This is a genomic window from Candidatus Edwardsbacteria bacterium (assembly GCA_031082425.1).
Taxonomy (GTDB): Bacteria; Edwardsbacteria; AC1; order AC1; family EtOH8; genus UBA2226.
Map to the genome: position 1 here is coordinate 1 of JAVHLB010000001.1, position 57671 is coordinate 57671.

Here is a 57671-nt window from a genome sequence, read left to right on the forward strand (position 1 = left end):
CAGCAGCGTTAGATCCGGCAACTTAAGGCAGCCTATTATAGACCCGGCAAAAAATGCTGTGGCAGTTACGGCGCTCAGCAGCAAAACCACCGCCAATTTCCGTGGAGTGGCCTGGTGGTGATATATATATATGATCCCGGCCGACAATAACAGGAAATTTATCAGGTACAGCAAAGAGGCCTTTTTATATTGACCATTGGACCGCCAGGCTTGGCCCAGATTTTCGGTTATCCCGATGCTGACAACAAACCACAGTAAAAAAAGGGCCATGGTTTTTATGGCCGATCCATACATCAAAAATGCAGCAAGAATGCAGACAATGGCTCCGGCCAGGGTGAAAATGATTCTTCCCATGAAAAAAGCCACCGTTGTCCTCCGGGGATCCTCCGCAATGGCTATCTCCCTGGCGGCGACATCATGATTGATGAAATAGGAGATGGTGGTGGCCAGACTTACCAGGGCCAGAGCCTGGGGGATAATGGCAAAGTCCTGCGGCAATATGCTCCGGGCCATCAACAGATGAATGATGAAGCCGGAGGCCAGCGGTAAAACCACCGGGAAAAAGCTGTACAGGAACTGTTCCGCTCTATGTTTGGGGAAAATCGTCATTTTAAGACAACTGTCCGATTGAACCGTGTATTTCATCCAACATTTCCCTCAAACCAAAATCTTGCAGCACTTTTATAGCGCCGTTGCCTGCGATCCTGTTGCGCATCGTTTTATCTGTCAATATATTTTCAACGGCCCCGGCCAATTGCTGATCATCTCCCGGAGGCACTGTCAGTCCATTCTCTCCGTTTGTTATGATCTCTTCAACTGCCCCCCCCCTGGTGGCTATCACCGGAACCCCCAGGGCCATCGCCTCGATGATCACCCGGCCGAACGGTTCCGGTTCCACCGAACAATGGACCAAAACATCCAATTGTTTCAATATGGGATATACATTTTCAAGATGCCCGGTAAAGATCACCCGTTTCTGCAGATCGTTGTTGACAACAAAATTGTTCAGTTCCAGCCTGAATTCCCTTTCATCGAAAAGAGCCTCGCCAATGATAAGGAATTTGGCCCGCGGCATTTTATCGGCCAGAAGTTTGGCGGCCCGCAGAAAAACATCCTGCCCCTTCCACCGGGCAATTTGCCCCACCATCCCTATGAGCGGACCACCGCCGGAGCTTTTAATTACCCGCTGAATTTCGGCCGGCATTTCCCCGGCCGCCTTCTTTTGTATCGCCTGGGCATCGATGCCGTTATGGATCACCGACACTTTTCGGCCGCCAAACTGTCTGCCCACCGCTTCAGAAACAGCTATTATCTTATCCGGGATAAATGTCGCTGCCAATTGTACGACCCTTTTCGGCCTTGGTTGGATGGGGATATCCCTCATGTGCCATATCACCTTGACTCCGGCCATTCTTCCCGCCAATCCCCCCAGAATGTGACTTTTCAGGGTGTTGGTATAGATCGCGCCGTATTTTCCCCGGCGCAGTATACCAGATATTTCAATCACCGTTTTTATGACGCTGCCTGCGCTTCGGATTATCTTAAAAGGATGTTTTTGAAAATCATTTTTGTTGATATATAATAATCGTTCCGGCAGTGATATTTCTATGGTCCCTATTCCGATATCGTTTACCCGTTTTACCAGCCTGCTGCCCTGGACGGTCAGCAGGCGATAATCCATCGCTTTGTTTTTCAACCCCTGCAAAATATCCAGCAGACTGTATTCCGCCCCGCTGATGATAGGCGAGTGGTCGAAGAACAGGATTTTTGTTTTTCCGGGCGTCATCTGCCTGCGCTCGCCATTTCCCGGGCCGCCTCCAGAACCGTGCTCACTGGAATGTCCAGGCATCTTTGAACCACCCATTTGCACCTCAGCCCGCGGGCCGGATCGTAGCATGGCCCGCAATCGGTTGGTTTTTTTATGATCCGGACGTGGGCGGCGCGGTGGCCGTATACTTCCGGATCCACCGGTCCGAATATCACCACCGTTGGCACGCCCAGGGCCGAAGCGCAGTGGGCCAGTCCGCTGTCGTTGGAGATAAAAAGCCCGCAGCTTTCGATCAGGGCCAGGGTGGTGCCAAAACTTTTGCCGCTTAGATATCGGCAAGCTCTCGGGCCGATGCCCCGGGCCACCCGGCCAGCCAGACCGGCCTCCTCCGGGCCGCCGAAGATGATCAGCGGGTGTCCCTGGGCGGCCAGTTCCTTTCCCGCGGCAATAAACCTTTCCTCCGGCCAGCGCCTCAGAGCCATCCCCGATCCGGGATGGACCCCGATGACGGTCTTATCCCGGAATATATTGTTTTTATCAAGAAAATCCCCGGCCCGGGCCTGGTCCTGCGCCGGAGGGCGGAGGCCGAATTCCGGGACCTTGGCCTCTATGCCCAGTGGTTTCAAAAGCGCCATATTCCGGCTGATTATACTCCGGCCATTGCTTCCCGCCGACCGAACATCGAACAGGGCATTGGCATGTTTTTTTTCGCAGATCCGAATTCCCGCCCCGCTCAAAAAAGCCAGCAGCCCGCTGCGGTGGTTGGGGGCCGGGACTGCGGTGATAAAGATCTCCGGCTCTTGGTGCCGGATCATTTTTACCAGTGACCGTTTTCCCAGCAATCCCTGGTACCGGGGATCGTCCATCGCCATCCCGGCGAACCGGCGGTCGTCCCCCAGCAGACTGAGCATCACTTCTTTCTGGGCCAGGACCGTGATGGTGCTCCCGGCCAGCTCCCGTCCGACGGCGTTGATCATTGGCAGGGCCATAACCATGTTCCCGATCCCGCCCCATACCAGGATCAGAACCCTGGAGGGCGGCATCTTATCTTTCTTTACCATAAACGACCGGGGTCTTTTTGGCTGATGTTTTTTCACCGCTGTATATCAGCGGCAATCCCAGCAGATGCATCCCAAAATAAAATAATATCCTCTCCAGTATAAATTTAGCCCACTGATACTTATAAAGTTTGGCTATAAACCCGGCCAGATAATGAAATTTATGCCTGCCGGTGAAGCTGTCGGCCGTCAGCCTTTCCCTGATATTTGCCGGGAACCGGCAGCGGCCCTTGAAGCCCGATCTCTCCAGCGATCCTATCCAGGTGGAAATGCCGTAATGCTTTTCAACTATCCCCTCCGGACCCTCAAGCTGTCCGGTATTTTTCTGAAATGCTTCGGCCAGGCCCCGGACCGGTTCATTGATGATCTCCAGTCTCGCCCGGGATGCCATGGTCCGCGATATCTCCGCCAAACTGGAATCCAGGTCCCGGCTATGGTGCAGGGCGGCCGAGGCGAAAGCCAGGCTGAATACCTCATTGTTGAAAGGCAGCTGGTTGACATCGGCCAGCACCCGGTCAAAATAAACATCCTTATCAAAATGCTGACAACCCAGCTCCAGCTTATTGTCAGCCGAGATGTCTATGGCCACCGCCCGGTATCCCCTGCCGGCCAGCCCGGCCGTGGTCCAGCAGGTGCCGGCCCCCACATCCAGCGCCCAGCCCTGACCGGGGTCCAGGCGGAAAAGCAATTCCCGGCAGTTGGCCTCGGTATCCTGCCGGTAGGCGCTGTTCATGTGCCCGCGCCGGGCCAGCATTTCGGGGGGGGTGTCGCCCAGGACCTCCTTCGATCTTCTATATGCCCTGCGGGCCGCGCTTATCGAAGGATCGGCAAATACCAGGCAATTTAAAACGCCGTCTTTTATCAAATAGGTCAGGCCGCATCTGCGGCAGGATAATAGACCCTTGGTTATCTCCAGATCATCTTTGCTCTTTACTATCAGGTGGAGATCATCGGCCCCGCATTTGAGGCATTTCAATATTTCAATCAGCGCCGGTCTCACAAAGCACCCTCCCCTCTTATCACCGAGTGCCGGCCGGCCGGACCGAACCAGGCCAAGCGCCACAGTCTTCCAGCCAGCCACGGTTCCTTTCTTCCTCTGATATTTTTCCATCCCGAAACGTCCGGCACCTGCCCGAATTTATGTTCCCACATCCTGCCCCATTTTTGCCGGAACATCAACCGGGAGTGCTTCCAATGGAATTTCCACCACAGGGACACCCGGTCCCCGGCATAAATACCTGAGCGCCCGGCGAAATGGTAGAATACGGCATCTTTGCAGCGGATCATCTCCGGGGCCGGATCCAACAATGCGGCCCGGATGAAAAGATCCGGGTCGGAGGCCGAGCCGGGGTTGAAGCGTTCATCCAGTCCGGATAATGCTTTCCAAAGCAAGGTGGGGATCAAAAAAGGGTAGTTGATCCCCGGTTCTGTTTTTTCTTTTTGACTTTGAATGGTTTGCAACGCCTGGGTGATAAAGTCGCCCCTTCTGAAATTGCCCGAAATATGGCCAAAATCCACTTTTTTATGGCAGGGCGGAACCTCGATCAGGCCTGGCTCCCAGACCGTGCCGCTGATTATATGGCCGGGGCCGGCCGATGATAGCAGGGCTTCGTCCCAACCCGGAGCCGGCACCATGTCGTCGTTGCAAAGAAAAAGATATTCGCCGGAGGCCTGCTCTGCCGCCAGATTGGTGGCGGTGCAGAGCCCCTGCCGGTGTCCGGTCATGCTCACGGTAACCGGGCAATTGCGCAGGTAGTCCAGATAGTGGCTGTTATGCCCGTCCAGGCCGATGACGACCTGATAATGCCTGCTTTTAAGGTATTCCGGCAGACAAAGCCTAAGAAATTCCAGATTCCTGAAGGAAGGAATAATGACCGAGATTTTATATTTATAAGACATCGGATTTGATGATCCTTTTCACCGCCTGCGGTCCGCAATTATACAGCATATCAATCATGGACAGTCCCGGCACGAATTCCCCCCACAACTGGGGATAGGCTTGCGGGTAATAGGTGGCGAACCTTAGCTCTATCCCGGCCTCTTTGAACTTGTTCTGATCGAGATATTTTTTTCCGCCTGGTCCCGAAAGATATACCTGGGCCGACATTTTTTGGCAGATATCTATCAGCAGCTCGCTGGATTTTGAGCTGATATCCAGTTCGGATAGGTTTGTGAATTTCGGAGCGATATTCAGATCCGCGGCAATTGCTTTGGCCAATTCGGCATTGAGCAGGGATAATTTATCCCACTTTTTATCATAGGCCAGGTCGTTCAACCGCTGGTAGTCTTCAAAATACGGGGCCTTGGAGTAAGATGATTCCAGGGTCCTTTGGTGGGTATTCTGCCAGCCGGACTCATTATCGATGTCCACATCCAAAATATCCTGATGGTAGCGCCCCTTTTTGAACACCGGCACCGACAGCCATTGGGGCTGGCCGCTGACCCCCTTTATCATGCAGCGGGCAGTATACGAGGTTCTGGAGTACTGCACGCTATCCAGGAACACGAAAGCATCGCAGCGGGCCATCTTGTAAAAGTATCCGGCCCAGGGGAGATAGTTGGGTTGATGGGCGGCTAATATCATTTAATTACTAATTGCAAATTAATAATGACAACTATTTGAATTTGTCGACTTAATTAGACTTTGTCTTTTTAATTATCGCCGTCATTATGGCGGCTAATTCGTTCACTTCTTTGAGCAAAACATCAATATCCCGGAGGATTCCTATGTTTACGCTGTTACAGAGGGCAAGCCAATATCTCGTTTCTCTAGCTTCTTTTCGGGCTATCGACATTTTTGATATAAAATCTGCTTTACTCTGGCCGGCCTGGGCTTCTTCAACATTTGCACCGATGGATGTTCCCGACCGAAAAAGCTGCCTTGCTATAAGCCTTTCAATATTCTGACCATTATCTATTGCTCGGCAAAACTTAATGATAGCGATAGCGAATTTAAAAGTTCATTCGCAAATATCTTTCTTTTCCATATTTTGCACTTAGTAATTCGTAATTAATAATTCAGATCTACCGTATCACCCACCTAATTACCTCGAAGGCCTCGGCAAAGGCGGCCCCGATCTGGGTCCCGCGGGTCTTGGCCAGGGCCCGGATGAACTCCTCGGTGGCATAGAAACGGTCCAGCTGCGACTGGTAGCACTTCAGGGCCCTGACCTTGGCCTGAATATGCTTTTCCTCCAGCAGGACGAAGGATTCGGTGTTGAAGGTCTTGTTGTTCCAGGGGATCTCGTAGCCCAGTATGGTCCGGTCCTTGAAGGCCCGAAACCCCTCCTGGGCAATGGTCAGATGATCCTGGTGGGTGTCGTTGAAGCAGGGCATCAATACCAGATCGGGACCTATTTTCTCCTTGAGGGCCACCATATCCTCCAACAACGCCTGGCGGTGCTCGGGAAAATCCCTGACGCTGTAATCGTATACAAAACGATTCTTATCGGCTATTCCCAGGCTGTCCAGAGCGTCGTTCAGTTCGTTCTTGAGGGTGTCGGGATGGACACCGGGCGGCAGTGATTTCTCGGCCGAGGAAAAGGCCGCATAGCAGACCTCGGCCCCCTGCTCCAGCAGCCGGGCCATAAAGCCGCCGCAGCCGAATTCCCCATCATCGGTATGCGGCGCCAGCACCAGAGTTTTTTTAAACATATACCGCTCCTGTAAAATATTAAGTCTTTAATCCCTGGTCAATGACGGATCGCCATTTGTCAGCGCAGCGATCTATGGCCAGGATCTCCTCTACCATTTTGAATCCGTTGCTGCGGTGTTTTTCATAATCCTTCAGCATTTCTTCTGCCCTGTCCGGCGGTTCCGGCTGATCGGGATCGACCACCAGCCCGCAACGGTATTTTTCAATCAGCCGGGCCACCCCCTCCACATGCGGGGTGCAGATCACCGGCAGCCCGGCCGCCAGATATTCTCCCAGCTTGACCGACAGGCAGACCTTGGTGTTGGCAACTTTCCGCTCCAGGATCAGGCCGGCATCGCCCAAGGCCAGCATCTCCTCCAGTTCCGGCCCGACCGGGTGGTATATCCTGAAATCGTCAGAGCCCAGCCCCTCGCCAAGCAGAGCCTTTCTGATAGCCGGGCCGAAGGCGGCAGTCCCCGAAGCAACCACCAGAACAGCATCCGGCCTGACCTCTTTAAAACGCAACAAATATTTTCCCGCCAGGCCCCGGTCGCCGGGGGTGCCGAAGGAGCCCAGGTGCAGCAGAACGAAACGACCCCCCAGTCCGTATTTGGCCTTGGTTTTTTCCTTGTCCGGCAGCCTGATCTTGCCGGGATCCACACAGCAGGGGATCATTTCCACCCTGGCCCCTGGATAGATATCCAGAACATGCTCCACAAAAGGCTGGGAGACCACCAGGCAATATCGGGCCGAAGAGACAAGCTTCTTTTCCCAGCCCTTCCAGAAGAGATAATCGGGGGAATTAATTTCATACCTGCCGGCATTTACCGACTCCTCGGGATACATCCCCCGCAGATCGAATAGGTATGGGATATTGGATATCCTTTTGGCCCACCAGGCCAGCAGGGCCGCCGGATAACTCCGGGCGATCATCAGATCCGGTTTCAAGAACGCCAGTTTGAAGATCAGCCGGGGAAGGGCAGCGGCAATAAATAAAGCCGTTTCATTTTTCCTCAGATTGAACTGCCGGGGCAACAACGGAAATCCCGCCAGGGATGTCCGGTACTTGACGCCCTTCGAGGCTAAATTTGACCGCAGAGTTTTATTTTGATTGGAATTCTTGACATATTGCCGCCAAGGGTTCCGGCGGCCCAAATAGAAAGCCAACGGGATAACCGATAGGAAGGACAACTGCCACCGGCCGTTTGACAGATTCCGAGCCCTGACCAGGGGATCGAAAAACTGGGTCTCTATCAGCCGGGACCGGAAGGGAGCCTCGATGGCGGTAAGGGCCAAGACTTTCTTCATCCCAGGACCCTCATCCGATAACAGTCCACACAGATGGGAAACAGGTTTTCCTCCGCCAGTCTTTTGCGGAAATTCCTGAAACCCGGTGAATTCCAGGCCTCGGCAAGCTTTACCTGCCGGAGATCTCCGAAGCTCTGCCGGAAATGCTGGCAATGTATCAGCCGGCCCGAAGGGTCCACTCTTACGGTATCCATGGCCCCGCAGGTCAGCCGGCGTTTCTTTCTGATGCTGCCGTCCCGGATACTCGGGTAATTCGCCAGAAACCCTTCCGGGCTGGTGCTGGTCCTCATGCCGAAGCTTCGGCCCCTGGCCAGCCCCTTTTTCAGGTCGTCGAGCAGCACATCGGCAGGGGTCCGGTACTCCAGCTCCGGCTTCGAGGTTATGCAGACATCCTTTTCATCCATCCCGGACAAACGGACCGTCTCTTCTATGTCGGTTCGGCTGTGGTTGACGATCAATGAAAGATCCATCGATCTTACTTCAAGATCGTTCAGCAGTTCTATCAGCTCCCCCAGCTTTTCCCGATTGCTGTCCAGGATCAGGATGCTTACCGTCACCGGCAGTCCGGCCTGCACCGCCAGCTCTATGCCCCGGCGGGCCCGGTTGAAGACATCTTTCCCCGGGCGTATCCGGTCATCAACGCCCGCCACTCCTTCCAGTGAGGCCCCGAAACTTCTGATACGACACCTATGTCTGGACCAGGTCTTGATCCTCGCTTCGTCCAGCAGAGTGGAATTGGTCTGGACCGAAACATCCAGGCCCAGCCCCACTGCCGCTTTCATCAGATCCTCCAGGTCGGCTCTGACAAACGGCTCCGAGCCGATGAACCCGATGATCCGGAAACCATGCTGTCTTTTCAGTCCTTTTATGAATTCGACCGCAGCCCCTGTGTCCATCTCCTGGCAGGAGCCCTCGGTGTGATGCTGCCGGTGGCAGCACATGATGCACGACAGATTGCAGCGCTGGGTGGGTTCGAACACCAGCCCCCTGGGCAGCGGTATTTTCCCGCCATCCAACGCCAGCTGCCGGAGGGCCTCCACCCGCCGTGTCTGCAGTTTCCGCCTGACGGCATTCAGGGGAGGACTGTTTTTTATTATATCAATCGGCGATCTCATTCAGGCCGCTTTCGTGTTGGCTGATAATGGCATATTCCCCGGTTTTCTCCGGGGACATCACCTGGGATCTTTTTCTGATGAACAGTCCGACGAATATCAGGGCCTGGATGGTGTAGGATATGCTGGAAGCGGCGGCGGCTCCCGAAATCCCGTATTTCGGGATCAGCCAGAAGTTAAGCGGGATATTGCAGAGCAGTCCGGACGCCTTGCCCCAGACCAGCACCTCGGGGGAACCCATCTCGGCTATCAACGGCGCCTCCAGAAATTTAGGGAGGGACAGCATTACGGTTCCCGGCAGAAGCAGAATAAACGGCCAGACGGCGCCGCTAAAGGACTCTCCGTATAACAGCCGGATGGCGGGGCCGACCAAAAAGGCCGCTATCAAAGCCAGGCCGGAGGTGGCGGCCAAGGTCAGCAGGGCCGCCTTTTTAACAATGTCCCGGGAAAGGCCGTCGCGAGCCAGCCCCGAGAAGACCGGGGCGTAAAGCCCCCGGGGTATCATCCATAGCAACTCGGAAAGAAAGGCCGCCGTGGCGTAAAGGCCAACCTGAACATTGCCCTTCCACAAAAGGATCAGGAAGATATCCGCCCGGTAATGCAGGAAACCAAGGATCTCCCCGGCGAAGATCTTCATTCCGAACTTGAAAAAATCCGCTGTCTGCCTTAAGGACAGGGCGGCAGATCCGGGCCTTAGATGAACCCACAGGATGCCGGCCGAGATGATGAAAGCCGCCCAGTTGAGGATCACCGAGGCCAGGATCACCGCCTGAAGCTTGTTACCGAGCAGGATCAGGAAAGCCAATAATATCAAAATCCGGAATGCTTGGAAGCCGCTCCTCCACCAGTTAAAGCCCCGGAGCAGACCCAGGCCCAAAAAGATCTCCGGCAGGAAGGTCAGCCACAGGCCGGGAGGGATCAGGCTCAGTATCACCCAGCGGTTGAAGCCTCCCCAAGCCTCGGCCGGCAATCTCACCGCCGCCCCGGTGATGATCATGGCCAGGCCGCCCAGGACCAGACTGGCCAGCAGCAGGAACAGAACCACCGAGCCCGGCTGATATTTTTTTCTGGCCAGCTGGTAGGCCCCCGAGGTCCCCAGCCCCAGTTCGGCGAACACCACCGCCGTCTGGGGGATCAGCAGGCAGGAGACGAATATCCCCTTAAGCTCCGGTCCCAGGGCCCGGTTTATCAGGACGCTGGCAAACATCCCCACGGCCAGCACCCCCAGGTGGCTGATCAGGGTATCCAGGCTTTGGCTAAGTAGTTTTCTCATATCAAAACGACGGGGATAGATATTCTCACCCCCGTCGCATTGGTCTCCCGATTTTCAAATTTTCAGCTGCCCATCTTTTGGTTGAGTTCCAGCTCCTCTTTCCGGCGGGCTTCGATCCTCTCGGCGATCTCCTGCTCTTCCTTCTGCCGTTTTTCGATTCGGCGGTCCAGGTCTATCACCTTTTTACGGATCAATTCTATCTTCTGGGCCAGCTTGACCTCCTCCTGCTTGTGGGTCGAAATCTTGGCAGCCAGCTCCTTCTCCTCGCTGGTCAGGGCGGCCTGGCGTTCCAAAGGATTGGCCTCCAGTATCTTCTTGCGTTTCTCGATGTGATCGGCCTGCTCCGCAGCCTCTTTCTTCAGGCCTTCGAGCTTGTATGTCTCCTCGAACTGCTGTTTCTTCATCTCTTCGATCTGCTGTTCCATGGCCGTCTGCTGGCTCTGCAACTGCTCGGACTGGGCCAGCTGCTGCTTGGCAGCCGCCAGCTTGGCCGATACGGCCGATTCCTCGGCTTTGAGGGCGCTCAGCTTGGCATCGCTCACCGCCGCCCCGCCGGGCCCGGCCTTGAGGCCGGCCAGTTCTTTGGATTTAGCTGAGACCAGCACCACCGGTGCGGCGATGCCTATTATCATGGCTATCAGTCCGATGATCATCAGCAGGTTTTTGCCGCCGCCGCCGCCGCCCTTGGCCGCCGGGATCTCCACCACCATCCGCAGGCCGCCGATGATGGTCTTCATGGAGATTATCGGGGTGGCCACCCAGACGCTGCCGGCGGAGAGTTCATTGACGGTGAACTTCTCTCCGGCGTCCGGCTTCATCCCGGACGGGACCTGGTAGGTTTTTTCTATCTCGTCCTCCTTGGCGGAATACACTACCATCCGCTTGTCGTCCAGCACCCAGATGTCCTTGATCTCGGGAAAATCAGCCCTGATGTCCTTGACCACCTTGTCCAGAAAGAACTGGCGCTCCATGGCGTCCTCGTAATCCAGGATCCCCCTGGCCGACAGCCGGGCCACGGATTTGGCCAGCACCTCAAGCTGTTTATCCCGCTGTTCGTTCCCGGCACCGGCACTGGAGCCCGGCCAGATGGCCACCGACATCCCGGTGACGCCGCCCACCGTCAAGACCGCAATCACCGCCAGAGTGATCATCAAGCCGTTCAAATTAACAGCGTTTTTATCCGCCATAGCCCCCTCCATATAAACCATTGTTAGACTATATATTTACCATATTTTCCACTATGTTGTCAATGGCTTTTTAAGAAATATTTTAAGTTTGCTTCTTAACACCAGTTCCATCATCAGGAAAAGCCCGGTCAGGAACAATGTGATGTTGTTCAATCCCCTTTGGCCGGCCGGCCCCTTTTCGGGGGATAGCTGACGGCTCCATTGGTTTTTTCCCATGATCCTGGCTAAGCTTTCATCCTCAAGGATGGTAAGGTCGGATTCATCAGGGGGGATGTTCACCGCCAGGGTTTGGCCTAAATCATTTTTTAGCACCGAATAAAACCCGGCTTTCTCCAGCAGCCATTTGACCCTTCCCTGGACGTCCGGAAGGCCGAGAACCTTTTTGCCGTCCGGGGCGGTCGGTTCCGATATGTCGGCGGCGGACAAAAACTGGCCGGTGAGATAGCCGTGGCCGGCAGATCTTATCAGCCCCCGGCAGGTCTGGTTCAACAGGGCCAAAAAGGCCGGGTGGAAACCGATGTCGGTCATCCCGGGATCGGTCCCGAACAGCCACAGGCCGGCTTTGCCCGACCCCTGATCGATGATCACCAAGCCCGGGAACTTACGTCCGATGGTAAGCAGGGCCGGAAGCCTGGCCGGCATCCGCCAATATTTGTATACCGTGATGTGCCTAAGGTCCCTGGCACTGATGTCCTGAAAATAATCCCCCGAGCCAAACTCCAGGGCCCCCGGCAGGGGATCCTCCGATATTCCGGTTATCCGCATCCCCGGGGACAGGCTTGATAAAAGACGATTGTAATCATCGATGCCGGCCTTTTCCGGCGGAATGAACAAAAGGCCTGCTCCGTTCTTCACTGCTTCTAAAAGATTGCTTTTCCTGTCCGTTATTGCTAGTCCCGCAGCGACGATCAGATCCGAAGCAGCGATGGCCTCGGGAGTGGGCCGGCTTTCTGTTTTCAATTGATACCCGGCACCTGACAAAGCCGTAAAGGCCTGTTTCAAAATGCCGCTGCCCTCGGTTATCAGCAGGACCTTGATGCTGTCGTTGTTGCCGGAGGGAAGATAGTATCTGTCATCCAGCGGCATATCATCACCCGAGCACTCCAGAAAGCTTGGCCCCCGGCCGTCCCAGCCCAGGCCGGCCGAGAAATATCCGGCGGAATCGGGGTCGATCCGGGTTTTATGGACGGTCCGGCCATCCTTGACCAGGCTCAGGCTATGCTCCAGGCCCGGAGCTGTTTTTCCTTGGATGATCAGTCTCTTTTTGAGGGAATAGAACCTCACGCTGCGCCATTCCAGGTTTTTGCCGTTCATTTCCCCGCCTGACAACACCAGGTCCAGATGGGTCTTTGATTTAAGGGCCGGAAGAGGCGAAACATTATCGCCGAAACAATTTTTCCGAAGGTCGGAAAAAATCAATGTTGATGCCCCGGTCCTTCCGGCATAGAACAGAAGGTCGTCGGCCTTTAGAACAGCCCCGGCCAGATCGGTCCCCAGATCGGTCTGCCCGATGGATCTTATCTGCCTGGCCGCTTCGGCCGGATCCGCCAGGCCGCATAATATTTTATTCCCCTGCGAGCCGCAGATAACCGCCACCCGGCTGTCCGGGCTCAGGGTGGAGACCGTCTTGAGGGCCGAGGATCGGACCCGTGACAATAAACTGCTGTCGCCTTCGATGGTCGACATGCTGGCCGAATTGTCGATGACCATCGCCAGGAACGTCTCCCGGGGCGCCATCCATGACGGCAGGTCGGCCTTCACCGACGGTCCCGCCATCAAAAGGACCAGCAACAGCAGGATGATGGTTCGGACCAGCAGCAGCAGCCATTCTTGGAGCCGGCTTCTTTTCCAGGTTTTGGTATGAGTGGATCTCAAAAGAATGATGCTGGGAAAGGGGATCACTTTGGCCTTATTGTGCCAAAGCAGATGGATCACCAGCGGCATGGCGGCCAGAGGCAGGAAGAACAATGCGGCGGGATTTTGGAAGGAGATGAAATTCATATCAGCTCAATCGGTCCGAGGGGATCAGCATTCCCGGATCTTTCCGCTCCAGAAGTGGTCCAGCGGGCCGAAGCCGTGGCCGATGCCGACCGAATTCTTGATGCAGCCGGTGACATACTTTTTGGCTTCGTCGATGGCCGGCTCCATCTTCAGCCCGCGGGCCAGGCAGGCGGTGATGGCCGCCGAATAGGTGCAGCCGGTGCCGTGGGTGTTGGAGGTGTCGATCCTTTCGCTCTCGTAGGTTTTAAAAATCCGGCCGTCGAAGTACAGGTCGGTGGCCCGTCCCGGCAGGTGCCCGCCCTTGATCAGAACGGCCCTGGGGCCCAGCATCGAGATCTTCAGGGCCGCCTCCTTCATCTGTTCCAGATTTTCGATCTTCTTCATCCTCGACAGCTTTTGGGCTTCGTCGATGTTGGGCGTCAGCAGGTTGGCAAGCGGAAGCAGGCAGGCCACCAGGGCCTCCTCGGCCTCGGCCTTAAGCAGGAGGTGGCCGCCCTTGGCCACCATCACCGGGTCCACCACCAGCGGCGATATCTTGTATTTCTTGATCTCATGCGACACCTGCTCGATTATCTGGCTGTTGTAGAGCATCCCGGTCTTGGCCGCCTGGCAGCCGATGTCCTTCATCAGCACGAACAATTGCTTGGCGATGAACTTCGGCTCCTGCTCGGCCACTCCGAACACCCCCTGGGTGTTCTGGGCGGTCAGGGCGGTGATGACGTTGATGCCGTAGACCCCGAAGGCGGCGAAGGTCTTGAGGTCGGCCTGGATGCCGGCCCCGCTGCCGGAGTCGGAGCCGGCGATGGTCAGAGCCACTTTCATTTCTTGTTGAGCCCTTTCAGTTCGGGAATTTTAGTTAAGATATCAGTGAAGCCGTGGGCGATATGCTCCGCCTGGTGGGCGTCGCTGCCCAGGGTAAGGCGGGTGCCGCCCATCTTGAGATACTCCATCACTGCCGGCAGTCCGGGGTAGGTTTCCTGGGGGTCGTGCCGCAGGCCCGAGGTGTTGATCTCCACCATCAGGTCGCGCTGCACCGCCCGCTCCAGGATCTTTTTGATGGGCCGCTGATATTTCTGCCAGGACATGGCGCCATAATGCTTGAAGCCGTATTTCTTACACAGGTCCAGGTGCCCCAGGCAGTCGAACAGCCGGCTGTCCACCAGCTTCAGCACCTCCTGGAAATACGCCCCGTAGGCCTGCTCCTCCTCCATCCGCCCGAAGTATTTTTGGGCCAGCTCCGGCCAGGAGACATCGTCCAACCCCACCATGTGCACCGAGCCCATCACGAAATCGAACTTGTGGGAGTTGATGAATTTTTCGATCTGGTCGCGGTACTGCGGCTGGTAGGTGATCTCCACCCCCTTGTAGATCTTGAGGTGCTTCCCGGACAGCACCCGGCAGTCGGCCAGGCTGGACTCGACGGCCTTGTCGTTGTAAACCCCATAGCCCTGGTCGGAGGGATCGAAATCCACATGCTCGGTGAAGACCAGCGCCTTGAGGCCCAGCTCCATGGCCCGCCGGCAGGCCGCGGCCGGCTCCATTTTGGAGTCGCAGGAATGCCTGCTGTGCAGGTGGGTGTCTATGGCGCCTATCTGATATTTTAATATTTCAGGATTCATAATGATTTAAAGTAAAGTAACTTTTAGACTTTTAACCCGGCGGCGGTCATGTCCTCATCGCTGACGGCCTTCATACCCAGCCATAGGTAGGAGGCGGCCATCAGGTAGTAAAGGATGAAAAAATACGGAAAATCAATCCCGCTCAGGCTCAGCAGGGCGTCAAGAATGATCCCCAGCGACAGCGCCCGGAGGGACAGCTTGTAAACATCGCCGAAGGGCAGGTTCATCCGCAGGATGGCCTTGAAGTTCATGCCCAGTCCGGCAATGAACAGCGCGCTGAGCAGTTTCCCGGACAGGTAGATGATCATCCAGAAGGCCGCCATGAAAAAGCCCAGCATCCCCCGGTTCGACAGGGCGGCCAGGATCTCCTTCTTGTCCACTTTCAGGTCGCCGTAATCCTTGAAGAAAAGCTCCCGCTTCTGTCCCTCGCCCCCGCTGATCACCACCCGGTCGGCATACAGCAGGATGCCCCGGGGGAATCCGGCCAGCAGGCTGTCGTTGAAATTGCTTTTGGCGCCCAGTACCAGAATGAGATCCCCCTCCTTGCGATAGACCGCGGTGGTCTCCGGACTGGTGGAAAACATCCCCTTGGCCAGGGCGAAATCCGGGGCCTGGCCGGTCAGCCAGGCGGCCAGATCGTCGGCGTCGACATTGAAGGTCTTCCAGGGCCGGATGAAGCTGATGGACCCGAACACCAGACATAAAAAAAGCAGATAGCCCAGGGTCCGTAAAAATCTCTGCTGGCGGAAAAATCCGTAGGCCTTGAAATTTGAAACGCTGTTGATCAGCTCCCCGAATAGTTGCATGTTATTCCCGAAGTTGAAATTGAAAGCTTATTCTATCAGAAATCACCCGGTTTGGCAATTGCCAACATCACTCCTTGACCGCCTTGATGGAGAACATCAACGGGATGGTGTTCTTTTGGTCCTTCAGCCGCCAGTACCCGTCCCTTCCCTTCTTCATGTCCCGGTAATAATTCCAGACGGTAAAAGGGTACTCCTCCATCCGCTCTATCCGCAGGCCGTTGCTGACCAGGGCGTTGATGACATCGCTCAAGGGGTAGGGCCACTCGTAGGACTTGTGGATGAAACTTGATCTCCGGTCGGCGTAGCTGCCTTTGCAGATCTCCATGATGGGCTGCTTGCCTTTGAAATAGGGATAGGAGACCTTCTTGTAATCTTCGTCGAACAATATCATGAAGGGATGGAACTCGGATATGAAGAAGGTCCCGCCCTTTTTCAGAAAGCCCGAAATGGCCCGGCCCCATTTGTCCAGGTCCGACAGCCAGCACAGCACCCCGTAGGAGGTGAAGACGATGTCGAATTTTTTATGGAGTTTCTGGGGCAGCTCATAGACGTCGGAATGGATGAATTCGACATCCAGGCCCAGGCGGGCGTTCAGGTCTTTGGCCAGGACGATGGCCTTGGGCGAGAAATCCACCCCGGTGGCCCTGGCTCCCAGCCGGGCCCAGGACAGGGTGTCCAGCCCGAAGTGGCACTGCAGGTGCAACAGGCTTTTGCCCTTCACATTGCCCAGAGCCTTCAGTTCGATGGGATACAGTGCCCTCCGCCCTTTCAAGAATCCCTCCACGTCGTATTCCCGGGTCTGGTAGTTGATCTCGGCCCAGTTGTCCCACAGCTCCCGGTTGTTGGCATAATATTTCGCAGCTTTCATTTTCCTTGTCTTCTTTTAAAATAAGTCATGGGAGTTGAAGTCATCTTGCTTGCAGCATCTCCAGCACCCGGTGGTCCTCCTTCAGTCCGCTCTTTACCGCAGCACGATAATACTCCAAAGCCCGGGCCTGGTCGCCCAGCGAATAGAACAGAAAGGACAGATGATACAGGTTCTTGCTGTCAACCGGTGAGATTTGGTGGGCCTGGAGCAGGTATCTCTGGGCTTTGGCCCAGTCGCCTTTCGTCAGGTAGAGATATCCCAGATTATCCGCCGCCTCGGCTTGGTCCGGCCCCAGTTCGACGGCTTTAAGAAATTCGGACTCGGCCAGATCGGGCCTTCCGGCGTTGAGATAGACCAACCCCAGGGTGTTGTGCATCCCGGCGTTGCCGGGCTCCCGGTTCAAAAGATCCAGGGCCAGCTGCTCGGCCTTCCGGTATTCCCCTTTATTGAGATACAGCAGGCAGAGATCGTTGTAGGCGGTATAATGTTTGGGATTGAGTCCGAAGGCGGTGATGAATTCCTTCTCGGCCAGATCCGCTTTCCCCAGATTGGCGTAACTGCGCCCCAGGATGGTATGGGCCACGTAGGAATGGGGCGAGACCTCGGCGGTCTTCTTCCAGTGGGCCAGGCCGCTTCGGAAACTGCGGCTGTAGGAAATATTGATCCCGGCAAAAAAGATGAAGATCAAAACCATGACGATCCGGACTACCGGGACCGGCATCGGTCTCAGCTTGCCGGGATCCAGTTGCAGCAGCATGATGGCGAAACCTATCAGCGGCAGGTACAGCCGGTGCTCGGCGAAGTTGGCGTAGGTGGTGTTGCCTAAAAACGTTGGAGCCAGAAACAGCAGAAACCAAAATATTCCAAACAGAAACAGCTTTTTATCTTTTATCTTAAGATAGAATATCACTGCCAATAACACGAACAGCCCGGCTATTCCATAAGCCACCGGCAGGTCGGCCGGAATGGGATCGCCTGATAGGTTTACGGGCAGGAATATTTTGCCGATATAGCTGATAAATCCGATCAGGCTTTCCCGAAAGGTGTTCAACCTGGCATCGGTCAGGCCGGGCTCCCCGCTCAAGGCCGATGTCCTTAACAGCAGGTAGGCCGCCGCCGCCGTTATCCAGCCGATCAATGAAAGAAAGGCCTTTTTATCGAATAGCTTCTTGCCTTTCTCCCTGTGCAGCAATGAATATAAGACAAGCAATGCCGGCAGCAAAATGGCTGTCTCCTTGGTCAGCAGGGCCAAGAAGAATGAAATGATATGCAGCAGGGCCCAGAGAATGCGCCCACCCCGCCGGTAATTCAAAAAGCAGAGGGATGCCAGCAGGACAAATACTGTCAATAGCGAATCATTGCGGCCCGGGATCCAGGCCACCGCCTGGATCAGCACCGGATGGATGGCAAACAACAGCGCCGCTACCAGGGCCGCAGTTTTCTCTGTTTTGATGGTTTTGAGGAACAGATAAAGCAGGCAGCAGGCCAGCAGGTGGATCAGGATATTTCCCAGATGAAATATGAACGGCCGGGTGCCGCCGATCAAAGTATCGGCCATAAAGGACAGGGTCAGCGCCGGCCGGTAGTAGATACCCTTGTTCCCCCAGACCACATCGGTGGCGAAGGCCTTCAAGATATTGGCCGGATCCTTCAGAAAATGGGCCTTCTCCACCAGCAGCTCCACATCATCATGACTGCTGAAATCGAAGAAAATCGTCTGGCCGTAGATGGCTATGATCAGCAGTGATATCAGCAGATATGGAAAAATGCGATGTTGATATATTTTATTCATAGCTACTTTATAGTTGCAGCTTCAGGTTATTTTCCAAAAACCGGTTCCGGGGACAGCCCAGATTCAGCGCTTTTTGATACTGACTCCGGCTCTGATCTTTCCTGCCGGTGATCAGGTACAGCTGGGCCAGATGCAGGTTTATCATCGGGTCATGTGGTGAAATTTCCAGCGCTTTGGCCAGGTGGATCAAAGCTTCATCATGTTTTTTAGATTTGGTAAGCACTATTCCCAGGTGATGGTGAGCAGAGACATTGTTGCCCTCTATGGCCAGAGCATGTCGAAGGAAGATCTCCGCCGAATCCGGCACTCCCAACTGCAGATACAATATGCCCAGATTGACCAGCGGATCAGCCCTCTGGGGCTCCAGTTCGATGGCTTTGAGAAGTTCGTTTCGGGCTTCGGAGAATAATCCGCGGTTGAAATATGCCAGCGCCAGGTTATTGTGAACATTGGCAAAGGTGGGATCTATCTCCAGCACTTCTTTGAATTCCATCTCGGCTGACCGAAGCTCACCGGTTTCCAGATACAACAGGGCCAGGTCATTGTGGGCCGAAACACCCTTTTCAATATCCAATGATCTGACATATTCCCGGCGGGCTTCCTCCATGCGGCCGGATTTGAAATGCATCCGCCCCAGCATCTGATGGGCCAGAGCAGAGCGGGGAGAGGTTTTGACGGCATTGGTCCAGAAACGGTTGCCGTCGGAAAAGACTGCAAGATGGTTGAAAGCCAGAAGGCTGAAAGCAAGAAAGACTGCCGCCCCGGCGGTGGCCATCCATTTAGCTGAGGCATTCCTGATGATATTGCTTTCCGTCAGAATTATAATGACACCCAACATCGGCAGATACAGCCGGTGTTCCAGGAAATTGATGGTGGTGGAGACCGGAATGAAGGTGGGAAGCAAGAAAAGAACCAACCAGGCCGCCCCGAACAGGAATATATTTTTGTCGTTGATGCCCCTGAACCAGGCGATACCGGTCAGCAACAGTAAGCCAGCGATCCCGTAAAATATATTGATATCTCCCGACAACGGGAGCACCGATAGGTTGAACGGCAGGAATATCTTACCGATATATGAAAGCAGGCCGGCCAGGACCTCCGCCGCCCCTGCATATTGACGGGAGGAATAGGCCCTTTCCATCCCCAGGGCCGTTGCCCGCGATAAAAGCCACGCGATCATGATGGCCGCCCAGCCGGGCGCCAATGCTTTCCAGGATCCTTTGAATCTACCTTTTAAAACCAGATACAGCAGAAACAGCAACGGAGCGAAGACCGCCGCCTCCTTGGTGAACAGGCCCGCCAGCCAAGCCGCCAAGTGCAATGCCAGCCACCGTCTGTTTCGCCGGGCATAATATTTTATCAGGGCGATAAATGCCGACAGGATGAAGATCGCCAGCAGGATGTCGTTCCGGCCCGGTATCCAGCCCACGGCTTGGGAGAGGGCCGGATGCACCGCAAATAACCCGGCAAAGATGAAAGACAGTCCCGGGCGATAATTAAGGGCATTCAGGCAGATGAACAACAGCCAGCAGGCCGCAATATGCAGCAGAACATTGCTTAGGTGATAGATGAAGGGATTCTCTCCGCCCAGGGCATGGTCCAGCATGAAGGACAGGCTTAAAAGCGGGCGATAGTAGGTCCCGGGGCTGTCCCAGTAAACATCGGTCTTGAAAGCCTTGAGGGCATTGGAAAAACTGCCGATATTCTCCCGGTTCTCCTGGATGAGGTGAACGTCGTCCAGCGAGGTGAACCCGAAATCCAGCGTTTTGGCATACAGGGCCAATATCGCCAGGGCCAGCCACAGATACGGGGCCGGCCCCGTCAGGAATATTTTTTTCAGCCGGTCCAAATTTGTTTTTAGGAGCGAATTATATTAAGCAGTTCGGCGGTCTTGTCCTCCAGCAGGGCCCTGGAGTTGGCCTCCACGTTCAGCCTCAGCAGCGGCTCGGTGTTGGAAGGCCGGATGTTGGCCCACCAATCCTTGTAGGACACTGTCAGCCCGTCCAGGTGGTCCAGCTCGGCCCCCTTGTTCTGGTAGATGCTCTCCAGCTCGGCCAGCTTGGCCGGGATGTCCTCCACCTGGCTGTTGGTCTCGCTGATGCGGTGATAAGGGTCGATCTCGGCCACCAGCTCCGACAGCGGCTTGCCCTCCTCGGATATCAGCTGCCAGCACACCAGAAAGGCTATCAACCCGGAGTCGGCGAACCAGAAATCGCGGAAGTAAAAATGTCCGGAATGCTCGCCGCCGAAGATGGCATTCTCCTGGCGCATCAGAGGCTTGATCAGGGCGTGGCCCACCCGGCTGCGGATGGATTTTCCACCGGCCCTGGCCACCGTCTCCGGCACGCAGCGGGAGCAGATGGCATTGTACAGCACGGTGGACCCGGGCTTCTTCTTGAGCAGCATCTTGGCCACCAATCCGGCGATGTCCGATCCGCCCAGGGCCCGCCCCTTCTCGTCGATCAGGAACATCCGGTCGGCGTCGCCGTCGAAGGCCGCGCCGAAGTCGCACTTCTCGGCCACTACCTTGCCCTGCAGGGCCGAGATGTTCTCCGGTTCGATGGGGCTGGCCGGATGGTTGGGGAAACTGCCGTCCAGCTCGAAGAACAACGGGACCAGCTCGCCCGGAAGTTTGGCGAACAGCGGGGGCACGGTCTGCCCGGCCATTCCGTTGCCGGCATCCACCGCGATCCTGTAGGGCTTGATCTTGGCGGGATCGATGAAGGTCAGGCAGTGGCTGATGTAGGCCTTGCTTATATCCCTGGCGGTGATGGAGCCTTTGGCGGCGTTATCTTTGAGTTTCCCCTGGTTGATCAGGTCACGCATCTGGTTCAAGCCCTGGTCGCCGGAAAGCGGGATGGCGTCCTTCTGGCAGATCTTCAGGCCGTTATATTCCTTGGGATTGTGGCTGGCGGTGATCATCACCCCGGCCTGGTAGCCGTATTTGCCCACGGCAAAATACAGCCCGTCGGTGGAGACTTTCCCCAGGTCCACCACCGAGGCTCCTTGCATGGTGATGCCTTCGGACAGGGCCGCAAAGACCGCGTCGGACGAAGTGCGCATGTCGCGCCCCACCGCCACTTCCTGACAGCCCAGATGGTCCACCAGCGCCCGGCCTATCTCCCGGGCCTGGTTTTCATCCCATTCGGTGGGAAAAATACCGCGGATATCGTAGGCTTTAAAAATTTTCGGGTTGACCGCCATAGTAAGCTCCTTCTGAATTTATTTTAAAATTATCATTTTCTTGGAAATGCTTTTTCCGCCGGCGTTCAATCTATAGATATACACCCCGTTGGCCACCGCCCGGCCGTTGTCATCCCGGCCGTCCCAGGTTATTGATCCCGACCCCTCCCTCTGGTCCCTCCCCTCGAGGGGAGGGTTGGGTGGGGTCAGTGTTTTCACCAACTGCCCGGCTATATTGTAAACCGAAAGATTTACCGGCCCGTCCCCTGTCCCCTGGTACCTGATGACTGTTGACTGTTTGAACGGATTGGGATAATTCTGCCCCAGTTTAAGTTCGTAATTCGTAATTGGTAATTCGGGCCTTCCCTCCACGCCTGTTACCTGCGCAAACGATATATCGTCCCACCGGTCCCAGTAGGCGGTGCTGTTAACCGCCCAGATGTTCAGCTTGATCCGGGCGAAGGCCGCATTGGCCGGCGTCGTCACCGTGCCGGTGGTCAGGAAGATGTACGCTGCGCTGTCGGCGCTTAAGGTCGCCGTGGTGTCGTCCAATAAAAGATTCTTATGCAGTGAATCGAACCACTGGATCCGCATCCGCATGGTGTTGCCGGCCCCGTCGTTCTTGCGCCCCCAGCCGGACAGGCAATAGTTCAGTCCCGGTGTTACCTTGGCGTCCTGGAACAGGAACGACAGAAAGGGGACATCTTTGCCCAAACAATCGGCCCGGTGCCGCAGGGCGTAACCGCCGGAATGGACGAAGTCGGTGGCGGTGTCGGCCACCGCATTGTCCCCTTCCAGCCAGCCGTACGGTTTGAGGGCATTGTCGGACGGCACCGCCACGGTGTCCCGGAAGACATTCTCCATCCCGCCGTTTATTAATGAATCAATTGGAATATTAAAATTGGTCCTCAGCGCAGCCCACAGTTCGGGACGGCTGCCGTCGTAGGACAGGGCCCACATCCCGGTGCCGGCCAATAGGCTGTCCCACACCATCTGGTACTTGTAACCCAGACTGACCTCGTCGTCGTACCAGCACTGGTGCCATTCCCCATCGTTGTAATAATACCAAGGGCTATATGACGAGGCCTGCCACTGCCGGCCGTAGTCGTAGGCCAGGGTCTCGGCCTGGGAGAACATCACCGCGCTGCCGCCTCCGGTGGTGGCCGAGCCGGCGGTGGCCCCCGTGCAGGGCCAGTCACGGCCATAGTAGGGAAATCCGCATAGCAGCTTATTGCGGCGGTTGCCGGAATAGATCGAGTAATCGTGGATGGTCCAGCCCACATCATAGGTATAACCGTCCAACGGCGCCGGCGGCCCGGTGGTGGTGGAGCCGCTCCAGAAGTAGTCGTAGGCCATGATGAACAATCCGTCGGAATAGATGGCCAGACTGTCGTAATCCCATGATCCGGCCCAGTCAATCGCCGGAGTGGCCAGTGAGACGTAGGAGGCGGGATCCCAGTTGTGGAAGCTGTCTGACAGTTCGTGGATAAACTTCACCATGTTCTGCTTTTGGGAAATGGCCAGGCCCTCGAAGTCGATGTTGACCCCCTCCACCCCGGCGTTGCGAACCAAGGTTATCAGATTCTTCACCGCATTGGTGCGGAAGGAATCGCTGGAGAGTATCGAGGTGATGGCAGTGCTGCTGAAGCAGGTGCCGCACAGCAGCACCTTGACCCCGTTCTTGTGGGCATGGACGATGGTGGCCGACCAAGTGCCGGGAAAGCCGTGGCTGGTGGTGATGCTCCCGTCCCCCGCCATCTCGGCGCTGAAGCAGGCCAGGTGGGTGATCAGGTCGTAATGCAGGTACTGGTCGCTGGTCCAGTAGGGATCGTATCCCAGCACCGTCTTGCCTACCCGGGGCGATTTGTCTTTGGCCAGCGGCGGGTATTTTACCTCCTGGCCCTTGATGATCAGGCTGTCGGAATAGCTTTCCGACTGCAGTTGGTGGATGCTTTTGTTCTGGGCCCGGCTGGTGGAACAAATGACCATCAAAACTACCAGCGCACCGACCAAAACATTGTGGATTGTGATTTTTCCTTTCATATATTCATAAGTTTATGGCAGCCGGAGGTCAATGTCAAGGAATAATTGATGCTCCGGATTTCAATTATCTTCTTGACTTTTAGTTCAAAATACTTGAAAATTCATCTCATGCGATTCAGGCTTATCATATTGTCCTGTTGTCTGTTTTTTATTCTGTCTCCGGGGTATTGTCAGGAACCCTCCTCCCCCGGCAATGATGACGAATTCAGGCCTTTCACCATCTTGGCCCCTCTGCCAGATTCTATTATTTCATCGGGGGAGCCCTTGGAGATCTCCCTGCTGCTGGAGGAGGCCGCCGGCATGGACATCCATTTGCTGCTGGACGGCATTGAGCTGACATCACAGGCGCAAGTGACCAAGGACTACCTTTTCTATCTATCCCCTGAGCCGCCGACTCCCGGCCCTCACCGGATAACCGTATTGTTGAGCAGCCTGGCCGATACCGTGTTCGATAATTCCTGGAGCTTCCAGGCGGCTGCTTTGGATACTGTCCCGGCCGAGCCGGTCAGGATCCCTTTCGATATCTCCCTTACCGCCGGCCTGTTCTATTCGCAGTGCGACCGGGACACATCGGGTTTGGGCCTTAGCTTCCCCATCGGCTGGCATCCCTCGGGCGACGTGAATTTATCGGGACAGCTGGACGACGGTTTCTTCAATTCCTACCTGTCCTACGATCCGGCCTATGACAGATATATTCACGGACTGCTGCAGTACGAGAATTCCTCCTTCGGACTGTCCGCCGGAGAGTTCTACCCCGAGCTTTCGACCCTGGTTTTCTCCGGGACATCCCCGCTGGGGCTGCTGGCCACCTGGCAGGATCAAAAGACCGGGATCCTGGGCACCGCCTGCCGCACCCAGCCGGCCGATACCCTGTTCCAGACCTACGCCCAGTATCTGTACGGCGGCCGTATAAAAAGATCTCTGGCCGACAGCCTCTGGCTGTCCGTCGGATATCTTTACGGCTACGACCAGCCGGGCTCCCTGCCGGACTCGGTGCGCTTCCGGTCATCCACCTATATCTACAACGACACTTTGACCGGATTCTCAGATACCCTGGTAACTGTGGACACCCTGTTGTCGGGAAAGAACCGTCTCGGCTGGTTCTCCCTGGAATGGCCGATCAGCGGAGCCCGGTTCCGCACCGAGTATGCCGGATCGGGCTTTATGCCGGATTCATCGGCCGGATACATAAATGACCGCAGTTATCTTTTGGGAGTAAAAGGGGGGATGGGGCGCCACTGGCTGGAGCTGCAGTACCTCTCCTGGGGCCGTAACTTTAAAAGCTTCGGCAATCCTTACCTAGAAACAGCCAAGAACGAGCTCCTGGGGACGGCGGACCTCAGGTTCCCCGGCAGCCTGTCGGCCAGACTGGACGGCTCGGTGTACAAGGTCTTCACCGATTCGGCCTCCGGCAGCAGCTTCAAGCTGGGCGGAACAGTGAATTATGCCCGGGGGCGGCTGACCTCGGCCAGCCTGCGGCTGGATTACAATTATCGGCCGTATATCACCTATCTATACCAGAACCGAAACCTGAGCCTGAGCATCGTGACAAAACTGATGGCCTTCTCGGTTATCTCCTCTTATTCATACTCCTCAAGCTCCGGAATCAGCCTGACCCAGTCTCACAACGGAATGTTGGGCCTCTCCCGCTTTTTGATAGCGGACAGATTATATATCCAGGCCTCGGCACAGCACTATCAGGTTTTTGACAGCTACGGACTGACCGAGCAGGCCAGGACCATTGCCGAACTGAGGACATCCTGGCAGGCTTCGACCCATACCGGAATCATCTTTGATTGCCGGAATATACAGCATCAGGATCGGGTGGCTCCGGATAAAAGTTATCGCCAACAGCTGGCATCGCTTTCGGTTAGCTATAGATTTTAGGAACCCTTAGCTGGTTGGCGGACTCTAATCAATATTGTAAATTTCTTAAGACACTTAAAGTCTTACTTGCTATAGATTTAGCTTTATGGCGGATAGTGATATTCTCCGGAACTTTTCAGCAACGAAATTACTCTAACTTACAGATAATTGATAATATGCCTGAAAAACAGCGGCTGGAATTTGAAGAAGTACTGGAAAAATACGGGCAGAAGTTATTCAACCTGATGCTCAGGCTGACCGGCAACTACCACTGGGCCCAGGATCTGACCCAGGATGTTCTTTTGATAGCTCACCGCGAATATCACAAATTCCGGGGAGACTCCGATGTCTTCACTTGGATATACCGTATTGCCGTCAACCATCACCGCCGGCAGGCCCGTAAGATGCGGGTCCGAAGCTGGCTGGGCTTCGAGGACGTCTCAAGCGAGGTGTTGTCCACCGATATTGCAACTGCCGACCCGGCCGAAAACAGCGAAAGAACCAAGGTGGTGGCCCGGGCGGTATCCGCCCTGCCGGAGGATTTTAAAGAGACCGTGGTGCTACATTATTTTCAAGACCAAAGCTGCGAACAGATCGCCAAAATAATGAACTGCTCAGAGGGAACCGTAAAATCCAGACTGTGGCGGGGCCGTAAGATCCTGGCCCGGAAATTGAAAGATTACGTATCAGAAACAGGAGTGTGATAAATGGATTGTCTACAAATCGAAAAATATCTGCAAGAAAATCCCGGTGCCCCGCTGCCCGGGGAACTGCAGGAACATCTGACAAGATGCCCGGACTGCTCCCTGCTATGGCAGGAGCAGGGGGCCCTGAGCGATGTTCTAAAAACATTTCCTCAGGCGGAGCTTCCGGCCTACCTGGGCGCCAAAGCCCTGACCCGGCTGGAGGGACGGCAGACAGCCTCCGGCAAAGGGATGCTGGAGCCGGGCTGGCTGACCCTGGCCGCCCCGGCCATGGCTCTGGTCGTGGCTTTCACCGCCCTGGTGATGCGTTATGAATATAGCCCCCAATATATAAATATTTCCGAACTCCCGGCTTCTGCCCCGAGCCAGGGCAACAATAGCCCCGTTCCGGGATCTGTCCAAAATCAATCATCAAATCTTTTCTCTCGGATCTATCCGGTCTGGCCGTCCGACCAGGATGTGGTCGGCCGCCAGGATCTGACTATCATGGCCTCGCTTTATCCCGACCATCAGGGAAAGGTGCAGATCCTGCTGGACGATGTCGATGTCTCGGCCGGATCGACCATCAGCCGTCAATATATCTCCTATGACCCCAAATCCCTGGGGGCCGGGGAACACATGGTCAGGGTGGTGCTGCAGCAGGCTGACGGAAGCTATCAAACGGCCAGTTGGAGCTTCTACTTGTTGGAGGAACCATCATGAAAAAGATCCATCTAATACTGGTCCCCTGGCTGCTGATATCATCGGCAGCCCTGTCAGCCGCCGGGCTTCAGATCTGGCCCAATCCGGCAGAGGCCCAGGTCAATGCTGCCGTCGCTTTCACCGTCCAGGGCCTGGAGCCCGGTGGGTCGTTAAGCTGGGAGGTCATTCCGGCCTCTCTGGGAAATATCGATCAAAGCGGGCTTTTCACTGCATCCGGCAAGCCGGGCCGGGGGATGGTACGGGCCATAGCCAAAAGCAAGGATGGCCGGACCATGCTGGGACACGCCATGATAAAAGTTTTGGGGAGTAAACCGGGCCGCCTTATTGTATCGGTGTCGCCGGCCAGGGCCGAGATCAAGACCGGCGAAACCCTAAGGTTTACCGCCCGGATTATGCTGCCAGAGGAAAATATCAAAACCGAATGGCTGGTCATCCCCAATGATCTGGGAACCATAGATGCCCGGGGCAGCTTTACCGCTGACGGCGCCGGGAATGGCCGGATCGTGGCCCTGGCCAAGGGACCGGGAAAGTATGGTTTGGGGCAGGCTCAGATATCTGTCCGACCTTCCGGAAAAGTCTCCGATCTTTCAGTGGTTGTTTCTCCTAAAAGAATCAAGCTGCAGCCGAAAAACCGGATCCGGCTGTCCGTTCAGGTCCAAGGTCCCGAAGGCAAAACCGTCCCAGCCAGAATCAGATACCTTCTGTCTCCCCCCGAGCTGGGGACCATCGACCAGGACGGCAATTTTACCGCTGGGGAAAAGGCCGGGCTGGGCGTTATCAAGGTTGAGGCCGCCTCCGGACAGGCCTATGGCAGCGACCGGGTTTTTGTCATAGTCTCCGAAAAAAGCAGCCGTTATCAGATCAAGATCAAACCCCGCCAGGTGCTGCTGGAGGGGAAATCCAGCGTTAAATTCGAGGTTGAGGTGTGGGACGATAACGGAAGTCCGGTGATCCCGCCGGCCCTAGACTGGAAGGTGATCCCCGAGGGCCTGGGCTCGATCACCCCCCAGGGGCTGTTCACTGCGGGTGACCGTACCCTGTCCGGTAAAATAGTGGTTCAACTGCCGGCCGACTTCGGCCGGAGCCGGGATGCCGCCTCGGTCAAGATACAAAGCCAGCGGCGGAACACCATCCGGATAAACCCACCCAAGGCCAGCCTGAAGCCGGGGCAGATGCTTCAGTTCTCCGCCGTCATTAACGACAGCCGGGGCAATCCGGCCGGAGATCAGCGCATCACCTGGAAACTGCAGCCGGAGAACCTCGGCATCATCACTCCCCAGGGTCTGTTCACTGCCGGCGCGGCAGCCAGGTCGGGCCTTATCATCGCCGAGTTTCCCCAGGAGTTCGGAGCCGGCCGGGCCATCGCCCCGGTCTCCGTCAGCAGCTACCAGGTCAAGATCAACGCCCCGCCCAACCAATATAACATCCACAGCGGGGAGCAGATCGCCTTTGCCGCCTCAGTAAGGGATGCCAACGGAAACGACCTGAGCGGCTCGGCTTTTTTTGAGTGGGAGGTAAAATCCTCGGTGGCCGGATTCGGGAATATCGATCAGAACTCGGGCCTGTTCCATGCCGGGCAGCCGTCAAAACTACCAGCCGACGGCTATATAATGGTCCGGGTTTCTATCAATGGGCTGCCGGCAGGAACTGACGGAATAAAAATAACTATCCGGTAAACAATTGGCTGTAAAATCAAAAAGAGGCGCCTTTGAAAGGCGCCTCTTTTTTGGCTTCCATTATCTTTTTTTCGTCTTGCTGGCAGGTTTGATCTTCTTTAAAACCCTCTTGGGTCTCTTATTCATCTGAGACTCAGCTTCTTCTGTTTGACTTTCGCTATCATCTATTGCCTGGCAAGTCTCCTCCGGGGTTCCTTCCTCCCTGGCGAAAATGTCGCGCTGGTCCCTCTTCATCACAATTATCCCGTAGATGATGGTCTGTCCGGTAACAAAGACGCTCAGCAGGTAAGACAGGACCAGCAGCCGGACGGCGTTCAGGGACATCCCCATGATGAAGGCCGCCGTCTGGCCGGACCAGCTAAGCGCCGGGGTCGCCGTCATGAATGAGGAGAGACCGGATATCATGGGATTATCCATTCCCAGAAACATGACATAATTGGTCGCCAGGGGCGGGGTGTACAGGTTGAATGCCGCCAAGGCGATGTCGGCAAATTTACCGCCCATCGACCAGGAAAGGACCTGGTAAGCTATCCCCATGCTGCTGATGGTGAACCAGGCAAAGACCGCCGCCGCCAGAAGGCACATAAGTTTAAGAAGCCCGGTATACGTTACCAGCCGCCAGGGCTGGGCGGTGATGGAGGAGAACACCTCAAAAAGATTGTCAAAAGCATCGCCCCTGGTGGCTCCGGAGATTACCGGGGAAAAGAACAATCCTATGGCCAACGAAGCCAGCAGGAAGACCAGGAATAAACACACCAAGTAGATGGGCAGACTTAATAGAGCGATGGTCAATTCGCCCAGTACCGGTATCCGGCCCCACCAGCCTGACAGTATTCCAAAAAACAGCAACAGCGATACGAAAGAGATTATGACCAGCGGTCCGCCCAGGATGGATTTCCAAGCTCCTTTCAGATAACCGGCCGCCTCCTTCACTTCGTAAAATTCGTTGCCCTTTAGTTGCTCGGTCGCCAGGCGGGCGGTCACCGCGGCGGACATCATGTATATCAGCAGGGCGCCCAACATCCCGGCCAGCCACAGCACCCAGGAAATTGCCCCGGAGCCGGGCCAGGGCATCGCCGGCACCAGCCCGAACATCACCCAGACATCGGCCAGGCTGCGCCCGGCAGCCAGGTGCGACAGATAGCCAAATATTCCGTAGCAGGCAAAACCCCACACCAATCCCCAAAAGAGGACCCACATTTTTTTGGGCGACAGGCCCAGCCTGGCCGCCCGAAAAATATCCCGGTAGTCAAAGTACATTTTCAGCAATTTTTCATCCTCCCTTTAAGTTTTTGTTGCATAGGGAATGCCAGCATCAGCTCAGGTTGTCTATCAGCAATTTGCAGATATAATCCTCGATCCGCCTGGCCAGTTTTGAGCGGTAGGTATTGTTCACCATTATGGAGAAAGCGAACATCTTGCCGTTCTTGGCGGTCAGGTAGCCGGATAATGCCGAGACGCCACCGATGGATCCGGTCTTGGCATATACCCTCCCGCAGAAATCCGGCTGGGAGAACCGCCCCACCAGGGTGCCGTCTATCCCGCCGATGGCCAGCGATTTGTAAAACACGTCCCAGTAAGGCTGTTCATGCATGTATTTGAGAAGATTGACCACCTGCAGCGGGGATACCTCGTTCTGCCGGGACAACCCGCAGCCGTCGAACAGATCCACCTCCCCCAGGCCCATCTGACTGATGATGTTCCGCTCGGCCGAGGAACCATTCTCCCGGCTGCCCTCACCGTCCACCTCGGCACCGATGGTCTGTAGCAGCGACTCGGCGTAAAGATTATGGCTCTTTTTATTGATGACCTTTATGATCTCTGAAAGAGGCTCGGAATAATGAACGTACAACAGTGAAGTATTGTTCTCGCGGACCGGGGGATGCTCCTGGCTGGCCCTGATATCTCCTTTGATCGCTATATCCCGCTGCTTTAAGAGTTGGGCCAGAATCCTGGCGAAATGGCTCTCCGGCTCCTTGGCGAAGAAAGTGAATTTTTTAGAGGCTCCGGCTGCCAGCTTCCCGGTTATTTTCAGGGTGGCCCCGTCGAAGGAGGCGTAGGCCTTGCCGTTGTTATACACCCGGCGGCTCCTGGTGGTATAGGTGCCGTCCTTGTTCTTCACCTTTTTATTCACGGTGCTGTAACTGCCGGCTATGGTCCGGCTGAGATTCCTGATGTTGACCGACATCGGAGGATCTGTGGAAAAATTAACCGGCTGGCCGATCCTCCCTCCCTTGAGGGTCACCACCACCACGTTCTCCCTGAAGGAGAGGCCGGAAAGCCTCCAGGCCAGCCGTTTCTTGGGACGGACCAGTTTGTTGGCCGAGCGGGGAATGATGGAGACCAGCTTTTCGGGCAGGAAATCGCCTTTGTCTCCTATCACATCGCCCGTTATCTCGGTGATTCCCATGGCCTTGATGTTGTCGGCCCAATCCTCCATGGTGGCGATATCGTTGATGGTGGGATCGCCAGATCCCTTGATAAGCAGATCGCCGTTCAGCACTCCGGCCGAATCTATCGGCCCACAGGCATATATTTCGGTCTGGTAGCTGTATTCCGGGCCCAGTTTCTCCAGGGCGGCGGCGGTGGTGAACAGCTTGGTGTTGGATGCCGGAATGAATCGTGAGCCGGAATTATGCTGATAAATAAGAGAGCCGTCATCCAGCGACATAACCGCCACCCCCCAGCGTCCCACTCGGTTTAGTTTTTTGCTTAATAATTTATCCAGGTCCTCCTGGACATCTCCGGTGGGTTTGGGGAGATAGAAGACGCTGGAGGCTTTCCTCTTGGCCGGCTTCTTGGTGGCGGTCTTGGCTCCCCAAGCGCCGGACACACAAAGGATTCCGGTTAAAATGAGAACCTGTATATATGCGATCTTTCTGATCATCAGGCCTTTCCTAAAAACAGGTAGGGTTTCCAATTGTCGTCGGGATTATGTATCGAATACTGGATGAATGAGAAGTAATGGGGCCTGCGGGGTTTTTTAATCAGGGTCATCCTGGATTGTTTCAGGCTGCGGTTGGCCTTTTTATTGTTGCATACTGTGCAGGCACACACCAGATTGTCCCAGGTGTCATCTCCCCCCAGGCTCTTGGGCACCAGGTGATCGATGGTAAGCGTCCCCTGGCTGGTGCCGCAGTACTGGCAGACGTGGCGATCCCTCCTGAAAATATTCTGTTTGGAAAGTTTGACCTCCAGTCGGGGGCGGCGGATGAAACTGCCCAGACGGACGACGCTGGGCAGTATGAATCTTCGGCGGATGCTGGCGGCAAAATAATCGCTGTTCTCGACCACCTCGGCTTTCCCCAGGAACAACAGAACCAAGGCCCGTTTGGCATTGCAGACCAGCAACGGTTCATAATTCTGGTTGAGCACCAGCACCTGGCGCCCCAGATTGTTATTTATACCTATCTGACTAGCGGCTGTGATTCCTTATGGCTGAAATTAATTCTATGAGTATAAAACGGAAAATACAATTCCACCGTATAATCTATGGAGATGGTATAGTTCTGGCCCTCCGCCCTTATGATGTTCTGCAGGAAATATTCCCGGGCTCCTTCCAGGTATTCCCTCTGCTGCTCCTCGGACTCCGGTTCGTAGACATCCCTGTTTCCCTTCTCATCCTGCACTTGGTAGAAATAGTCTCCCACTAGTGGGATCTTGTCGTCCATGGCGTTTTCGGCCAGGGCCCGGGCGATGGTGTCATCGTTTTCGGTCATGGCATTCTGGGCGGCTTCCTTCATCTTGTCCTTGATGTGGAAGAAACGGATATACGGAATGCTGACCGCCACCGCCGCATACAGCAGAATGAGCACGGCAAAAAATATCAACACCTTTAAAAATTTAGGCATGATCTCTCCTAAAAACAAAGCACAAGCGTATGCCTGTGCTCAACCCTTACGACGCTCGCCGAATTGTTTTTTCGGCAATTCAGCCGTAAATCAATTGCCTACGCAAGCATCTTAATTAATATCTGGTGGACCTGAGGGGGCTCGAACCCCTGACCTCCTGACTGCCAGTCAGGCACGCTACCAAAACTGCGCCACAGGCCCATTTATGTTTTTACCGGTACCCAAAACAGATGCTCCGCACCTGCATATCGTTCATAAGTTTAGCAAATAATCTGCTCAATGTCAAGTATATTGATGCCGATTTACCGGCGATTTTTAAAAGAAAAATCTGAGACCTATTCCGCCCTGGACATCGAAGCCGGTTTCGGGAACCAGCCCTATGGTGGGGGCCAATTCCAGGAAGATATCCACCGGGGCCTGGGGAAATATATATTCCATGCCCACCACCCCTCTGACCCCCAGATTGAAGTGTTTCTCATAATGAGCCCTCTGGCCGGACCACAGGGTGCCGCCGATCCCGAAATATACCGGAAGCTGGCCCCTCTCCACCTCTATCAGCTGAAAATCATGCCATAAATAATCGGCATGAAGGCGCAGATAACCTTCATCTATGAAGGACCAGGCCACCGCCCCATCCCAGGCCCTTTCTTTTCCGCTCCACAGCTTCCAGGATATACCGGTAGGCTCCCCGGCTATCAGTCCCAGTCCGAAATCGCCGCCTCCCTTGACCGGCCCGTTGGCCTGGGCCAGGGAAACGCCCAACGCCAATATGACAACGGCAACCGTTTTTTTCATATCATCCTTTTAAGCATTTTTGCATTATAAAAATTTGACCTCCTGGACCGCTTTGTTGACCACGAAAACTTTTTCGGTATTGGACTTCTTGTCGGCCGGAAAAAGGAAAAAACCCTTTCGGTTGGGCATGTACATCTCGGTAACGCCGGTCAGCTTCTCCCCGTCGAAGAAGGTGACCTCCACCTTTTTACAATTCACCGGATAGCTGCCGTCAAAATCACGCCTCTCGTCATACTCGCGATTTCCCATGAAATCCTTGACAAAGAAGACCGCCTTAAGCTGCTCGATCCGGACTTCGGATGAGGAGGCAGGCCCGCCATTGAAGAAAAGATGGAAGGCATCCTTGTTCATCGAAAAGTCCAGGGTGTGGCCTTTTACTATCCGTCCGTCAAGGTACCGCGCGACCAGTTTTCTTTCCTGCATGATGGACCTCTGGTTTTGGTTTTACGCTTTACGCCGTTCGTTGCATCTTCTTTCCAGGCTGCGCCGGTCGGCCTGGCCTTTATAATTATCCTGGTTGTTTTGTGATTGTCGCCGCTGGTTCTTGCGGCGGTTTTCGAAACGCCTGTCATCCAGCGTTTGATTTGCCTTAAGCATATTTATCCCTCCTTAATTTAAGGGTTATTATTACTTCGGCGAAAATGACGCGAAAAGACTTTCAAAAACGATAGGAATTATTAATTATCCCAAACGCTGTCTTTTATGCAGGTAAGACAATAAGGCCTTGTCAAAAGGGGTTTTGGTGTCCAGCGGAATATAGTCTATCAAATCCCTCCGGCACTCCCGGCTCAGTCCCTCCCGCCAGCTGGCTACGGCCCGGCGGTATTCCGGGGCGGCGCTGGCCGCATCCAGCTGGATCCTTTCCCCGGTCTCCATATCCTCAAAGGCCAGTTTGCCGGAAAAAGGCAGGGCCAGCTCATCATGGTCCAGCAGGTGGAACAGCAGCACCTCATGCTTAAGATGCCGAAAATGCTTCAAGGCCTTAAGCACGGCATTGGAGCCGTCCCACAGGTCGGAGATCATGATTATCAGCCCCCGCCGTTTAAGGTGCCCGGCCAGGTCGTAAAATATTCTCTCGAAATCGGTCTTGCCTGCCGGGATCTCCTTGTCCAGCAGCTCCAGCATCTGCCGCCAGTGGGAACGGCGGGAACTGGGGGCCATGAAATTGCTGATGCCCTCCCGGAAGGTGGCAAGGCCGGCTGCATCATGCTGGTTCAGCAGCAACAGGCTCAGGGCTGCCGCTAGGCAGGAGCCATAATGGTATTTTGACCCGCCGCCCCTGGTATGGTAACCCATCGAGGCCGAGCTGTCAAGCAGCAAATAGGCTTTTAGGTTGGTCTCCTCCTCGAACTCCTTGACGTAGTAGCGGTCGCTCCTGGCCAGGGCCTTCCAGTCTATCCGCTTTATCTCGTCGCCCGGCATGTAGGAGCGGTATTCGGCGAACTCCACCGAAAAACCGTGATAGGGGCTTTTGTGCAGGCCGGTCAAAAAGCCCTCCACCACCAGCCGGGCCTTGATGTCCAACCCCTTTATCTGGGCGATAAAATCAGGGGACAGGGAATCCTTAGCAGTGGCCATGATGTCATCCCCCAGAAGATTCGGCTTTTTTCTGCTTGACCACGATGCCGGCCGCCACCAGACTGAAGGCCGCCAGCAATATCCCGCACCAGAAGAGGGTCACCCGCTCGTGGTTGGTGGTCCCCAGCCGGGGCAGGATGATCTGGGCCATGAAGCCGAAGACCAGGGAGCTCAGCATGAAGCCTCCGTTCAAGACAAAGTCCCGTCCCGAGAAGATACGCCCCCACAGCTTGTCGGGGGCCGATTCATGCAGCAGGGTGTCCTGGGCCACCATCACCGGCGAAAGAAAAACACCGATCAGCAGGCCCACCGGCAGCAGCTGCCAGTAGTGGCGGCACAGGGCGAACAGGCTGACCATGGTCCCCACCCCCAGTAGCCCCGAGACGATGATCATCCGGCGGGAGTAGCGGTGTCCCAGAAAGCCGATGGACAAGGAGCCCAACATCATGCCCAGGGCCAAAACGCCCCCCAGCACCCCCACCCCGCCGGTGCCGGAGCCAGTGCCCTTCTGGACGATGACCACCACCAGGGGATAGAGGGTCCCGCCGAAGATGGATACCAGCAGCAGCGACAGCATCACGAATTTTACCTTGGGAGAGGAGAATATCAGGGTCCACAGCTCCTGGAGGTCGGTCTTCAGGTTGTTTATCCTCCTTCGCCAGAGCTGGACCAGTTCGGGCTCCTTTTGGCTCTCGATAACTTTTTCCCCGGTCTTGAGCATGGCAATGGTGATCACCGATATGAAGAAGGTCAGGCTGTCCAGATAGAACCCGGCCTCCCAGGGCTGCAGCTTGAGATGCCGCCAGAACCCTCCCACCACCAGCAGTCCGCCGCCCACGAAGCCCACCATCCCGGCCAGCTTATTGATGAAGTTCATCACCGCATTGGCGGCGAAGATCTTGTTCTGCGGCACCAGGTAGGGGATCAGGGACAGCCGGGCGGCGCTGGCGAACAGCCCCATCAGGAAGGAGATGAACACCAACGGGAAAAGGATCAGCACCGATCCGGTCAGTTTCATCAGCAGGGGGATCAGCCCGATGATCACCGCCCGGCCGGCGTCGGCCGCTATCAGCACCTTGCTCTTGGCCCGGCGGTCCACCACCACCCCCACGATGGGGCCGAACAGCAGGGCCGGCAGGGCGATGGCCACCGTGATCTGGGAATAGGCCAGCGGGGCCCGGGTGGTGTAGGCGCCGATCACCGCGATCAGGGCCATCTGGGCCAGGTAGTCGCCGAACTGGGAGACCAGCTGCCCGGCGGCGAACAGGGCGAACTTGGGCTCCGACAGTGCCGCGGCAAAATGTCCCGATTGTTTAGGCATTTTTTGACATGATTAACATGATGATGATTACTTGGGATCCCTGTATTTTCTTTTTACCCGACATATTTGCCGAAATTTATCAACAAGCCTGTTCTTTTCACGGTTGCCTTCAAATAATTAACTAATTGAACTTCGTGCTCTGTTGCCAAATTATTCACGGATTTTACCTCGATAATAATTGATCCCTACACGATAATATCCGCAATATAATCTCCAACCACGGTGCTTCCATATTTGACGGAAATAGCCTTCTGTTGTTCAGCTTTTAACCCAAAATTCGACAATTCAATCATCAAGCTATTCTCATATGTCTTTTCCGGAAAACCAAAACCAAGGGTGTTGTGAACTTTATAGGCACATTTGATTATCTGTTCTGTCAGGCTGTCATTTTCCATAATGGCAAGAAATCATGTCAATCCTGTCTGCGTTTCCCCACCCCGGTGTGGCCGAAACCGCCCTGGCCCCTGGCCGTATTGTTCAGCGATCTCACTTTGACCAGCTCCGCCTTGACCACAGGAGCTATCACCAACTGAGCTATTCTGTCACCAGGTTGAATGGTGAATATTTTTTTTCCCAGATTGATCAAAATCACCCCCACCTCCCCGCGGTAGTCGGCGTCGATAGTGCCCGGGGCATTGACGATGGAAATGCCGTGTTTTATGGCCAGGCCACTCCGGGGCCTTACCTGGCCTTCAAAGCCGGGCGGGATCTCCAGGGCCAGGCCGGTGGGCACCAGGCTTATCTGCCCGGGTTTTATTTTTATGGGTTTCCCGATAGCCGCCTTAAGGTCCATCCCGGATGAATGGACGGTGGAATATTCCGGCATCCGGGCTGAATCGGAGAGCAGGGATATCTTTATTTTCAAAGATTTCATTACAATTTTAATAATTTATTTTATCCGTTCGCTTGCTTATTATATCAATTGCCCATTAGTTTGACAATAAAATTGTTGAATAAATGCAAAGGGGCGATGCTCCGATCGCCCCGTGGTCAGATTTTTCCGGGATCATTTCCGGCGGTTGTAAGCCTCGATCCCCTTGGCCAGCACTTTCAGGGCCTTCCGCAGGTCGCTTTCCTTTAGCACGTAAGCCAGGCGGACCTCCTGCTTGCCCTGGCCCGGCGTGGCATAGAAGCCGTCGCCCGGGGCCACCATGGTGGTGGCGCCCTCATGCGTGAAATCGGTCAGCATCCACTGGGCGAACTTGTCGGAATCGTCGATCGGCAGATGGGGCATGATGTAAAAGGCCCCGGCCGGTTTTTTGAAGATGGCCCCGGGAATTTTCCCCAGCTCCTCGCAGACCACATCGCGGCGCCGCTGGTACTCGGTGATCATCTTCTTGAGGTATTTGTCGATGGTCTGGTATCCGGCTATGGCCCCCACCTGTTCGATGGTGGGCGGGCACAGCCGGGCCTGCCCGAACTTGAGCATGGTCTGCATGATCTCGGGATTGCGGCACACCACGCAGCCCACCCTGGCCCCGCAGGCCGAAAAACGTTTGGAGATGGAATCCATCATAATGGCCCGATCCTCGATGCCCGGGATATGCAGGATGCTGGTGTGATAGCCTCCGTCGTAGGTGAACTCCCGGTAGACCTCGTCGGCCAGCAGCCAGAGATTTTTCTCCTGGGCCAGGCCGGCCAGCATCTCCAGATCTTTTCTGGAAAAGAGGGCTCCGGTGGGATTGTTGGGTGAACAGAACATGATGGCCTTGGTTCTGTCGGTGATCCGCTTGACGAACTCGGCCTTGGAGGGCAGGGCGAAGCCCTCCTCCACATCGGTGGGCACCGGCATGATCTTGATGCCGGCCATGGTGGCAAAGCCGTTATAATTGGTATAGAACGGCTCGGGAACCAGTATTTCGTCGCCGGGATCGCCGATGGCCATCATGGCGAAGATGATGGCCTCCGAGCCGGCGGTGGTCACCAGGACATCATCGGGGGAAACCATGATATCCTGCCGCTCCAGGTATTTCTTTATCTCCTGTCTCAGGGCCGGCAGCCCCTGGGAGGGGCCGTAGGCCAGCACCTCCTCGCCAAAATTGCGGATGGCATCCATGATGTCCTTGGGGGTGGCGATATCCGGCTGCCCGATGTTGAGATGATAGATATGGGTGCCCCTCTGCCTGGCGGCGTCGGCCAGCGGCACCAGTCTTCTGATGGGAGAGGCCTGCATGCCCAGGGCCCTTTGGGACAGTCCCATGGTCGTCTTTTTCTCTTTGCTCATTATCGCCATCCTATAAACTTGAATTTATAAATTTATTTTTAATTGCCCTGGAGCATCTCCCGCAGTTGCGGCAATGAGATGTCCCTGGCGGATACCGGCCCCAGAACGGCCGCCGCCAAAGCCTCCGGGCGGATCACCCTTTGGGCAACCGCTAAAAGATCATCGGCCGTGACGGCATCGATCTTAACCAGGGTCTGCCCCAGGTCCCGGTAGGGCTCCCGGTTTATCTCCATCTTGGCCAGGCGCATCATCCGGTTGGAAGTGCTCTCCAGGCCCAGCATCAGATTGCCTTTGAGCTGGGCCTTGGCGTTCTCCAGTTCCTCCGGCGATGGCGGCTCCACCAGCAGCCGTTTGAATTCGGCCAGGGTGGTTTCCAAAGATCTTCTGGTCTGCTCCACCGCCACCCCCAGATAGACCCCGAACAGCCCGGTATCGCGATACAGGTCGGCGAAGGAATAGATGGAATAGGCCAGGCCCTCCTCCTCCCGGATCTTCTGGAACAGCCGGGAGCTCATCCCTCCCCCGAAGATGGTGTTCAACACCAGCAGGGCATAGCGGCCTGGGTCGCTGAAGGCCAGGGCCGGCATCCCCAGGCAGATGTGCACCTGGGAGGTCTTTTTCCTTTTAAGCAATAACCCCGGGGCCTTTATATCGGCATCGGCTGTTTTCTTGGGAACGGCGGAGGTTTGGTATCGGCCCAGATATCTCCGGGCCAGCTGCTCCAGGGCCTGGTGTTCCACCCGCCCGGCCACCGCCAGCACCATGTTTCCTGGAAGGTAATTCTTGCGGCGAAAGGCCTGTATGTCCGCCATGTTAAAAGACTGGCAATTCTCCCGGCTGCCCAGAATGGGGTAGCTTAACGGGTGACCGCTGAACAGGGCCTCGGAAAAAAGCTCGTGGACCATCTCGTCGGGAGTATCCTCGACCGTTTTGATCTCCTCCAGAATGACCTTCCGCTCTTTCTCCAGATCCTGGGGGTCAAGACGGGGATGAGAGATGATGTCGGACAGGATGTCCACCGCCTGTGGAAGGTGTTCGTCCAGGACCCGGGCGTAGAAACAGGTCTCTTCCTTGGAGGTGAAGGCGTCCAGATGGCCGCCGATGGATTCCAGGAAGATGGCGATATCCCGGGCGGTGCGGGTCTGGGTTCCCTTGAACAGCAGATGTTCTACCAGGTGGGACAGGCCGTTCTCGCTTGACCGCTCATCCCGCGATCCCCGGGCTATCCACAGCCCCACGGCCACCGAGCGTACGTGGGGAATCTTCTCGCTTACCAAGGTTATGCCGTTGGGAAGCACCGAATGGTTATAGATAATGCTCATTCAAATTCGGAAATATTCTTGATGATGATATATTTTTGCGGGGAGGCGGGCAATATAACCGCGTCAGCGGACCTTGATATCTTTCAGGCGCAGCTGCAGTTTCTTTTGCCCCTGCCATTCGTTCTCCTCCAGCACAAAGGCCATATCCAGCGTGGCATCGGGATCCTCCACCTCGTCCAACAGATCGCCTAAGGAGAACCCGATAGCATCGAATACCCGCTGTTTTTGCTTGACCTTGAATTTCAGGTGGTTCTTGCCAACGATGTACGGGCTCCCCACCACCCGCAGCTGCTGTGAGGCCAGCACCGGATGGCGGTTGCCCGGCCCGAAGGGGGCGAATTTGGCAAAACTCCTGACGGTGTTGGAATCCACCTCGTCCATATCCACCAGAGCATCCAGCGCCTGGGTGGGTATCAGATCATCGCTGGTCAGCGTCTGCTTGGCTATCTGGTTCATCTTCTGTCGGAACTCCGGGATCTTGGCCGTCTCTATGGACATCCCGGCGGCATACTTATGCCCGCCGAAGCCCAGCAGATGCTCCTGGCAGCCCTTCAACGCTTCGTGCAGATGGAAGGCGGCGATGGAGCGGGCCGAGCCCTTGCCCTTCTCGCCGTCCACTGCGATCAGGATGGTGGGGCGGTAGAACTGCTCCACCAGCCGGGAGGCTACGATGCCGATGACCCCCTGATGCCAGTTTTCGGACTCCAGCACTATCACCATCACCTGATCCAGGTCCACCCGTTGTTTCACCATGCTGACCGCATCGGCCAGGATCAGATCGTCTATCTCCTTGCGCTTGCGGTTCTCCTGATCCAGGGTCCGGGCGATGGCAAAGGCCTCGTCCTGGTTCTCGGTGATCAGCAGCCTCAAGGCCGAATCGGCCTCGCCGATCCTGCCCGCCGCATTGATCCGGGGGGCCAGCATGAACACGATCTGCCCGGAATCCAGCGGCTTCCCGGTAAGGCCGGTCACCTCCAGCAGGGCCCTGATGCCGGGTTTGCTGCTGCTGCGGATCTTCTCCAGCCCGAATTTTGCCAGCACCCGGTTCTCGCCGGTCAGCGGAACGATGTCGGCCAGGGTGCCCAAAGCCACCAGGTCCAGGTTCTCCTGCAGCTGGCCTTCGTCCAGGCCCAAGTGCCGGTAAAGCCCCTGCAGCATCTTGTAGGCCACCCCCACCCCGGCCAGCTCCTTGAACTGATAGCTGCAATCCGAACGTTTGGGATCCAGCACCGCCACCGCATTGGGCAGGCTTTCCTTGGGTTCATGGTGATCGGTTATTATGCATTCTATGCCCAGAGACCGGGCCAGCTCCACCTCCTGATGAGCGGTTATGCCGCAATCCACCGAGACGATCAGTTTGACCCCGCGCTTCCGGGCTTCTTCAACGCCGTTGGAAGAAATGCCGTATCCCTCCTTGGCCCGGCTGGGAAGATACCAGGTGACATCGCCCCCCAGGTATGACAGGGAGCGCCACAACAATGCCGTCCCGGTGATGCCGTCGACATCGTAATCGCCGTAGATCATGACCCTCTCTTTTTCCCGGAGGGCCCTTTCCAGGCGGTCAACGATGACCGCCATACCCTTCATGGTGAATGGGTCATGGCAATCGCTCATCCGGGGGTCCAGGAACAGCCGGGCCTCATCGACGTTTTTTATCCCCCGTACCAGCAGCAGCCGGGCCACCAGGGGGGTCACCTCCAACGAGACCGCCAGCTCCTTGACCAGTTGTTCGTCCCCGCCCTCGGGGAATATCCATTTTCTTTCCATATACCTGCTTTGTTTTTGCTTAAAAAGGGACAGGACCTGTAAGCCGAGTTCTGTATCCCGCCTAAAGGGACGGCGATCATCTCTCTGGTCCCGGCCATACGGTCGGGATCAAGCAACCTACCCTTCCGCCTTCCGAACGGGCCGTCCTTATACCGCTTTTCAGCGGAACGGCGGAATCTATTTGGTCTTGCTCCGGCAGGGGCTTGCCATGCCCTGGAAGTTGTCTTGCCAGGCGGTGAGCTCTTACCTCGCCTTTTCACCCTTACCTTGTAGGGGCGGAATTAAATTCCGCCCCTACAAGGCGGTATATTTTCTGTGGCGCTTTCCGTACCCGCCGCATTACCGGCGGATCCCCCGGTTTTCCCGGGGCTGCCTGCCCTCTGGAGCTCGGACTTTCCTCCCCGCCAAAGCGGGGCGATCACCCGGTCCTGTCCTAGATAGGCTTGATTATAATTCCGGAATGGTCTGATTGTCAATGGCCAGGTTGGCCAGCCGGTCGGCCAGCCGGTTCTGGGCCCGGGGGATGGCCTGGATATCCCATTTATCCATCTGGGAAAGCAGCTCCTGGGCCTGGACGAAAAGCTTTTTCAGCCTCGGCTCCTTGATGCGGTAGCTGCCCTTTATCTGGTTGGCCAGCAGTTCGCTGTCGGTCTGAATGGACAGCTTGGAAAACCCCCGCTCTCTGGCCAGCTTCAGCCCGAAGATCAGGGCCTGATATTCGGCTTCGTTGTTGGTGGCCCTGCCCAGATACTGGCTGCGCTCGGCCAGAACCTTCCCGTGGCTGTCCAGCAGGGCCGCCCCGGCCCCGGCCTGGCCGGGATTGCCCCGGGCCGCGCCGTCGATGGCCAGCGTCACCTGGGTGACGCCGAAATCGGTTTCGATCTTGTCGGCCAGGGCCACCAAAGCCTCCTTGAGAGTGTCCTTGGAGCATCCCATGGATTCCGAGATATCCTCCATGGGATGGCCGGAGGCCACCTTTCGCAGCACTGTCGAGAGCTTGGAATATACCTGGTCCTTGTCCTTGGTCATAACCGCACCTCGATAAGGTTATTGTTGTTGTTTGGGATCCTGCCAGATCAGGATCCGGCCGCAGTTCTCACAGGTTATTATCTTGTCCATGTCCCGGATACGGTTGAGCAGCTGGGTGGGCAGGTTGCCGAAGCAGCCTCCGCAGGCTCCGTTCCTGACCGCCACCACCGCTATCCCGTTGCGGGCTTTGCCGATCTTGTCGTAGCTGGCCAGGATATCCTTGGGCAGGCCGGTCAGGGAATCCTGCTTGGCCTTTATCAGCTCAGCCAATTTTGCCGACACCCCGGCCGCCTCCTTATCCAGCTCCTGCTGTTTTCCCCGGCTGTCATTTTCGGCGGAGGCAAAGACCGCTTTTTCCTCGGCCTCCTGCAGGCCCAGTTTTTCCAGGCTCTCCATGATGGTCAGGATCTGCTCTTCGATATCGGAGATCTTCTTTTTCTCCCCTTCTATCTCATGGAGCATGGTGGTATATTCCTTGTTGGTCTTGACCGCCAGCAGCTGGGTCTGGTGTTTTTTGATATTGGCCGAGGTCTGTTCCACCTCCAGCTCCAGGGCCTTTTTTTGCCTGGTCAGATCTTCCTGCTGCCGGTTGACCTGGTCCAGCCGGGAGCGCGATTCTTTGAGCCGTTCCTGGATGTCGGCGCTATCCTTCGGTATCTGGTCCAGCCGGCCCTGGCTATCCCTGATCCGGTCGTCCAGCTCCTGGATATGGTAGATGGCTTGAAGGGTGTCTTTCATGGTAATCGTCTCTCCGGATATAATTAAAAAGTGCGTTTCCCTATATCGGGAAACGCACCGGTTAGAACCAATGCCTGCCGGCAGGAGTGCTCTGGTCCGGCCGACCTATCTCGAAATTACATTTCACTATGACTGGGGAACGGTTCATTGGGCTCTCTTTCTTTAGCTCGTCCATTCCATTTTAGCACCAAATGGTGAGGTAAGTCAATAAAAAACATGGGATAAACCACCCATCGAATAATCTTCCTTTGTCAAGATACCGGCCAAAAGCAAAGCCGGCTGAAGCCACCTCCGGGCGGCCAGACTGCTGGAAAAATTATTAACACATGTTAGATTTTACTTGACAAGAAAAATATGATTTGATAATATATAACATATGTTAGTTTTTAATGCAATCGCTCTGAATCCTAAAAGCCCGGATGGTGCCTCCGGCCACCGAGGGCCGCGGGCCGGCCGCGGGCTGGTAGCCGTTTCGCTGCTGTGTTTCTCGCTCGATCTCCTCTACCGCTTATTTTGGGGCATCTCCCCCCAGACCAGGGATCGCTGTCTGCTTTATGCCAGCCTGCCACGCTGGGCCGGGCTGCTTTACGAAAACCTGGTAGAGCTGATTTTGCTGATCATCGCCAGCGTGTTCCTATCGGTCCTCCTGGAAAGGCACCTGACGCAATATTCCCGGATGATCCCCAGCAATCCCTTGGCCGCCTTTTTATGCGGCGCCATGATCCCGGTGTGTTCCTGCGGCATCCTGCCGCTGGCAGCCCGTTTCAAGGACCGGATGGGACTGCCGGCCATGGCCGCCCTGCTGGTGACCGGCCCGTTGCTTAGTCCCCAGATACTGTTGCTATCATTGACCGTAGCCGGCCCGGCCTACACCGCGGCCCGAATTGCCGCTACCCTGGCCCTGGCCCTGACCTCCGGCCTGGTGATCGGCCGACCCGGGACCAGGCTGTCCGGACAGGCTGGGGCCCCCGGTTGCAGCAAGGATTGCGGGAAACACACCCAGGCGGTATTATCCGATACCTGGGAAACCGTTAAAGGGATACTGCCATCGGCTCTGATGGCCGGGTCGCTGGGAGTGGTCATAGCTATTTTTAATCCTCTGGAGCGGCTGAACGCCGTCGGAATACTGCGTTCACCGCTAGGGGTCCTGGCGGCCACCCTGGCCGGGGTCCCGGTCTATCTCTGCAACGGAGCGGATATCGTGTTCCTTAAACCACTGATGGCCGAAGGCCTCCCGCTTGGAACCGCCCTGGCCTTTTCGGTGACCTCGTCTTCGGTCTGCGCTACCTCTTTGGTGTTGATGTCGCACCTGCTGGGAAAAAGGACCACGGGCCTTTTCCTGGCTCATATCGTGACCGGAACCATTTTGATCGGCATCCTGTTGAACAGAATATATCCATAAACCCAACCAAGCAAAGGAGAGAACATGGTGAACAGAACCAAAAGACTGATCGCCTGCCTGGCGGCTTTATTTTGGCTGACGGGTGCGGCCCGGGGAGATTACAGGATCCTGGCCTTGTACTCCGGTAACTACGGCCCCAATTCTTACTACACCAAAGATGATATGGCCCGATACGGCTGGCGGGTCACCACAGCCGCTCTGACCAAGACCGTCAGCCGCTGCCCTTACGCCAGCTATATCCCTGCGACCACGGTGGATACGCTGATCTCTGATATCTCCGGAATGGAGGATTTTGACGCGTTGGCCATCATGCCGGCCAGTTGGCGGTCCGGAGCCTCTTATACCGACCTGCTCAACGACTCCACCACCCTGCGCCTGATCCGGGCCGCCGACAGCAGCAGCAAGACGATCTGGGCGCCCTGCGCCGCAGTCAGGGTCTTAGCCAAGGCCGGGGTAATCAGCGGACATCGGGTGGTGGGAGCCTCGGCCTACCAGAGTGAATATTTGGGGGCCGGCGCCACTTACCTTGGAGACGACCACCCGCCGGTGGTCGACGGCAACATCGTGACCTGTGTCCGCAACCAATTCTATCACGTAAAGAACTGCGAAGCCCTGGCCCTGGCCCTGGAATCACAGCTGGCCAACACGAAGGTATCAAACAGCAGCAAGAATTCCTTCTCTGTCACCCCGGTCGCAATGGCGGGGACCTTGTGGGCCTGGGCCATCGGGGGAACCGGGTCCGAGGGGGCCACGGCCCTTGTGCCCACCGGCGGCGGGGGTTTTGGCCTGACGGGATTCGTCTATCCTGATGGAGGAGGCACTCCCGACATCTTTTTGGCGAAAGTTGATTCCGGCGGAAGCCTTCTTTGGGCCAAGACCTACGGCGGAACCGGCTGGGAGTGTGCTTACGGAATGGCCGAGACCCCCGACAGCGGATTCATCATTGCCGGATACACCACCTCGGCCGGAGCCGGGTCCAGGGATATCTGGCTGATAAGGACAAACAGCCTGGGTGATACCCTTTGGACCAAAACCATAGGAGACAGCCTGGTCGAGGTCGGCCGCAGCATCGCACTAAGCCCGGACGGCGGATTTGTGGTCGGCGGACATACCGACTCCCGGGGTGCCGGGGAGGATGAGCTATTTCTGGTCAAAACCGATTCGCTGGGCGATACCTTGTGGACCAGGATCTTCGGAGGCAGCCGCAGCGACATGGGGCGTTCCCTCTTGCCTCTGGCTGACGGGTACGCCCTGACCGGAGCCACCGGTTCTCCGGAGCTGACCACCAACAACCAGGATTACTACCTGGTACGAACCGATGCTTCGGGACAACAGACCTGGGCCAAGGGTTACGGCACCAACGGAACATTACCCTTCGATTGGGCCAACCATATCACCAGGGCTGGCGACGGAGGATACCTGCTGGTGGGCGAGAGCAGCTACAACGCACCGCTCAATATTTGTGCGGTCCGGACCGATTCGCTGGGAACCATGAAATGGCGGAAATTCTACGGATATTCATCCTATGACTACGGCAATGGATCCTGCCCGAACGACAGCGGCGGCTTTATGATCTGCGGTACCAGCAAAAGCGGCACGCCGCTGCAGAACGATTTTTTCCTGGTAATGACCGATTCCCTGGGTAGCCAGCGCTGGTCGCTGACCCTGGGCGGCCCTGGCCACGACTGGGCCAGCGTGGTCTGCCGGGACCAGGACGGGAATTACGTCATCGGGGGACAAAGCGATAGTTACGGCTCGGGCTCTTATGACATTCTTTTGCTCAAGATAGGGAGAAGCGGGCCCAGTGGGATCGATGAAGAATCTCCGGCCATGGTGCCGGGCAAAGCAATGATCAAGGCTTATCCCAACCCCTTTACCTCCAATGCCGGCATTGAGTACCAAACAGATGCAACCTCCCGGGTCGACCTGGGAATATACAACGTTGCCGGCCAGAAAATATGTCAACTATATCAGGGGGCGATCGCCGCCGGCTGGCACCATGCGCAGTGGGACGGCCTTGATCGATCCGGGAAACGGGTATCTTCCGGCGTCTATCTTTGTCGTCTCTCCACCCCAAAGGGGCAATCCTGGCTAAAACTGGTGAAACTGCCGTGACCGGCATGATATCATATCTGGGTGTAGAATGGGGCCTCATCTCTGTGCTATAATCGGTCATATTATCAATCAACCAACCATCAATCGCTTAACGGAATACGTATGTCAAAAACACCCAAAGGGGCCCTGGCCAGGGAACGCATATTCAAGACCGGAGCGGTGCTTTTCGCTCAAAAGGGGTATCATGCAGTAGGAGTCCGTGAGATAGCTGAAGTCGCTGGTGTGAAACTACCGATGATCAGCTATTACTTCGGAGGCAAGCAGGAGCTGTTAAAGGAGATAATAACGTCCGGCTTCGCCAGCTATTATGGCCATATCAAGCGGGAAACTGACGCTGCCACGGATCCGGAACAAAAAGCCCTGGCCGTGGCTAGGGGTATCATCGGGTTCTTCCGGGAATTCCCGGAAATAGCCCTGGTAACCTTTTCAGTTTTTCCGGTCAATATGGCCGAAGTTCACCGGCTGAGGACCTGGCTGATCAAAAAGCATTCGCATATGAATCCGCATTTATACCAGATACTGGGTTTGGCCCCAAATGATCCGGCTATGGTTCACGTTTTTTCGGAATTCATGTACGCCATCATACGCAATCATTTTCAATACCGTTACAGCCTTAACTTTTACCCCACCGCCGAGCAGGCTTATACCAAACAAAAAGGGGTCAAGGACGTGGATCGTATCTTTGATGATGCTTTTTACCAGCGGTATGCTGAGATAGTGGCCCGGGCTTTTATTTTAAGTGCCCAGGGAATGAAGAAAAAGTGAACGGGTTTTAATGTAAAAAGCTAGACATCACTGTCTGGATTTTTACTTGGTGGGCGGCTTATGACCCGAACCGGTGGCCTCATGCACATCAAATATACGCTCTAACTAAAATTGAGCTATCCGACCTGCAAGGGTGCTTTGGTCCGGCTGACCTGCCCTGAAATTATATTTTCCCATGACTGGGGAACGGATCAATGGGCTCTTTTTTTTTATCCTGTCCGTTTCGTTTTAGCACCAAAGAACCAGCCCTGTCAATAAAAATATATTTTTCACTTGACAAATCGGGACTTTTATATATAATATACACGGTGTATACTAATTTAAGGAGGCCTATGGGTCAAAAAAGAGAGCAGCTCCGCCGGGACAAGGAGCAAAAGATACTGGCCGCCGCCCAGCTGCTTTTCCTATCACGCGGCTACCGTAATATCACCTTCCGGGACATCGCCGACCAGGCCGGCTTTACCAGGCGGACGGTCTATGCCTACTTCCCCACCAAGGAGGAATTGATGATGACCCTCCATCTGGAGGGCCTGCAGAAACGCCTGGTGGTGTTGGAGAAGGCCATGGCCCCGGCCCAGACCGGTCTGGCCAAGGTTGACGCCTTCGGCCGGGCCTACTTCCGCCACTATCAGGCCCATCCGGACCAGCTTCTGCTGCAGGTGATCTTGGACACCGAGAAGCTGGACCATGCCAAAATATCCCCCGCCCTGATGTCCCGTTTCCGACAGGCCAACGACCTGGGCCATGAACAGCTGGAGGGGGCCCTGGCCCTGGGTAAGAGCGACGGAACCATTTCGCCCGACATCAACGTCAAGCTGTATTTCGTCTACCTGGTCTTTACCCTGCGGGCCATAGCCAAACAGACCCTGTTTCCCGCCCTGCTGCCGGTCGAGCGCTTTGGCGAAAAATTCTATTATGATTACCTGAAACTGCTGCTGAAGGCCCTGGCCCCGGATGAATCTAAAATTTAATTCAAAGGAGGCAAAGATGAAACAGTCAGCATTGATCATTATTCTGACCACAGTATCATTTTGGAAGCCGGCCGCCGGCCAGCCGGCCTTCAAGGTCACGACCGTTGACACCAACGTCAACCACGCGGCGGCCATCGCGGTGGCCGACCTCAACCGGGACGGGATCCCTGATCTGGTGGCCGCTTCCTGGGGCAACCCGCCCAGCAGCGCTGATTACAAAGGGATCCGTTACAGCCTGGGCAGCGACAGCGCGGTCTCTTCCTGGAGCTGTCTGGCGGTCGATTCCATCTACCATCCCATGGGGGTGGAGGCGGCGGACCTTGACGGGGATAGTTTGATCGATGTGGCGGCCTGCGGCTGGGTCTCCAACGATCTGGCCTGGTGGGGCAACGACGGCAATGTTCCCATCAATTGGACCAGATATGCCATCGATTCCAATTTCACCAATGCCCACGAGATCCATGCCGCCGATATTGACGGGGATGGTGATTTTGACATCTTCGCCGCCGCGGCCGGGGTCAAACAGATCGCGGTATGGTACAACGACGGCAGCCAGCCTCCGGTCTGGACCAAACAAGTGGTGGATTCCGCCTTCGGCGGGGCCCGCTCGGTGGTGGCCGCCGACTTCGACGGGGACGGCGACCTGGACCTGGCCGGGGCGGCCCTGCTGATCGACCAGGTGGCCTGGTGGAGGAACGAAGGCGATTCTCCGGCCGCCTGGACCAAGTACGTGATCGATAATACCTTTGACACCGCCCATCGCCTGAACTGGGTAGACCTGGACCTGGACGGGCGGGCAGACCTGGTGGGGGCCGGATACTCCGGTTCCATTGTCTGGTGGCGCAACACCGTGGGGTCGCCCATTGACTGGGTCAAACAGGCGGTGGCCCCGGAATATCCAGGTGGCATGGTGGCCCACGCCGCCGACATGGACGGCGACGGCGACATCGACATCATCGGTACCAACCAGGTCAATGATCTGGTCAGCGTCTGGACCAATGAGGGGGGTGCGCCCCCGGCCTGGACGGAATACCGCTGGAGCTATCCCGGGCCCTGGCCCATCCTGCCCTATGACCTGAACGGCGACGGCACCCCCGATATGGTCACCGGAGGATATTACGAAAGTTCCTGGTTCCGGAACATCTCGCATTTAAGGGTGTCAGCGGTCCCGGGCTTTTGCAGCCTGCTTCCGGGCGACAGCACCAGTGTCCTGCTGGAACTGCCGCTGCGGTTTGGAAAGACCTCTGCCGTAGAGATCTCGGCCGCCCTTGAGGCTGCGCCTTTCCAGGGTTCGATCTCACTGGTTCTTGACCGGACCTCTCTTTCATCTCCAGACAGCTGCCGGCTGGCGATAACCGCTTCGCCGGATGCCTCTCCCGGCAAATACGGTATCTCGATAACCACCTCCGACGGGATTGATACCTTGACCATCGAAGGGATGATCGAGATCGAGATCATCGGCCAGGGACAGGCCGCCTGCATCGGGGCCAGCCAAAAGATGCTGGCTCTGGTCAGGTCGGTTTGGAGCGAAACAGACAGCTTGGGAAGTTTTCCCTCATCTATTGGAAGCAACTATCAGGCTTTGATAATTGAAAGCGGGGCAGGGCCCGCCGACAGCGCCAAAGTAAGAAGTTTCATTGAAAACGGCGGGCGGGCGCTGATCATGGCAGAGACCCCTTACGATCTTTGTGCCGGCACGGCACTGGCCCCGATTAGCGGCTGGCTAGGCGCCACCACCTTTGCCTTTTATACCGGAGCCGGGATATCAATCATATCCAATTATAATGAGCCGTTTGGATTCAGCAGCGTTGCCTCTGGCGATACTTTGGGAATAGCTGTTTCGGGATGCGGCCGGCTGTCTGGCCTCACCGCCAATGCCACCTCGATAGCCCATCTGGGCTCGGTCAGCAGCGCTATCGCCGGGGCTTACTGCCATTACGGCAGCGGGCACAGCTTTTATTACACCGGCGGGGCCGGCATCAGCCCGTCCAGCGACTCCCTGCTGGCCGCCTATTTGAAGAACCCGGCGCTGGGAGTGGGATCAGTGCCCGGGGGAATTGTTTTGACCGCCCGGCTGCTGCTGAAGGTAAAACCCAACCCCATGGCCGGTTACTGTCAGATCGATCTCAATCTGCCTTCCTCCGGTCCGGCCGATCTTTCGGTTTACGATATCGCCGGGCGTAAAATTGCCACCATCCTGCACCAGCCGATGGCCCAGGGCCCGCACCGGGAATATTGGGACGGCCGGATGGCCGGGGGCTTAAGGTGCGCCTCGGGGGTTTATTTTATTCGGGGCACCACGCCGGCCGGTGCAGCCACCCAAAAGGTGCTGCTGCTGAAATAGGGCAAATGGAATATGAAAAAAGCCAGACCGCATGGTCTGGCTTTTTTAAAAGCGGGCCTGCTGTCTGGTTTGAGAATCAACAAGCCTTTCCCCCGGCACAATGATCATGTCATAGCCAATAAATTTCCCTTTCGCTTATCTCGGTAGCATACATCTCCCTGTCACCTATGGGTTATATTCGCCTCAAAGGTATGGGACCGTCCCCCGTTCCCCGCCTTCGGCAATTTTGCCTTACCAAACCCAAGCCGATTATTTTGCCCGCCAAAATGATCGGCCGGGGCGGGGGGCGCTCCGCGGCTGAGGACATCGGACAAACTGACACCAGTAAAATAAAAGATACTGGCATTACATATTCAAATTGATCAGCATTAGCTGGAACGCCCCCGGAACTTCTCTTTGTTACTTTCTCTTGGTTACAAGAGAAAGTAAGATCTGGTACCAAAGCTGCCCTTTCCCCACTTTCTCTTTGAAGAGAAAGTTGCAAAGAGAACCTGTCGCTGCACCTCTGCCCGGATGCCCCAGGCCGAAGGCCTGAATTTGACAAACTCGCTGCGCTCGAACACTGCCAAATTCTTTACGGCCTCCTTGAGTTCAGCAGCAGAGCTGATGCGACTTGGGGTCCCCGCCTGCGGCAATTTTGCTTTGGCAGAAACGGACGTATAAAATTCATTGCGGAGCCTGGCTCCCCGCCCCAGTCAAGGAATTTAGTCCGGGGATATCATTCCTGCCGGAAATTGCCGGGCGGGCAAGACTTCTCTTTGTTACTTTCTCTTGGTCACAAGAGAAAGTAAGGCCCGGTACCAAAACCACCCTTTCCCCACTTTCTCTTTGAAGAGAAAGTGGCAAAGAGAACACGTCGCTGCATCTCTGCCCGGAGGCCGCAGACCGGCGGCCTAAATTTGACAAACTCGCTGCGCTTCAGACACTGCCAAATTCTTAACGGCCTTCTTGGTTCAGCAGCAGAGCTGATGCGACAGGGCTTCCCCGGTACCCCGCCTGCGGCAATTTTGCTTAGGCAGAAACGGACGTATAAAATTCATTGCGGAGCTTGGCTCCCCGCCCTCTCCCCGCATGGGGGGGAAAACTGAAATTCCTCTCCACATTGGAGAGGAATTCTGACTACCCCCTCCGCAGCGGAGGGGGACCGAGGCAGTGCACTGATAAATGGCGCCTTGCTTGACATACGAAGTGGGGCGTACCCCCGGCGGGGCAGTCTGTCAACAGTGTTTTCGGGGTGCACAACGGAGTTTGCGTCCCGGATCATATCAGTAACCCTAGCCTACTTGCTTTCCTGGCCTTCCGGCGCAACCGGTTGCCCTTTTTTGATCCCGTGGCGCCTTCTTAGAATAGCCAGGTTATAAACCGAGGCCTGTTCCGGGCTGGCGGCGTGTAGCTCCCGGCCGGCACCCCTATCTTCTCCAGATACTCCAGCTTGCTCCTCAACGCCACCCTGGCGATCTTAACGAACTTCGCCATCCCCACATTCAATTCCTTCAAGGCCGCCGGCTGGACCAGGGCCGCGCTTTTTTCTCCACGGCTCTTTCGTGGTAAGGACCGTAAAAATACCGCTGGCAATTAAACACGCCGCCAGGGCTATAGAGGACCTATCCCGCGGGCCTTTGGCAATGAAATAAAAGAGATACCCCGCCAATGACGCAAGGGTAAAGATAATGCCGATCCGGTGCAATCTATTTCGACCATTTAATGTCATGGTGCTTCATTCTTATTGGTGGTAAAATGCCCCGCGAAGGGCCGTGCCAATTGAAATATACCATTTGTGCCTTGGTGTCTTTGTGGTTAACGCCGCCCTACGCCCCGGCCTTATGCCCGCCCCTCACTGCTTCGTCCCCTCGGTTATGGTATAGGTATAACCATACCTCCAGCCCGATCCCCCGGTCCCGGCCTGGTACCCCAAAACCTGGATCCCCTTCTCCCATTTCCGGGCCTCCTCCTCCGAGATGAACATTTTCTCCACCCGCCAATCCACCGGGTTCCCGTGGGCCTGTTTCCTCTTGATCGGATCATCGGTCAAGCCTGCGTATTTCATTTCCCCACTACTTTTAATATTGACTTTCTTCTGCCAACCCGTTAGAAGCATTCTTACCCTAATTTACAGTTTAAAGTTTCCCAGTTCCGACCCCTGCTTCACTTTTCACAATTCACCGTTCACCATTCACCCCAGCATCCCCATCGTCCTGTTTATTATCATCTCCGCCATCCTGTCCCGGAACTCTTTTAACATCACCCGCCCGATGCCCCTCCGATTAAGGGCCGGCATCCCGGCCAGCTCCTTGGCGCCGTTCACCAGGGCAATATAGCCCTCCCGGCTCAAAGCCCCGGAATCCAGTTTTGCGGCCCATTGCTTTAGGTCCGTTCCTATGGCGGACAAGAATTCCCGGCCGTCCCGGGCGGCGTCCCGGCCGTACCTAAGGAATACGCTCTTGGCCTCCAGGGTCATCTCCTTTTCTATCTCCCTAAGCAGTTTTTTAGCGTCTATCATCGCCTTCCTTTTCTGTCAATATTAGTTGGAGTGTCCCTAAACCTTCCGACTTCACCCTTACCTCCCCGCATCGGGGAGAGGCGTCACAAGAGAAAACAAGGCCGGGTGCCCCGGATTCCCGATCAGGTCGGGAATGACAGGATGGGCGGGCATTGCAGTCGGGGGCAGGCTACAAGCCCGCCCCTGCGACAAACCGTCCTTTATTTGGCCAGCATCTTCGCACCGGCATTTTCTCTTCGATCAAAGCACCGCGCTGTTGGGACGGCGGAAGGCATTCCCCATGTTCCAGCCCCCGCCGCCCCCCGGGTTATTTTTTGCCTACGAACAACAGGTCATTGGTATCGGCGCGCTGACCAGATCCACCGGACAGCAGCCCGGGCCGGTCTTGGCGTTCTCGCCCTGCGAGGTGAAAGGATTGTCGTACCCGGTCATTCCCTTGTGCAGTATCTCCATCAATGGTCACCTCCTCTCGTTTTGGGATATCATTCTGGACAGGCGTCCAGATCCTCAAACTTGTACTTGAGCCATTGTCTCCAGTACCCGCAGGTCTCGTCGTTGGGAACGCCGACCCTTTTGCGTATGGCCGGGCAGCCGCCCATGCACATCGGCAGATAGCTGCATTTAAGGCAGGCTGGGCTGTCGAAGGGCTCGTCCATAACCCAGTCGTAATACCTGGGATGGGGGACAAACTTTCCGTTCTCGATGACGCCCGCCGCATCCTCCGGCTCCATGTGCTCGGCGCATTTATAAACCATGGCCCCCGGCCCTATGAAGAAACATTTGAAGCTATCCCCGCCGCAGTTGTTCATCTTGGTATGGAAGAATTGCTCCCTGGGGCCGGGACTGGCGGCCCCGGGCCGAACCGGCTTGTAGCGGCCCATCTCCCTCTGGACCCCCTGGAGCTCCGGGCCCTTGAAATACCCGTCATCCTGGTCCTTGCCGATCTGCCCGCCCAGGTAGTGCTTCAGATTGCCGATGGTCCACCTGACGTTGTCCGCCTTGAATATCTCAAGGTCCGTCACCATCCGCCGAACGCCCTCCAGGTTCTGCCGGTTGGTGTTTATCCGCACGTTGACCTTGGCGAAGTGGCGCTGGGCGGTCCCGATGGAATCCAGCAGGCGGTCGAAAGTGCCGCTGCCATCACACAGTATCCGGCTTTTGTCGTGGTACTCCCGGTTGCCGTCCAGGCTTATCTGAACGTCGTCGATATTGCAGCGCCTCAGAAGCTGCGCCATATCCTGATCGAGAAAATAGCCGTTGGTCACGATCCAATCGGCCTGGCGCTTTATTCCCAAAGAGGCGCATATCCGGCCGATCCGTCCCGACATGCTCTCTATCACCTGGGGGCAAAACAGCGGCTCGCCGCCGTACCAGCCCACCATGAAGCTTTCAGGCCGGATGCTCTTCAGCTCTTCTTCCAGAAACGTCAATATCTGCTCCTGGTCGCCGGGGCTCATCTCCTCGTGCCGTTTGTTCTGCTCAAAACAATAGCTGCATATGAAGTTGCACTTGGTGGTGGGCACCAGGATCAGGCTGAAGTTCTTTTCGCTGAACACCCCGCGGCGGTAGCGGAACTTCACCATGTCCAGCTCTTCCAGTTCGGAAGACACGATGAAGCCGTTTTTCAGCAGAACCTCAATTTCCGAATGGTCCAGAGCACCTATTTTTTCCGGCTGGCTCAAGGCGGTTCGGACCTTTTCGCAACCGGCCTCATTCAAGGCCATCAGGCCGGTGGTGAATGTATTGTAGAGGAAGGTCCTGCCCGTACCCTTATGCCAGATGTTGAATCGCGAGACCTTATAACTATCCGCCATTCTACCTCCCGTTGGAATTTGCGGTTTAGGTTTTTGGACCTGGGTACGATTTTAAGCCCGCCCCTGCGATATTTCCCTTTCACATTATTGGCGGTGGCCAAAGGGCGCCTCAGCCCAACCTGGCCCGCTCGATGGCCTTTCCCGGATCGGGCTCCACATTGCTCACCGCTCTCCAGTCATCGCTGGCCTTTTTCAAATGCCAATACCGGCACCCCCCCATGGGGTACAGCTTTTTGACGATCAGGTTCTCTTCGTCCAGTTTATAGGCCACCGCCAGGACCTGCTCCGGCTCCCCCGGCAGTTTACCGGCGGGATTCGGAACGGGGCACAGGGCGTAGCCCAACATTTTTTCCCTTTCGCTTATCCCGGTGGTATACATCTCCCTGTCTCCTATGATTATATTCGCCTCAGAGGTATGGGCCGTCCCCCCGTTCCCCGCCTTCGGCAATTTTGCCTTACCAAACCCAAGCCGATCATTTTGCCCGCCAAAATGATCGGCCGGGACGGGGGGGCGCTCCGCGGCTGAGGACATCGGACAAACTGACACCAGTAAAATAAAAGATACTGGCATTACATATTCAAATTGATCAGCATTAGCTGGAACGCCCCCGGAACTTCTCTTTGTTACTTTCTCTTGGTTACAAGAGAAAGTAAGAATTGGTATCTAAAGCCGTCCGTTCCCCACGTTCTCTTTGAAGAGAAAGCGGCAAAGAAAGCTTGTCTCTGCACCTCTGCCCGGATGCCCCAGACCGAAGGCCTGAATTTGACAAACTCGCTGCGCTCGGACACTGCCAAATCCTTAACGCCCGCCTTTGACCAGCAGCAGAGCTGATGCGACAGGGCCATCCCCAATTCCCCGCCTGCGGCACTTTTGCTTTGGCGGGAAAGGCTTCCTTCGTTTGCTTTGCATGGGTCCTGCTCAGGACAGGCTTTTGTTACTTTTCTGGCCTACAGGAAAGTAACAGGTCTTCCGGTTTCAGCCGGCCTCCAATGTTGCCTGCCGGTGGCACTCCCGGCAAACAACCTCACAGTTGGCGGCGATGTCGATGATACCGTTGGCCAATTGCACCCGATGGCGGGCAAGCCAGCCCTCCGGTTCATGCAGCATGCCGTGCTTGTCCCAGTGCAGGCCGCGGCTGCAGGGCACTTTGCGCCCATCAACCACCCTGGTCGATTCACACTTCCCTTCGGCCCTGGCCCAGGCCTTTTTCAGGGTCTGCTCGGAAAAGAACATCAGTTAACCTCCTCGTTTAAGTTCTCGTCGCCGCCGGCCCGTGGATAGAAGCAGTAATTGCGGCGCCGGTGCACCTGCTTGTAGGGGCAATCCCGGGAATCACAGCAGGCAAATTCAAATCCCCGGGCAAACATATCGGTCTGGCCGGCCGGGAACCGATGGGCCAGCCCGCAGACCGGCGGCGGCTTTTTGCCGAAACCATCGGGTCGTTCCAGGGCCTGGGTCAATCTTTGGTGCAGCTCCGCCAGGGAGAACGGCTTCTTCATGAATTGGGCTTCCCGGGGGATCTCTCCCGGACCGGGCTGGCGGCCGGAAACTATCAGGGTCGCCAACTCCGGCTTGATCCCGATCAATTTCCGGTGCAATTCGATGCCGCTGCCGTCCGGCAGGACCAGGTCGGTGAGCAACAGCCGGACCGCTTGCCGGTTCTCTCTAAAAAGCTGTTCGGCCCGACTGAAGCTGTCGGCGGTCAGAACGGCATAACCCTTGTTCTGGAGAAGAAAAGCCGCCATCTCCCGCATGGCTTTCTCGTCCTCCACCAGCAGAATGGTTTTATCCGCCTCCTGATCGCCTGGTCCTGATGATCCGACCTGGGCCGGGTTTGAGCCGGTCTTAAAAGCCCCGTCCATCCATCCTTTCGGCCATCACCATTGAGTTCTGGTACAGGATCACCCGGCGCGGCTGCTCGGCCAGCCTCAGGGCGCTGATCACGATCTTGTCCCGGTCGTGGGCCAGCACCTTTCCATAATATTCCCTGCCGTTGTTAAGCAGAAAATGGTATATGTGGATTTTATCGTACATATTTATTCCTGATGCTTTATTCACTGCCGGGCCGGCAATCCCACCGGACCGGCAGTAAATTGATCGGCCTTTCACCTTTGGTTAAAATTCGTCCGGAGGAGGAGGAGGCACAGGGTAAACCACGTTAGTGATGGGGGGCGGATCGTCATCGGCAAAGCCGATAGTGGTTCCAGCCAGGGAAGCCAGCAGAACTGCCAGCAGTAAAGAGGAAATCAGTTTTTTCATTTTGTCTCCGATTTTATTGATTGATTGTTTGAGCCTCTGTATTTTATCGTTTCATTAATCGTGCCAAAAATATATATTTATTATAACTCGTTGATTTTACAACTATTAACATTTCACGGTGGTCCAAATGGGGGGAAAAAACAAAAAGCGACTGAGACATTATGTCTCAGTCGCTTTACTTAAACGACTATAATATATTATAACTTGTTCATTTTACTTAAGTAACAAAATATGTGTCCCCGGGTCTCACTTTTTACACAATGTCACACTTTAAT

56 protein-coding genes, 1 tRNA gene, 1 other RNA gene and 1 pseudogene (1 of these 59 running past the window's edge) are annotated in these 57671 nt (G+C 55.8%); 9 read left to right on the plus strand and 50 right to left on the minus strand.

What is annotated here, in order from left to right; translation table 11 throughout:
- From RDU76_00005 to RDU76_00105, 21 genes are all read right to left on the minus strand, one after another.
- A partial coding sequence (locus RDU76_00005) for a hypothetical protein (protein MDQ7797312.1) occupies positions 1–645 on the minus strand: 645 nt, incomplete at its 3' end.
- A complete protein-coding gene (locus tag RDU76_00010; GenBank protein ID MDQ7797313.1) occupies positions 611–1786 on the minus strand; it encodes a glycosyltransferase in 1176 nt (391 codons plus the stop codon). The genes RDU76_00005 and RDU76_00010, both read right to left, overlap by 35 nt.
- A complete protein-coding gene (locus tag RDU76_00015; protein ID MDQ7797314.1) occupies positions 1783–2829 on the minus strand; it encodes a glycosyltransferase family 9 protein in 1047 nt (348 codons plus the stop codon). The genes RDU76_00010 and RDU76_00015 overlap by 4 nt, the downstream gene beginning before the upstream one ends.
- The gene (locus RDU76_00020) at positions 2813–3826 is read right to left on the minus strand and encodes a methyltransferase domain-containing protein (GenBank protein MDQ7797315.1); all 1014 of its coding nucleotides are present in this window, start codon (positions 3824–3826) and stop codon (positions 2813–2815) included. The genes RDU76_00015 and RDU76_00020 overlap by 17 nt, the downstream gene beginning before the upstream one ends.
- Positions 3823–4725 carry a glycosyltransferase gene (locus tag RDU76_00025; GenBank protein MDQ7797316.1) on the minus strand — a complete coding sequence of 301 codons (903 nt, stop codon included), beginning with the start codon at positions 4723–4725 and terminating at the stop codon, positions 3823–3825. Before RDU76_00025 ends, RDU76_00020 begins: the two co-directional genes overlap by 4 nt.
- Complete coding sequence (locus RDU76_00030) at positions 4715–5410, minus strand: WbqC family protein (protein ID MDQ7797317.1); 696 nt, start codon at positions 5408–5410, stop codon at positions 4715–4717. The genes RDU76_00025 and RDU76_00030 overlap by 11 nt, the downstream gene beginning before the upstream one ends.
- Before the next feature lie 49 nt (positions 5411–5459).
- Complete coding sequence (locus RDU76_00035; GenBank protein ID MDQ7797318.1) at positions 5460–5771, minus strand: four helix bundle protein; 312 nt, start codon at positions 5769–5771, stop codon at positions 5460–5462.
- A 79-nt stretch (positions 5772–5850) separates the two neighbouring features.
- A complete protein-coding gene (locus RDU76_00040) occupies positions 5851–6480 on the minus strand; it encodes a PIG-L deacetylase family protein (GenBank protein MDQ7797319.1) in 630 nt (209 codons plus the stop codon).
- A gap of 19 nt (positions 6481–6499) precedes the next feature.
- Positions 6500–7768 (minus strand): glycosyltransferase, encoded by a 1269-nt coding sequence (locus RDU76_00045; GenBank protein MDQ7797320.1) that lies wholly within the window; start codon positions 7766–7768, stop codon positions 6500–6502.
- Positions 7765–8883: a radical SAM protein gene (locus RDU76_00050; protein ID MDQ7797321.1), complete on the minus strand. Its 1119-nt coding sequence runs from the start codon at positions 8881–8883 to the stop codon at positions 7765–7767. Before RDU76_00050 ends, RDU76_00045 begins: the two co-directional genes overlap by 4 nt.
- Complete coding sequence (locus tag RDU76_00055; GenBank protein ID MDQ7797322.1) at positions 8867–10153, minus strand: polysaccharide biosynthesis C-terminal domain-containing protein; 1287 nt, start codon at positions 10151–10153, stop codon at positions 8867–8869. The genes RDU76_00050 and RDU76_00055 overlap by 17 nt, the downstream gene beginning before the upstream one ends.
- Before the next feature lie 62 nt (positions 10154–10215).
- Entirely contained in the window at positions 10216–11340 is a 1125-nt protein-coding gene (locus tag RDU76_00060) for a hypothetical protein (protein MDQ7797323.1), read from the minus strand.
- A 51-nt stretch (positions 11341–11391) separates the two neighbouring features.
- A complete protein-coding gene (locus RDU76_00065) occupies positions 11392–13341 on the minus strand; it encodes a BatA domain-containing protein (GenBank protein MDQ7797324.1) in 1950 nt (649 codons plus the stop codon).
- Between the two features lie 24 nt (positions 13342–13365).
- Positions 13366–14163, minus strand: a complete 798-nt coding sequence (gene thiD / locus RDU76_00070; protein MDQ7797325.1) for a bifunctional hydroxymethylpyrimidine kinase/phosphomethylpyrimidine kinase — start codon at positions 14161–14163, stop codon at positions 13366–13368.
- A complete protein-coding gene (locus RDU76_00075; GenBank protein ID MDQ7797326.1) occupies positions 14160–14960 on the minus strand; it encodes a histidinol-phosphatase HisJ family protein in 801 nt (266 codons plus the stop codon). The genes thiD and RDU76_00075 overlap by 4 nt, the downstream gene beginning before the upstream one ends.
- Positions 14961–14983: 23 nt before the next feature.
- The gene (locus tag RDU76_00080) at positions 14984–15766 is read right to left on the minus strand and encodes a DUF1189 domain-containing protein (protein ID MDQ7797327.1); all 783 of its coding nucleotides are present in this window, start codon (positions 15764–15766) and stop codon (positions 14984–14986) included.
- A gap of 67 nt (positions 15767–15833) precedes the next feature.
- Positions 15834–16634 carry a class I SAM-dependent methyltransferase gene (locus RDU76_00085; GenBank protein MDQ7797328.1) on the minus strand — a complete coding sequence of 267 codons (801 nt, stop codon included), beginning with the start codon at positions 16632–16634 and terminating at the stop codon, positions 15834–15836.
- A 40-nt stretch (positions 16635–16674) separates the two neighbouring features.
- Positions 16675–18426: a tetratricopeptide repeat protein gene (locus RDU76_00090; GenBank protein MDQ7797329.1), complete on the minus strand. Its 1752-nt coding sequence runs from the start codon at positions 18424–18426 to the stop codon at positions 16675–16677.
- A 7-nt stretch (positions 18427–18433) separates the two neighbouring features.
- Positions 18434–20275, minus strand: a complete 1842-nt coding sequence (locus RDU76_00095; protein MDQ7797330.1) for a tetratricopeptide repeat protein — start codon at positions 20273–20275, stop codon at positions 18434–18436.
- An 8-nt stretch (positions 20276–20283) separates the two neighbouring features.
- On the minus strand, positions 20284–21630 hold the full coding sequence (gene manB, locus RDU76_00100) for a phosphomannomutase/phosphoglucomutase (protein MDQ7797331.1): 1347 nt from the start codon (positions 21628–21630) through the stop codon (positions 20284–20286).
- Positions 21631–21648: 18 nt separating this feature from the next.
- Entirely contained in the window at positions 21649–23652 is a 2004-nt protein-coding gene (locus tag RDU76_00105; GenBank protein ID MDQ7797332.1) for a glycosyl hydrolase family 18 protein, read from the minus strand.
- Positions 23653–23916: 264 nt separating this feature from the next.
- On the opposite strand from RDU76_00105, the gene RDU76_00110 reads away from it, so the two are divergent.
- The 4 genes from RDU76_00110 to RDU76_00125 all read left to right on the plus strand — a co-directional run bounded on the left by RDU76_00110 (position 23917) and on the right by RDU76_00125 (position 28600).
- Entirely contained in the window at positions 23917–25539 is a 1623-nt protein-coding gene (locus RDU76_00110; protein MDQ7797333.1) for a hypothetical protein, read from the plus strand.
- A gap of 155 nt (positions 25540–25694) precedes the next feature.
- On the plus strand, positions 25695–26222 hold the full coding sequence (locus RDU76_00115; protein MDQ7797334.1) for a sigma-70 family RNA polymerase sigma factor: 528 nt from the start codon (positions 25695–25697) through the stop codon (positions 26220–26222).
- Between the two features lie 3 nt (positions 26223–26225).
- Entirely contained in the window at positions 26226–26924 is a 699-nt protein-coding gene (locus RDU76_00120) for a hypothetical protein (GenBank protein ID MDQ7797335.1), read from the plus strand.
- A complete protein-coding gene (locus RDU76_00125) occupies positions 26921–28600 on the plus strand; it encodes a hypothetical protein (GenBank protein ID MDQ7797336.1) in 1680 nt (559 codons plus the stop codon). The genes RDU76_00120 and RDU76_00125 overlap by 4 nt, the downstream gene beginning before the upstream one ends.
- A gap of 60 nt (positions 28601–28660) precedes the next feature.
- On the opposite strand, the gene RDU76_00130 is transcribed toward RDU76_00125, so the two are convergent.
- The 18 genes and pseudogenes from RDU76_00130 to RDU76_00215 all read right to left on the minus strand — a co-directional run bounded on the left by RDU76_00130 (position 28661) and on the right by RDU76_00215 (position 43225).
- Positions 28661–29869 (minus strand): hypothetical protein, encoded by a 1209-nt coding sequence (locus RDU76_00130; GenBank protein ID MDQ7797337.1) that lies wholly within the window; start codon positions 29867–29869, stop codon positions 28661–28663.
- 46 nt (positions 29870–29915) lie between these two features.
- Entirely contained in the window at positions 29916–31433 is a 1518-nt protein-coding gene (gene dacB, locus RDU76_00135; GenBank protein ID MDQ7797338.1) for a D-alanyl-D-alanine carboxypeptidase/D-alanyl-D-alanine-endopeptidase, read from the minus strand.
- Positions 31434–31486: 53 nt separating this feature from the next.
- Positions 31487–31981, minus strand: coding sequence for an HNH endonuclease (locus RDU76_00140; GenBank protein MDQ7797339.1), 495 nt, complete (start codon positions 31979–31981; stop codon positions 31487–31489).
- A 26-nt stretch (positions 31982–32007) separates the two neighbouring features.
- The gene (locus RDU76_00145) at positions 32008–32451 is read right to left on the minus strand and encodes a hypothetical protein (GenBank protein ID MDQ7797340.1); all 444 of its coding nucleotides are present in this window, start codon (positions 32449–32451) and stop codon (positions 32008–32010) included.
- Positions 32452–32574: 123 nt separating this feature from the next.
- Positions 32575–32652 (minus strand) — tRNA-Ala (locus RDU76_00150).
- Positions 32653–32766: 114 nt separating this feature from the next.
- Positions 32767–33246 carry a hypothetical protein gene (locus RDU76_00155; GenBank protein ID MDQ7797341.1) on the minus strand — a complete coding sequence of 160 codons (480 nt, stop codon included), beginning with the start codon at positions 33244–33246 and terminating at the stop codon, positions 32767–32769.
- Between the two features lie 24 nt (positions 33247–33270).
- Complete coding sequence (locus tag RDU76_00160) at positions 33271–33669, minus strand: hypothetical protein (protein MDQ7797342.1); 399 nt, start codon at positions 33667–33669, stop codon at positions 33271–33273.
- 21 nt (positions 33670–33690) lie between these two features.
- A complete protein-coding gene (locus tag RDU76_00165) occupies positions 33691–33843 on the minus strand; it encodes a hypothetical protein (protein MDQ7797343.1) in 153 nt (50 codons plus the stop codon).
- Positions 33844–33927: 84 nt separating this feature from the next.
- On the minus strand, positions 33928–34824 hold the full coding sequence (locus RDU76_00170) for a DUF58 domain-containing protein (GenBank protein ID MDQ7797344.1): 897 nt from the start codon (positions 34822–34824) through the stop codon (positions 33928–33930).
- 4 nt (positions 34825–34828) lie between these two features.
- On the minus strand, positions 34829–36145 hold the full coding sequence (locus RDU76_00175; protein ID MDQ7797345.1) for an MFS transporter: 1317 nt from the start codon (positions 36143–36145) through the stop codon (positions 34829–34831).
- Positions 36146–36198: 53 nt separating this feature from the next.
- A pseudogene (locus RDU76_00180) lies at positions 36199–36540 on the minus strand (GxxExxY protein).
- Between the two features lie 17 nt (positions 36541–36557).
- Positions 36558–37019 (minus strand): dUTP diphosphatase, encoded by a 462-nt coding sequence (gene dut / locus RDU76_00185; protein ID MDQ7797346.1) that lies wholly within the window; start codon positions 37017–37019, stop codon positions 36558–36560.
- A 132-nt stretch (positions 37020–37151) separates the two neighbouring features.
- Positions 37152–38345 (minus strand): pyridoxal phosphate-dependent aminotransferase, encoded by a 1194-nt coding sequence (locus tag RDU76_00190; GenBank protein ID MDQ7797347.1) that lies wholly within the window; start codon positions 38343–38345, stop codon positions 37152–37154.
- A 62-nt stretch (positions 38346–38407) separates the two neighbouring features.
- Entirely contained in the window at positions 38408–39691 is a 1284-nt protein-coding gene (locus tag RDU76_00195; protein MDQ7797348.1) for a pitrilysin family protein, read from the minus strand.
- A gap of 63 nt (positions 39692–39754) precedes the next feature.
- Entirely contained in the window at positions 39755–41458 is a 1704-nt protein-coding gene (gene recJ, locus RDU76_00200) for a single-stranded-DNA-specific exonuclease RecJ (protein ID MDQ7797349.1), read from the minus strand.
- A gap of 23 nt (positions 41459–41481) precedes the next feature.
- Positions 41482–41892: RNase P RNA component class A (rnpB, locus tag RDU76_00205), an RNA gene on the minus strand.
- A 13-nt stretch (positions 41893–41905) separates the two neighbouring features.
- Positions 41906–42487, minus strand: coding sequence for a ribonuclease HI family protein (locus RDU76_00210; GenBank protein MDQ7797350.1), 582 nt, complete (start codon positions 42485–42487; stop codon positions 41906–41908).
- A gap of 18 nt (positions 42488–42505) precedes the next feature.
- Positions 42506–43225, minus strand: coding sequence for a C4-type zinc ribbon domain-containing protein (locus RDU76_00215; GenBank protein ID MDQ7797351.1), 720 nt, complete (start codon positions 43223–43225; stop codon positions 42506–42508).
- A gap of 376 nt (positions 43226–43601) precedes the next feature.
- Here RDU76_00215 and RDU76_00220 point away from each other — a divergent pair, with 376 nt between their 5' ends.
- The 5 genes from RDU76_00220 (at position 43602) to RDU76_00240 (ending at position 50822) form a co-directional block, all read left to right on the plus strand.
- The gene (locus tag RDU76_00220; GenBank protein MDQ7797352.1) at positions 43602–44627 is read left to right on the plus strand and encodes a permease; all 1026 of its coding nucleotides are present in this window, start codon (positions 43602–43604) and stop codon (positions 44625–44627) included.
- A 24-nt stretch (positions 44628–44651) separates the two neighbouring features.
- On the plus strand, positions 44652–46742 hold the full coding sequence (locus tag RDU76_00225; protein ID MDQ7797353.1) for a DJ-1/PfpI family protein: 2091 nt from the start codon (positions 44652–44654) through the stop codon (positions 46740–46742).
- 102 nt (positions 46743–46844) lie between these two features.
- Entirely contained in the window at positions 46845–47507 is a 663-nt protein-coding gene (locus RDU76_00230) for a TetR family transcriptional regulator (GenBank protein ID MDQ7797354.1), read from the plus strand.
- 332 nt (positions 47508–47839) lie between these two features.
- Positions 47840–48478: a TetR/AcrR family transcriptional regulator gene (locus tag RDU76_00235; protein ID MDQ7797355.1), complete on the plus strand. Its 639-nt coding sequence runs from the start codon at positions 47840–47842 to the stop codon at positions 48476–48478.
- A 16-nt stretch (positions 48479–48494) separates the two neighbouring features.
- A complete protein-coding gene (locus RDU76_00240) occupies positions 48495–50822 on the plus strand; it encodes a T9SS type A sorting domain-containing protein (protein MDQ7797356.1) in 2328 nt (775 codons plus the stop codon).
- Between the two features lie 1341 nt (positions 50823–52163).
- On the opposite strand, the gene RDU76_00245 is transcribed toward RDU76_00240, so the two are convergent.
- The 11 genes from RDU76_00245 to RDU76_00295 form a co-directional block, all read right to left on the minus strand.
- The gene (locus RDU76_00245; GenBank protein MDQ7797357.1) at positions 52164–52298 is read right to left on the minus strand and encodes a hypothetical protein; all 135 of its coding nucleotides are present in this window, start codon (positions 52296–52298) and stop codon (positions 52164–52166) included.
- Between the two features lie 358 nt (positions 52299–52656).
- Positions 52657–52869 carry a hypothetical protein gene (locus RDU76_00250; GenBank protein MDQ7797358.1) on the minus strand — a complete coding sequence of 71 codons (213 nt, stop codon included), beginning with the start codon at positions 52867–52869 and terminating at the stop codon, positions 52657–52659.
- 126 nt (positions 52870–52995) lie between these two features.
- Positions 52996–53322, minus strand: coding sequence for a hypothetical protein (locus tag RDU76_00255; protein MDQ7797359.1), 327 nt, complete (start codon positions 53320–53322; stop codon positions 52996–52998).
- A 318-nt stretch (positions 53323–53640) separates the two neighbouring features.
- Positions 53641–53778 carry a hypothetical protein gene (locus tag RDU76_00260; GenBank protein ID MDQ7797360.1) on the minus strand — a complete coding sequence of 46 codons (138 nt, stop codon included), beginning with the start codon at positions 53776–53778 and terminating at the stop codon, positions 53641–53643.
- 26 nt (positions 53779–53804) lie between these two features.
- The gene (locus tag RDU76_00265; GenBank protein MDQ7797361.1) at positions 53805–55136 is read right to left on the minus strand and encodes an SPASM domain-containing protein; all 1332 of its coding nucleotides are present in this window, start codon (positions 55134–55136) and stop codon (positions 53805–53807) included.
- Positions 55137–55245: 109 nt separating this feature from the next.
- Positions 55246–55515, minus strand: a complete 270-nt coding sequence (locus tag RDU76_00270) for a hypothetical protein (protein MDQ7797362.1) — start codon at positions 55513–55515, stop codon at positions 55246–55248.
- A 597-nt stretch (positions 55516–56112) separates the two neighbouring features.
- Positions 56113–56370 carry a hypothetical protein gene (locus RDU76_00275; protein ID MDQ7797363.1) on the minus strand — a complete coding sequence of 86 codons (258 nt, stop codon included), beginning with the start codon at positions 56368–56370 and terminating at the stop codon, positions 56113–56115.
- Positions 56370–56999 (minus strand): response regulator, encoded by a 630-nt coding sequence (locus tag RDU76_00280; GenBank protein MDQ7797364.1) that lies wholly within the window; start codon positions 56997–56999, stop codon positions 56370–56372. Before RDU76_00280 ends, RDU76_00275 begins: the two co-directional genes overlap by 1 nt.
- Positions 56983–57171, minus strand: coding sequence for a hypothetical protein (locus tag RDU76_00285; protein ID MDQ7797365.1), 189 nt, complete (start codon positions 57169–57171; stop codon positions 56983–56985). The genes RDU76_00280 and RDU76_00285 overlap by 17 nt, the downstream gene beginning before the upstream one ends.
- 81 nt (positions 57172–57252) lie before the next feature.
- On the minus strand, positions 57253–57396 hold the full coding sequence (locus tag RDU76_00290; GenBank protein MDQ7797366.1) for a hypothetical protein: 144 nt from the start codon (positions 57394–57396) through the stop codon (positions 57253–57255).
- Between the two features lie 263 nt (positions 57397–57659).
- Positions 57660–57671, minus strand: the final stretch of a protein-coding gene (locus RDU76_00295; protein ID MDQ7797367.1) for a sigma 54-interacting transcriptional regulator. Its footprint extends 4725 nt past the window's final position; 12 of the gene's 4737 nt are visible here — the last part of the coding sequence; its start codon lies off the right edge, out of view; its stop codon occupies positions 57660–57662.

What these genes read in the sequence shown, in the direction of transcription:
- RDU76_00045 (MDQ7797320.1), bottom strand. Translation starts at nt 7,768, where the DNA reads ATGAAGAAAGTCTTGGCCCTTACCGCCATCGAGGCTCCCTTCCGGTCC.
- RDU76_00265 (MDQ7797361.1), bottom strand. Translation starts at nt 55,136, where the DNA reads ATGGCGGATAGTTATAAGGTCTCGCGATTCAACATCTGGCATAAGGGT.
- RDU76_00255 (MDQ7797359.1), bottom strand. Translation starts at nt 53,322, where the DNA reads ATGATAGACGCTAAAAAACTGCTTAGGGAGATAGAAAAGGAGATGACC.
- RDU76_00085 (MDQ7797328.1), bottom strand. Translation starts at nt 16,634, where the DNA reads ATGAAAGCTGCGAAATATTATGCCAACAACCGGGAGCTGTGGGACAAC.
- dut (MDQ7797346.1), bottom strand. Translation starts at nt 37,019, where the DNA reads ATGAAATCTTTGAAAATAAAGATATCCCTGCTCTCCGATTCAGCCCGG.
- RDU76_00075 (MDQ7797326.1), bottom strand. Translation starts at nt 14,960, where the DNA reads ATGAATCCTGAAATATTAAAATATCAGATAGGCGCCATAGACACCCAC.
- RDU76_00015 (MDQ7797314.1), bottom strand. Translation starts at nt 2,829, where the DNA reads ATGGTAAAGAAAGATAAGATGCCGCCCTCCAGGGTTCTGATCCTGGTA.
- RDU76_00240 (MDQ7797356.1), top strand. Translation starts at nt 48,495, where the DNA reads ATGAAACAGTCAGCATTGATCATTATTCTGACCACAGTATCATTTTGG.
- RDU76_00120 (MDQ7797335.1), top strand. Translation starts at nt 26,226, where the DNA reads ATGGATTGTCTACAAATCGAAAAATATCTGCAAGAAAATCCCGGTGCC.
- RDU76_00025 (MDQ7797316.1), bottom strand. Translation starts at nt 4,725, where the DNA reads ATGTCTTATAAATATAAAATCTCGGTCATTATTCCTTCCTTCAGGAAT.
- RDU76_00060 (MDQ7797323.1), bottom strand. Translation starts at nt 11,340, where the DNA reads ATGGCGGATAAAAACGCTGTTAATTTGAACGGCTTGATGATCACTCTG.
- manB (MDQ7797331.1), bottom strand. Translation starts at nt 21,630, where the DNA reads ATGGCGGTCAACCCGAAAATTTTTAAAGCCTACGATATCCGCGGTATT.
- RDU76_00210 (MDQ7797350.1), bottom strand. Translation starts at nt 42,487, where the DNA reads ATGACCAAGGACAAGGACCAGGTATATTCCAAGCTCTCGACAGTGCTG.
- RDU76_00065 (MDQ7797324.1), bottom strand. Translation starts at nt 13,341, where the DNA reads ATGAATTTCATCTCCTTCCAAAATCCCGCCGCATTGTTCTTCCTGCCT.
- RDU76_00225 (MDQ7797353.1), top strand. Translation starts at nt 44,652, where the DNA reads ATGGTGAACAGAACCAAAAGACTGATCGCCTGCCTGGCGGCTTTATTT.
- RDU76_00160 (MDQ7797342.1), bottom strand. Translation starts at nt 33,669, where the DNA reads ATGCAGGAAAGAAAACTGGTCGCGCGGTACCTTGACGGACGGATAGTA.
- RDU76_00230 (MDQ7797354.1), top strand. Translation starts at nt 46,845, where the DNA reads ATGTCAAAAACACCCAAAGGGGCCCTGGCCAGGGAACGCATATTCAAG.
- RDU76_00050 (MDQ7797321.1), bottom strand. Translation starts at nt 8,883, where the DNA reads ATGAGATCGCCGATTGATATAATAAAAAACAGTCCTCCCCTGAATGCC.
- RDU76_00080 (MDQ7797327.1), bottom strand. Translation starts at nt 15,766, where the DNA reads ATGCAACTATTCGGGGAGCTGATCAACAGCGTTTCAAATTTCAAGGCC.
- RDU76_00220 (MDQ7797352.1), top strand. Translation starts at nt 43,602, where the DNA reads ATGTTAGTTTTTAATGCAATCGCTCTGAATCCTAAAAGCCCGGATGGT.
- RDU76_00105 (MDQ7797332.1), bottom strand. Translation starts at nt 23,652, where the DNA reads ATGAAAGGAAAAATCACAATCCACAATGTTTTGGTCGGTGCGCTGGTA.
- RDU76_00215 (MDQ7797351.1), bottom strand. Translation starts at nt 43,225, where the DNA reads ATGAAAGACACCCTTCAAGCCATCTACCATATCCAGGAGCTGGACGAC.
- RDU76_00010 (MDQ7797313.1), bottom strand. Translation starts at nt 1,786, where the DNA reads ATGACGCCCGGAAAAACAAAAATCCTGTTCTTCGACCACTCGCCTATC.
- RDU76_00145 (MDQ7797340.1), bottom strand. Translation starts at nt 32,451, where the DNA reads ATGCCTAAATTTTTAAAGGTGTTGATATTTTTTGCCGTGCTCATTCTG.
- RDU76_00280 (MDQ7797364.1), bottom strand. Translation starts at nt 56,999, where the DNA reads ATGGACGGGGCTTTTAAGACCGGCTCAAACCCGGCCCAGGTCGGATCA.
- RDU76_00170 (MDQ7797344.1), bottom strand. Translation starts at nt 34,824, where the DNA reads ATGGCCACTGCTAAGGATTCCCTGTCCCCTGATTTTATCGCCCAGATA.
- RDU76_00155 (MDQ7797341.1), bottom strand. Translation starts at nt 33,246, where the DNA reads ATGAAAAAAACGGTTGCCGTTGTCATATTGGCGTTGGGCGTTTCCCTG.
- RDU76_00030 (MDQ7797317.1), bottom strand. Translation starts at nt 5,410, where the DNA reads ATGATATTAGCCGCCCATCAACCCAACTATCTCCCCTGGGCCGGATAC.
- RDU76_00090 (MDQ7797329.1), bottom strand. Translation starts at nt 18,426, where the DNA reads ATGAATAAAATATATCAACATCGCATTTTTCCATATCTGCTGATATCA.
- RDU76_00165 (MDQ7797343.1), bottom strand. Translation starts at nt 33,843, where the DNA reads ATGCTTAAGGCAAATCAAACGCTGGATGACAGGCGTTTCGAAAACCGC.
- RDU76_00195 (MDQ7797348.1), bottom strand. Translation starts at nt 39,691, where the DNA reads ATGAGCATTATCTATAACCATTCGGTGCTTCCCAACGGCATAACCTTG.
- RDU76_00250 (MDQ7797358.1), bottom strand. Translation starts at nt 52,869, where the DNA reads ATGAAATACGCAGGCTTGACCGATGATCCGATCAAGAGGAAACAGGCC.
- RDU76_00245 (MDQ7797357.1), bottom strand. Translation starts at nt 52,298, where the DNA reads ATGGCGAAGTTCGTTAAGATCGCCAGGGTGGCGTTGAGGAGCAAGCTG.
- RDU76_00040 (MDQ7797319.1), bottom strand. Translation starts at nt 6,480, where the DNA reads ATGTTTAAAAAAACTCTGGTGCTGGCGCCGCATACCGATGATGGGGAA.
- RDU76_00175 (MDQ7797345.1), bottom strand. Translation starts at nt 36,145, where the DNA reads ATGCCTAAACAATCGGGACATTTTGCCGCGGCACTGTCGGAGCCCAAG.
- RDU76_00190 (MDQ7797347.1), bottom strand. Translation starts at nt 38,345, where the DNA reads ATGGGACTGTCCCAAAGGGCCCTGGGCATGCAGGCCTCTCCCATCAGA.
- RDU76_00115 (MDQ7797334.1), top strand. Translation starts at nt 25,695, where the DNA reads ATGCCTGAAAAACAGCGGCTGGAATTTGAAGAAGTACTGGAAAAATAC.
- RDU76_00270 (MDQ7797362.1), bottom strand. Translation starts at nt 55,515, where the DNA reads ATGTATACCACCGGGATAAGCGAAAGGGAAAAAATGTTGGGCTACGCC.
- RDU76_00235 (MDQ7797355.1), top strand. Translation starts at nt 47,840, where the DNA reads ATGGGTCAAAAAAGAGAGCAGCTCCGCCGGGACAAGGAGCAAAAGATA.
- recJ (MDQ7797349.1), bottom strand. Translation starts at nt 41,458, where the DNA reads ATGGAAAGAAAATGGATATTCCCCGAGGGCGGGGACGAACAACTGGTC.
- RDU76_00125 (MDQ7797336.1), top strand. Translation starts at nt 26,921, where the DNA reads ATGAAAAAGATCCATCTAATACTGGTCCCCTGGCTGCTGATATCATCG.
- RDU76_00290 (MDQ7797366.1), bottom strand. Translation starts at nt 57,396, where the DNA reads ATGAAAAAACTGATTTCCTCTTTACTGCTGGCAGTTCTGCTGGCTTCC.
- RDU76_00055 (MDQ7797322.1), bottom strand. Translation starts at nt 10,153, where the DNA reads ATGAGAAAACTACTTAGCCAAAGCCTGGATACCCTGATCAGCCACCTG.
- RDU76_00275 (MDQ7797363.1), bottom strand. Translation starts at nt 56,370, where the DNA reads ATGTTCTTTTCCGAGCAGACCCTGAAAAAGGCCTGGGCCAGGGCCGAA.
- thiD (MDQ7797325.1), bottom strand. Translation starts at nt 14,163, where the DNA reads ATGAAAGTGGCTCTGACCATCGCCGGCTCCGACTCCGGCAGCGGGGCC.
- RDU76_00285 (MDQ7797365.1), bottom strand. Translation starts at nt 57,171, where the DNA reads ATGTACGATAAAATCCACATATACCATTTTCTGCTTAACAACGGCAGG.